The following is a 54,708-nucleotide window of genomic DNA, read 5'->3' on the forward strand; positions in this document are numbered from 1 at the left end:
GGCGGGCCAACGCCCAGGCTGGCCGGCAACGAGCTGGCCGGGGCTGGTTGCCACGGACGAGTTGGCCGGGCTGGCTGGCCAACGGACGAGCTGGCCGACGGGACAGGCTCGGCGAGCAGGGTGTTCGGAGCGGCCATGGCCTGGATGTCGGAGCGGGTTGGGTTCAGGCCACCTGGGCGGTTGCTCGGATGGGGTTCGGGCGCTGGTGGGGTGGCTGGCCGCCGCGGAGTTCTGTGACTGTGCCGGGGGTGCCGCTGTGGATCAGGTCCAGGACGGTGGTGAGCACGTCGGCGGCGGGGACAATGAGGCGGTCGGTGGCTACGCACATTGCGCGGACGTCGAAGCGGCTTGCCTGGGCGGCGAGGCTTTCGGTCGCGCGGATCAGCTGGGCCTCTCGGTCGGTGCCCGCGCCGCCGGCTATGACGTTGACGATGGCGCCGCCGCCGCGGGAGCGCATGGGTTCGAGGAGGAGGGTGCTCAGGAGGGTGGCTTCGGTGACGTCGAGGGTGGGCGGCACCCAGGTGTCGGCCTGCGGGTAGCGCTCGGCGATCCAGCCGGCGACGCTGTTGACCAGGACGGCGGGGCCGTCCGGAGAGCCCAGTTCGCCGGCTGCGGCCACGATGCGCTCGACGAAGCCCGGGTCGCGCACGTCGGCAGCCATCGCGCGGGCGGGGACGCCGTAGGCCCATGCCTGTGTCGCGCATGCCTCGGCGCTTTCCGGGTCGGGGTCGACCGCGACGACGCCGTAACCGGCAGCGGCCAGCCCCAACGTGATCGCCCGTCCCAGCCCGGCACCCGCCCCGGTGACGACGGCGATCTCGGTGACCTGGCTGTCGATTCGCGTCGCGGGACCACTGGACGACAGAGCCGACGCGGCGGGGGAAACCGAAGCGACAGCCGGATCGGCCGGCGGAACCGACACGGGCGCGGAGGCGACAACCGCGCCCGGGGGCGGAACCGATGCGGGCGGGGAAGCCACAACCGCACCGGGTGGCGAAACGGGAACCGAAGCCGGGACACGAGCGGGAGGCGGGACCGACACCGGGGCTACGGGATTGCCCGAAACCGATGCCCGTCCCCCGGCGAACTTCCGGTCACGGCCGGGCGGGGTGACGGCCGCCCGGGTGGTGGGCGATGCCGCATCGCCGGACGACTGGGCAGCAGGAGCCGGCTGAGCAGCGGCCGATGGCCGGGCAGCAACAGCCGGTCGGGCTGAGGCGAACCGCCGGGCGGCAGGGGTGGGTGGAACGGGAGCGGGGACGGGACGGGCAGCGGGGACGGGACGGACAGCAGGGACGGGACGGGCAGCGGGGACGGGACGGGCAGCGGAGCCGGCCCCCTGGCGGCGGCGATAGCGGCGTACGGCCGGCACAACCACCGCGGCGGCGACCAGCAGCAGGGCGAGGACGGGCCAGTTCAGCAGGGCCTGGGCTATCTCGGCGAGCGGGCCCTCCGCGAGCGACCCGAAGCCCACCCCCGCCTCCGCGAAGGCGGCGACGATCGTGCCGGCGGCGGCCAGGCCCGTGAAGACGGTGCGGGCGGTTCGGGCGGCTGTCATGCGTACACCCTGGATGGCACCGGCCAGGCACATGCCGGCGGCGAAGAACAGGGGCGGGACGATGATCGCGCTGAAGGGCAGGCCGGGGGCGGTGGAGGCGGCGGCGAGCAGGAGGAGGCCGCACTCGGCGGCGATGAGCAGGCCGAAGCCGACGATCACGCCTACCGGGAAGAGCTGCCAGGGGCGGCGCACCCAGCGGCTCAGGCGGCCCAGCAGGCCGTAGCGGGCGGCGGACGGGTCGTAGCCCTGGCGGCGGGCCATCAGAGCGGAGATCAGCACCACCACGTTCAAGACGGCCAGGATGCCCAGGAAGAAGCCGGTGTTGCCGGGCAGCACGCCGGGCAGCGCCATCGCCAGCAGGAACGTCACCGTGAAGAACGTGGTGGCCGAGCCCAGCGAGAACCAGAAGCCCACCGTCACCGGACGGCGGCCCTCCCAGCGGGTCTCGGCGATCAGGGCAAGTTGCCGTACGTCGAAAGCGTGCCGCACCCCCAGCAGGTAGGCGACGATGCCCACACCCACCAGCCCGCCGCTCAGCGACGCGATCCCCGCACCGTGCAGCAGCGCGACGACCACTGCCATCGCGACGATCGAGCCACGCCTGCCGTTGTCCGCCATGACGATCCCCCTCACCTCTGGTGCACGGGATTCGGAGCCGCCGGCGCCGCGGATGTGTCAGATCGAGGGCGCACCCTGCGCGATGCGGGCCGCCGCCGCGTCACGGCCGCCGGCCGGCGCACCAGACCGGGATCGGCGGCGCTCCCCAGCGGTCCCACAACTCCGTCAGCGTGCCGAGCCGCTCGTCCAGCCCCCGGCGCCGCGCGCGCAGGTCCGGGTCGAGCCCGAAATCGGCGTACTCCCGGTCCATCGATCCCAGCGCGGCCGGCGCCGCCGTGTCCTGCGCGACGTCCTGCACCTGGCGGCGCGGCAGGGCACCGGTCAGCACGATCCGGATCCGGCTGGTGGACGCGGCGATGGCCGAGGCCGCCACGACGGAACTGGTCACCGGCCAGTCCCGCTGGTGACAGAGGAGATGATCCCAGAGGTGTACGCCGTCCCAGCCGCGTTCCTCGACCGCGACCGCGAGATCCGGCAGCGCCCGGACGTCCCCGAACTCCCCTACCGTCGGCAACCCGACGGCGTGCTGCACGACACTCATGTGCCGGATCGTGCCAGAAGGACGCGATCGAGCACCGGCTCGAACCCGGGAGCGCCGGCGCCCAGCACGAGGACGTCGCGGGCGTGGGAGCGGGCGGCGGCGCAGGCGGCCTCGAAAGCGGCGTGCGGGCCGCCGGCGGCGTAGACCGGGCCGACGCGGACCATGCCGGCGACCGTGGGGCTGCTGCCGGCCATGGCCACGGGCACGCCGTCCACCTCCCACAGCGTGATGCCGCCGCGGGCCAAGGGCTCGTCCACCACGTACGCCTGCTCGGTGGGGTCGTCGGGAGCCTCGGCCATCAACCGGTGGAACCACTCGGCCAGCAGCGGGCGGTCGGACGGGACGGCGATCCGGGCGCGGCCGGGCACCGGCGGGATCGGTGGCGCCTCGCGGAGCCGATGCACCGTGACGCGGAAGATCTCGCGGTCGAAGCCGGGGATCAGGCCGGCCGTCCGCGCGTCCACCCCGAGGCGGTCCGCGCCGGGCAGGGCGTACGGCAGCTCCTCGATCGCCGCGCGCGGCAGGCACGACAGGATCGGCGGGTGCGCGGGCGCCCGCAGGAACGCCCCGGTCACGTCGCCGCCGCCGGAGCGCCACCAGCCGTAGAGCTGATCGGGGGCCGTGCTGGGCCGGGCCGTCAGGTAGGCGGCCTCGGTCAGCAGCAGCGTGTGGTCGACCGGCCGGGCCGCCAGGAACTCGCCCGCCGCGGCGGTGAGCTCGCGCACGTCCCGCGACGTCGACCAGGCCACGGTCAGGCGGACTCGCGGATCGCCTCGACGAAGACCTCGGAGCGGTGCTCGAAGTTGCGGAACTGGCCGTAGCTCGGCGCGGCCGGCGAGAGCAGCACGGCGCCGCCGGACGGGGTGAGCTCGCGCGCCAGCCGTACCGCCGAAGCGAGGTCGTCGGCCAGGTGGGTGTCGACGCCGGGGAGACCGGCCAGCTCGGCCACGATGCGGGGGCCGCTGTCGGGCAGGCCGATCACGGTGAGCCGCTTGTCGCGCAGGAAGTCGCGCAGCGGCGAGTAGTCGAGGCCGCGGTCGTTGCCGCCCACGAGCACGGTCAAGGGCCGGCCCGCGTACGCGTCGATGGCGTGCATGGTCGCGTAGGGGCTCGTCGAGAGCGTGTCGTCGACGAAGGTGACGCCGGACGGGTCCTCGATCTCGGCGAGCCGGTGCGGCAGGCCCTCGAACGCGGCGACCGCCTCGGCGAGCACGTCCTTCTGCCCGGGCACGTCGAAGCCGAGACCGTCGAGCACCGCCAGCGCGACGCAGAGGTTGCGGCCGTTGTGCGCGCCCTTGAGCCGGAGCACCGACCGCGGGAAGAGCGGCTCGTCCGAGCAGTAGACCGTGTCGTCCTCGATGCGGAAGCGCGAGTCGCCGGCCGCCGCGGGCACCGGCGGGAAGCCGTTCGCGTCCGTGACCCCGCGGATCTCGTCGCGCAGCCGCTCGTCGGCGCCGTTCACGACGATCAGGTCCGGGTTGTGCCGCAGGATGTTGAGCTTGTCGCGGTAGTACTCGCGCTCGCCGCCGTGCGCGTCCAGGTGCTCGGGGAAGAGCGAGGTCACCACGGCCACGCGCGGCGAATCGGTGAGGTCGGCGCACTGATAGCTGGAGAGCTCCAGCACGTACTGCTCGGCCTCGGGCAGATCGAGCAGCGGTACGCCGATGTTGCCCCCGAACACGTTCGGCCGGCCGGCCGCCGCGAGCAGGTGACTGATCAGGCTCGACGTGGTGCTCTTGCCCTTGCTGCCGGTGACGCCGATCGTGCGCTCCGCGTGATCGGCCATCCAGAGCGCACTACCGCCCGTGACCGTGACGCCGCGCTCGCGCAGCGTGGCCATCCAGGGGTGGGTCTGCGGCACACCGGGCGACCGGACGACCACGTCGGCGCTCACCAGGGCCGGGAAGGCGTGATCGCCACCGGCCAGCGGGGCGAGGTCGGCCAGCGGGGACTCCCACGGCACGGACAGGAAGTTGGCGCTGTCGTCGACCGCCATGAGGCGCGACGGGCCGTGCGCGGCGATCGCGGTGACCGCGGCCCGCCCCTCCCGGCCGGTGCCCCACACCGCCACCGAGCGGCCCTTCAGGTCTGCCAGGCGCACGTCGTCCCCTCCTCGATGAGTCGCACTAGTATTGCCGGTCGGTCCCACGACAGGAGTTTCCGGGTGCAGTTCGACGTCATGCGCTTCCCCTCGTACGCCTTCGACCCGTCGACCGGCGTCGCGACGTTCGACTACGTGCTCGACGGCCCGTCGCCTCTGTCGTTCACGGAGACGATCACGCTGCCGGTGCCGCCGGACGCCCGCGAGGTCCCGCCGGCGCTGCACCGCGTCCTCGATCTGCTGCATGTCGTGGCCGGGGTGAGCTACTTCAAGGTCGGCGCGCCCCGCCGGATCGTCGCCCCCAAGCCGGTGCCCCCGGCGGCCGCCGAGTTCTTCACCGCGGTCTACACCAAGGGCATGGCGGAGTACGCGTACCGCAACCAGCTGCCGCACGTGCTCGAGGCGGTCGTCGAGGTGCCCGGCGGCGCTGTCCTCGCCGACAAACAAGACAACTCGGGCGGCCGCCCCCTGTCCGCTGTCGGCGGCGGCAAGGACTCGATCGTCACCCTGGAGATCCTGCGCGCGGCCGGGCTCGACCCGGTGCCGTTCTCGGTCAACCCCAACCCGGTCATCAAGAACGTGAACGCCGCCTCGGGCCTCGATGCGCTCGCCGCCCGCCGGCAGCTCGACCCGCGCCTGTTCGAGCTGAACAAGGCCGGCGCGCTGAACGGCCACATCCCGGTCACCGCGATCAACTCGCTGATCGCGATCGCCACCGCCGTCTGGCACGGCCTCGGCCCGGTCGTCATGTCGAACGAGCGTTCCGCCTCCGACCCCAATCTGATCTGGAACGGTCACGAGGTCAACCACCAGTGGTCCAAGGGCGTCGCGGCCGAGGGCCTGCTGCGGGCCGCGGTCACCGCGCACGCCGGCCTCACCGAGCCCTACTTCTCGCTGCTGCGCTCGCTCTCCGAGCTGCACATCGCCCAGCTGTACGCCCGGCACGACCGCTACGACGACGTCGTCACGAGCTGCAACAAGGCGTTCAAGCTGCACGACCCGACGGCCCGCTGGTGCGGTGACTGCCCGAAGTGCCGGTTCGTCTTCCTGGCGATGGCCCCGGCGATGGACCGCGCCCGGCTGACCCGCATCTTCGGCAAGGACCTGTTCGCCGACCCGGCCCAGATCCCCGGCTTCCTGGAACTGCTCGGCATCGACGCGCACAAGCCGTTCGAGTGCGTGGGCGAGGTCGAGGAGTCGCTGGTGGCGCTCTCCATGCTGGACGACGACGCGCCGGTGCTGGTGGCGCTGCGCGAGGCGGTGCCCGCGTCCGCGTGGGCGGCGGCGTCCCGCGACGACGTGCTGACGCCCGGCGGCCCGACGTTCGTTCCGGCGGCGTACGCCAAGGTCCTGACCGATGCCCTCTGACGGCGCGATCTACGTCGGCAAGGCTGACGTAGACGCCCCGGAGGAGAAGGGCTGGCTGCTGGGCCACTTCCGCCCGCCGGACGACCCGCGCCACAGCGCCGAGGTCGAGGTGAAATGGGGCCGCCACCCCAAGGGCGACCGGCGCGCGCAGTGGGTGACGGGCGAGCAGCGCACCGCCCTGCTCATGCTGATCAGTGGGCGCTTCCACGTGGAACTGCCGGACCGCACGGTGGTCCTGACGGAGCCGGGCGACTACGTGATCTGGGGACGCGGCGTCGACCACTCGTGGGTGGCCGAGGAGGAGTCGGTGGTGCTGACGGTGCGGTGGCCGTCCATTCCGGGGTACGCGGTACCGCAGCCGGCTTGACACCTCGTTCGCCGGGCGGGCTCACTCCGGCGGGTCGTGGTGGACCTGGTCCGGGGCGACGCCCAGCTGGTGCAGGGCCGCGGTGGTGGCCGCGAGCATCAGCGGCGGGCCGGCGAGGAACACGTCGTGACCCGACCATTCGCCGTAGGCGGCCACGGCGTCGGTGACGAGGCCTGACGCGTACGGGCCCGGGTCGCCCTCGGCGACGACCGGCACCACGGTCGCGCGGCGGGCGGCCCGCGCGATCTCGGTGAGCTCGTCGATGTCGTACAGCTCGCTCAAGGTCCGTACGCCCCAGAACAGCACCGCCGACCGCGGGTCGTCCGTCTCGGCCAGCTGCGTGAGCAGCGCCTTGAACGGCACCACGCCGGTGTCGCCGGCGATCATGAGCAGGTTGCGCTCGGGGTCCGGCGGCAGCGTCATCGCGCCCTCCGCCCGGCTCAGCCGCACCCGGTCGCCCACCCGGGTCCGGTGCACGAGCGCCGCGCTGACGCCGGTGGCCGTTTTCGCCCGTACGTGCAGCTCGACCACGTCGTCGCGCGCCGGCGCGCCCGCCAGCGAATAGGGCCGCCAGATCGCGGGTAGTTCCCGCACCTGGATGCGCGCGTATTGCCCGGCTCGGAACGGCATGGGCAAAATCGGTCTCAGCCGTACGACGGCCAGGTCCGACCGCCGCAACTGGTGCTCGACCACGACCGCGTCCCACACCGGCGGCGCGTAGGCCGCGGAAGCTCCACCATGCACAATCCATTCATAGGCGTGCTGCCACGTCGACCGCCAGGCCACGTCGAAGTCCTGCCGCCACTGCCCCGCCGACATGCCCGCCCGCATCGCCTCGGCCAGCGCCGCGCCCACGAGCTGAAGCTGACCCGCCTTGACCCCGCAGGCCGCCAGCGCCGCACCGAGCCGCCCGCACCCGTCCACCAGCACCGGCGGCCGGTCCAGGTTGTGCACCAGCCACGTCACGGCCGCCGCGAGCTGCGCCGTCTGCGTGGCGGCACCACCCGGCAGCGTCGCGAGCAGCGACGGATGCGCCTGCAACAGCGCCGCCCGCAGCCGCGCCGCCACCTCGTGCGGCCCACCCGCGAAGGTCAGGCTCGTGCCGAGCATCCGCTGCGTCTGCCGCAGAAGCGCGTCGTCGGCCGGGTCCATGCCGTCCCCGGCGTTACCCCGCCGCGCCGAGACCAGCGGCGGCATCACATGCGGCAGGTCCATGCCGGGAAGCCGCCGCAGCCCTGGCCGCCCGGCCGGAGCGTCATGCTCCCCACTGGCCCACCGAGGCCGGGCCCCTGCCCCCGCAGCACCGCCGAAGGGAGAACGAGTCCCCGCACCACCTCCGAGCGAAGAACGAGACTCAGCATTACCCCCGAGCGAAGAACGGGTCCCAGCACCGCCGCCGGAAGGAGCGCCGGTCTCCGTTCCTGTGCCATCGCCCAGGATCGGCCGCGCCTCGACTTCGGACTGTCCCTCGCCGACAGGGCGCACCGACGACCCCGGCCGGCGAACGGGCAACCCCGCGAACCGATTCCGATTGGGCCGCCCCACGACCTCGGTCCCACCCTCGGCGTCGAAACCCCCGGCCTCGGTTCCACCGGACAGCTCGAAACCACTGCCACCCTGCCGTCCGAGCGGTGACGCGTCGCCCGCCTCATCGGCCGCCGCGGCGTCGCCGAACAGGCCGGCATCACCGCGGCTCCCGCGACCACGCTCGGAGTCTTCTATCAGCCGCCGGTCACGGGGGCGAGCCGATACGGGCCTGATCGGGCTTTTGTCCCAAAAGCTGCGCCCACCCATCGGTACGTCCGTGCGCGCGCCCGGCTGGTCGTCGAAGTGCGGCGGCTCGCCGGCGTCCGCCATCGGCGACGGTATGACGTGTCCCCCGCCCCGGGGTGGCCCACCGCCGGGCCGCTCGAAGGGCAGGGGACTCGGCTGATCGGATTCGGTCACGGCGGGCTGAGGAGCGGCGGGCTGAGGAGTGGCGGCCTGAGGAGCGGCCCACCGCGGACGAACCTGGCCGGGCCCGCCCTCGATCACCGGGTGCGGCGGCCCCGCGGGCAGCCCCAGCCGAGACGTGCCGGGCGGGAGGGCGTTGTGCGCCTCGCCGGGCGGAAGCGCGGGATGCTCTCCTTCAACCGCGCCGCTCTCGCCGCCCGAGACCCGGCCCGGCCCATGAGACTCGGCTCCGCCGTGGCCCGGAGGGCCGGCTCCGTGTCCGGCACGGCCGCCGAGCTCACCCGCCAGCTCGGTCAGCGCCGCCGCGGTGTCGGCGACGCCGGCGGCGACCGCGTCCGGGGCGGCCTGGCGCAGCCGGATCGCCCGCAGCAGCGCCAGCAAGTGCTGGTCCGCCCCGGAACCCGAGCCCGACCCGGACGACACCTCGACACACCCCCGCTGAGCGGATCCCCCGATCAGTTCCACGGTACTGCGGCAAACCACCGCATTTCGGCACTACTCCCCAACGCCCGGCAGGCGACAGCGCCGGGCCAGGCGGCCGCGGAGGGGACGGCGACAAACGCGGAGCGCGATCAGGGCATGGTGGCGGCCATCCGCGTGACCGCGTCGGTGAGGATCTCGGGGCTGGTGGCGAAGTTGAGGCGCACGTAACCCGACCCCACCGCCCCGTAGCGGGTCCCCGCCTCCAGCGCCACCCGCCCCTTCGTGAGGAAGTGGTCGCGCGGCTCGGCGTCGCGCCCCAGCACCGAGGCGTCCAGCCAGGCCAGGTACGTCGCCTCCGGCGGGGTCCAGCTCAGCTGAGGCAGGTGGTCGCGCAGCAGGTCGCCCAGCTGGGAGCGGCGCCCCGCGAGGGTGGAGAGCAGGTCGGCCAGCCACGCGTCCCCCTCGGTGAAGGCGGCTATCGAGGCCAGGACGCCCAGGTGACCCACGCGATCGTCCGGGTCGGCGGGGAAGCGGGACACCACCTCCGCCATGCGGGAGCCCGCGGTGACCACCGCCGCGCATTTCAGGCCGGCCAGGTTGAAGGCCTTGCTCGCCGAGACGACGCTGACCGCCACCTCGGCCGCGCCGGGGACGGTGAGCAGTGGGGTGAACACCGCGCCGGGCAAAGTCAGCGGGGCGTGGATCTCGTCGCTGATCACGGGCACCCGGTAGAGGCGGGCCAGGCGCACCAGTTCGGCCAGCTCGCCGGCGGTGTGCACGCGGCCGACGGGATTGTGCGGATTGCAGAGGACGTACGCGGCCGGGTGGGTGGCGAACGCGGCCTCCAGGGCGGCCAGATCGAGGCGATAGCCGGAGTCGTCGCGGGTCAGCGGCACCTCGACGATCCGCCCGCGGGTCTCGGGCACCCAGTCGAAGAACGGCGAATAGACCGGCGGGCTGATCACCACGGGGTCGCCCGGCCGGGTCAGCGCGCGCAGGAGCTCCACCACGCCCACGCCGACGTCGGTGACCGCGGTGACGCGGCCGGGGTCGATCTCCCAGCCCCACTGTCGGCCCGCGAAACCCGCCAGCGCCTTGCCCAGCTCCGGAGTGGACGCCGGATATCCCATGTCGCCGCGGCGCACCGCCTCGGTGAGCGCGGCCGTGACGGGCGGGGCGAGGCCGTAGTCCATCTCGGCCACGAACAGCGGCAGCACGTCGTCGGGAAAGGTCCGCCACTTGGCGCTGCGCCGCCGCCGCAGCTCGGCCAGCGGCGCCACGTCCAGCTCGCTCATGGGTCCATCCTGGCTCGCGGGTTGCGCAACCGGTAGACCACGGAACGCCTCCCGTCCAACCGCCCCGCCACCGCCCGCCGTGCCACCGGCGGAGCAGGAGGCGTTCAGTGCGAAGCATGAGGCGGCCTGGACCACGGATTTCTGTGAATCGGCTGCGAGCTTGCCGGGTCTTTGCAAGGCTGCTGCAAGGATTCCCGGCGGCGCCCCCGGCCGTTCGGCTCGAGCCGACGCGAGGGCACAGCCATGACCATCAGCCATCACCGCACGGCCAGCGGGCGACCGCTGCGGGTCTCTCCGGCGTGGGTCGGGGCCGCGAGCCCGGCCGCCGGCTCCGCGGGACACGATCATGTCCTTCCGGTACGGGAGGCCGTCTGGGTCTGGAGCGTGCGCCGCTACGCCCGGCTCGCGTTGTGGGCGCTGCCCGCGGCCGCCCTGCTCTACGGCTGGACCACGCTCGGCATCGACACGCCGCCCGGTCCGCTCCTCGTCGAGCTGGCCGCGAACTGGCTCGGCGCCGTCGCCATGATCGGGCTCGCCGGGCTGCTCGCCGGCACCCGCAGCCGCCGCTCGGCGCTGACCGGGCTGCTGCTGGGCCTGGGCGGCACGATGCTGACCCTGCCGATGGCCGCCCTGCCGGAGGGCACCGTGGCCGCCGGCAGCCCGCTCGCCGCCGAGCAGCTGCACCTCGTCGCGGTGACGGCCGCCGCCACGGCCGGTGCGGGCTGGGCGGTGCTGGGCTGGGCGGTGTTCCGCTCGCGCCTCGTCAACCCCGCTGACGGCGTACTCCTGATGCTCGCCGCCGTTGCCCTGGGAGCGGGTGCCGAAGCTCCACGGCCGCTGCCGACCGTGGGTGCCCTGCTGCTGCTCGCCGCCGGCACCGGGCTCGCCTGGACGGGTGGCCGTCTGATCCCGAAGACCTGAGTGGCATGCTCGCTCCAGGAGAAGGGAGCGGGCATGACAAAGGTGGTCGCGGACATCTCGGTGTCCTTGGACGGGTTCGTCACCGGCCCCGGCCCGAGTCTCGACAACGGGCTCGGCACCGGCGGGGAGGCGCTGCACCGGTGGGTCTTCGAGGGCGACGCGATCGACCGTGCCGTGCTCCAGGAGACGACCGACGCGACGGGTGCCGTGGTCATGGGCCGCGCGCTCTTCGACATCGTCGACGGCCCGCACGGCTGGAGCGACGAGATGGGGTACGGCGCGGGCCTCAACGCCGCTCCCCCCGTGCTGGTGGTGACGTCCAATCCCCCCGATCATGTACGCCTGGGCGAGCGCTTCAGCTTCGTCGTCGACGGCGTGCGCAGCGCCGTGGCCAAGGCGACCGTGCTGGCCGACGACCGCGACGTGGTCATCATGGGCGGCGGCGCCGTGATCCGGAGTGCGATCGAAGCCGGCGTCGTCGACGAGCTGCGGCTGCACCTGTCCCCCGTGCTGCTCGGCGCGGGCACCCCGCTGTTCGACGGCGCCTCGCCGCGGCAGCTGCGCCAGATCCACGTGCGCGCCTCGGGCCACGCCACCCACCTGACGTACCGGGTGGACTGACACCTGTGATTCACGAGATCACCGACCCGGACGACGAGCGGCTGGGCGACTACCACGCGCTGACCGACCTCGAACTGCGCACGAAGTGGGAGCCGCCGAACGGCCTGTTCATCGCCGAGGGCGAGCTGGTGCTGCGCCGGGCCCTGCGCGCCGGCTACCGCCCACGGTCGTACCTGATCGACGCGAAGCGCACCGGCCAGATAGCCGACCTGCCCGGCGACGCGCCCGTCTACGCGGCGGTCCCGGCGGTGCTGGAGAAGGTCACCGGCTTCCACGTGCACCGGGGCGTGCTCGCGTCGTTCCACCGCAGGCCGCTCCCGTCGGCTCTGGAGGTGGTCGAGACCGCTCGCCGCGTCGCGGTCCTGGAGGACGTCAACAACCACACGAACATCGGCGCGGTCTTCCGGGGCGCCGCGGCCCTCGGCATCGACGCGGTGCTGCTGTCGCCGACGTGCGCCGACCCGCTCTACCGCCGCAGCGTGCGGGTGAGCATGGGCGAGGTCTTCGCCGTCCCGTACGCGACGCTGGAGCCCTGGCCGTCCGGCCTGCAAACCCTGCGCGACGCCGGCTTCACCGTGCTGGCCCTGACCCCCGACCCCGGCGCCGTGGCCCTGCAACGACTGTCCCCGGCCCAACGCGAGCGGACAGCCCTGCTGCTGGGCGCCGAGGGCCCCGGCTTGTCGAAACACGCGATGGCCGCCAGCGACATCCCCGTCAAGATCCCCATGCGCCGCAACGTCGACTCCCTCAACGTCGCCGCGGCGGCCGCCGTCGCCTTCTGGGAGCTGGGCCGCGACGACCCGGAGATCTAACGCCGGGCCGCCTTACGCCGCTTCTCCTCGGCGTCGGCGATGCCGTGGGCGACGGCCGTCCGGATCACCCGATACAGCACGGCCACCCCCAGCAGCCAGAACAATGCCGACCCGATGGTGATCTCCCCATCCACGGCACGAGACTAGATCATCGTGACCGCCGGCAACGCCGACTCCGCGCTTCCCCGCGGAGGGGGAGGGTGTGGCAGGGTCGTCGCCGTGGAGCGATTGATCGACTTGGGTGACGGGGTTCTCTGGGCCGAGGACACCGGCGGTGACCTGCCGCCGGTCGTGCTGCTGCATCCGGGAGTCGGCGACGCGCGCATCTGGGATCCGGTCTGGGAGCGGCTCCGCGGGCAGCACAGGCTGATCCGCTACGACGTGCGGGGCTTCGGCCGGTCCGCGCCGCCGGCCGGGCGGTTCTCGCGGCTGGACGATCTCCGCCGGGTGCTCGACCTGCTCGACGTCGGGCCGGCGTTGTTCGCCGGGTGCAGCATGGGCGGCGGCACCGCGCTCGATCTCGCCCTCGCCGAGCCGGATCGGGTCCGCGGGCTGGCGCTGGCCTGCCCCGGCATCTCCGGCGCCCCGGCCGTGCACGACCCGGACGACGAGCCGGACAGCCCCGATCCGGACGTCTTCGTCGAGCAGGGCGTCGCCCGGTGGGCGCGGGCCGGGCGCGACCCGCTCGTCGTCGACCTGCTGCGTTCGGCGGTCCGCTTCTGGCTCAACGGGGGCGGCGCTTTCCTCGCCGGCGACGGCGACGCGTGGTCCCGGCTGGAGGAGGTCGCCACGCCCAGCGTGCTGCTGCTCGGCGAGCTGGAGCGCCCGTCGTTCGTCCCGGCCTGCGTCGAGGCGGCGCGGCGCATCCCCGGCTGCCGCCTGGTGCGCCTGCCCGGCGCCGATCACTTCGTGCCGCTGCGCGCGCCCGACGCGATGGTGGAGGCACTGCTCTCCCTGCCCCGACAGGGACAAACCCTCGGAACGGCGGCGCCGCATGGTCATTCGCGGCGGCCGTAGGCCGACACGGCCAGCGGGCAGAAGACCAGGAAGATCGCCGCGCACCAGATCAGCGTGGTGGTGATCGAGTCGCCGGCCGGCGTTCCGTTGAGCAGAGCGCGGCAGGCGTCCATGGCCGCGGTCACCGGATTGAGGGTCACCCATGCCTGGAGCCAGCCCGGGAGGCCGGCGGCGGGCGTGGCGAGGCTGGTGCCGAGTTGGAGCGGCAGGAAGGTGAGGAAGCTGAACGCCAGGACGGCTTCGGCGCTCTTGAGCGCGACGCCGAGGAACACGGTGATCCAGCTGAGGCAGAAGCCGAACAGAACGGCGAGGCCGATCGCTGCGAGGGCCGGCGCGAGCCCGCCGTCGCTGCGGAACCCGAGGGCCGTTCCGATCAGGTACAGGATGGCGACGGCGGCCAGGTAGCGGACGATGTCGGCGAGCACGGAGCCGAGCAGGGGTGCCAGGCGGCTGATGGGCAGGCTGCGGAAGCGATCGGTCACGCCGTTCTTGAGATCGATGTTGATGTTGGTGCCGGTCGAGACGAGGCCGGTGAGCCCGGCGCCCATGACGAGGATGCCGGGAAACAGGTATTGCAGATAGTCGCTGGTCGCGCCGGCCAGCGCATTGCCGAACAGAGAGAGGAAGAGCACGAGGAACAGGGCCGGCGTGACGACGCCGTTGACGACGGTCCCCGGGTTTCGGGAGGTTTTCGCCAGGCTGCGGCGGGCGAGGACGAGGCTGTGCCGCAGCCACCGCGGTGACCGGTGCGGCGATGCCAGGACATGGGTCGGCGTTGTCATGATTGCGGCCTTTGCGGTGCGGGGACGATCGCGGGCGTGTGTGTCAGCGCGAGGAAGACCTCGTCGAGGCTGGGCAGCCGGAGCGAGAGCTCGCTGACCTCGACGGCCTCCCGGTGCAGCTGAGCGGTGATCCGGACGAGGTCGTCGTCGCGGGTCACGGGTACGGCGAGTTGATGCCGGGCCGATCGTTCGGGCTCGCGGCCGGTGACGCCGGCGAGGACGGCGGCGGCCCGGCCGGCGGCGGCCGGATCGCTGACCCGCACGGTCACGGTGTGCCCGCCGACCTGTCGCTTCAGCTCCGGCGGGGTGCCGGCGGCGACGACCCGCCCGTGATCGATGACCACGATGGTGTCGGCGAGGGCGTCCGCCTCTTCCAGGTACTGGGTGGTCAGCAACACGGTGACCCCCTCGGCGCCGAGGTCACGGATCATCTGCCACAGTTCCTCGCGCTTGCCGGGATCCAGCCCGGCGGAAGGCTCGTCCAGGAAGACGACTCGGGGCCGCCCGACGAGGCTCACGGCGAGGTCGAGGCGGCGGCGCATGCCTCCGGAGTACGTGGCGACGCGCCGGGTGCCGGCCTCGGTCAGGCCGAATCGGGCGAGCAGCTCGTCGGCCCTGCGGGCGGCGTCGCGCCGGGGCAGGTCGAGCAGCCGGCCGATCATGATGAGGTTCGCCCTTCCGTCGATCTCCTCGTCGACGCTGGCGTGCTGCCCGGACAGCGCGATGTGGCGGCGAACCTGTGCCGGTTGGCGCGTCACGTCGTGACCGGCGACGCGAGCCGTTCCGGCGTCCGGCCTCAGCAGGGTGGCGAGGATGCGGATGAGGGTGGTCTTGCCGGCGCCGTTCGGGCCGAGCAGGCCGAGGACCTGGCCGCGGGGCAGGGCGAGGTCGACGCCGTCGAGGGCGGTCGTGCGGCCGAAGCGTTTGGCGAGCTCGTGCGTTTCCAGACCATAGTCGGCCACCGGACCTCTTCCCTCTCGGATGCTCACGACTTTCCCATGCCCGTGACTTTCGGATGTTCTCATCATCCGGATGATTACCGTATGCTGATCGCGTGCATCCCGTAAAGAGGGCCCCATGGTCCGGCTGACTCGAGCGCAACAACAGGTGCGCACGCGCGCTTCGGTGCTCGCCGCGGCGACCGCGGAATTCGCCGAGCACGGCTACGCCGAGGCGAAGGTCGACCGCATCGCCGCCCGGGCCGAGCTCACCCGAGGCGCCGTCTATTCCAACTTCCCCAGCAAGCGATCGCTCTACCTGGCGGTGCTGCTCGACTCGCTGCCGGTTCCGGCGGAGGACGACGCGGCGACAGCCGAGCCCGTCGACGCGGCAAGCGGCGCGGAGGCGTTCGCCCGGGCCTGGCTGGAGAGGCTTCCGCTGGCCGGCGAGGCACCGCCCGCCGGCAAGCTGAGGTCGCTGTCGCTGACCGGCGTGTTCGACGACGATCCCGGGCGCACCGCGCTGGCCGAGGTCACCCGGCTGGAGAGCCTGCTGCTGGCCCTCGCGCTGGAGTCGTGCCGGGCCCGCCGCGCCGGCCGGCGGGTGCGCCTCGCCGAAACGATCCTCACCCTGCTGAACGGCGCGAGTCACCTCGCTCAGGTGGCGCCCGGCTTCGGCGACCCGTTCGACGTGGCACGCGCCTGCCGGCAGCTCGCCGGCCTCGACGCGGGCGACACCTGGGACCCGCCCCATCTGCCGTTCGTGGCCGCCGCGCGACCGTGCCGCGACGACTGGACGCCGCCGGCGGGGCTGACCGACGAGATCACCGGTGCGCCGGCGGACCTGGACGGTGACGGCCTGGTCGTCGTCCTCGGCACCGGCCGGCTCAGCGCAGCGGAGGAAGCGGTGCGCGCCGCCCGCCCCGGTGATCTCGTCACCGTCGCGATCGTGACGGCGGACCCGGCCGAGAGCGGAGCGCTCGTCCGGCTGCGGCTCACCGCCCTCCTCCTCTGCCTGCGACGAGTGTTCGGGCCCGCGTTCCGGCCCTCCCTGCGTCTCGTCCTCGACAATCGGGCCGCACTCGCCTCCGCCCTCGGCGCCGAGGCCGGCGAGGACACCGAAGAAGCGGTGCGCGTGGCGGCCGGGCAGATCGTGGCCCGCGCCCACGGCCGAGGGGCCGCCTATGCGGCGGGGACGAGCCCCGTCCCGGCCCGGCCGCGGCGCGGGGAGGGTGCCCGATGACCAGCTCCACCAGACCGGTCGTGCTGCACGTGTTGCGCTGCATCGGGTTCGCGGAACTGTCCCGTGTGGCCGACGCGGCCGGCCTCGCCGAGGCGGAGGCGGAATCCGACCTGATCGACCTGGCCGTCGCCGGGTTGGTGACCCGCACCGGCGGGCAGTTCGGCGGGTGGGGGCTCACCGACGCCGGCCGTGCCGAGGACGCCAGGTCGACCGCCGAGGAGCTCGCCGCCGCCGGCGCCCGGGCGGCGATCTCCACGGCGTACGAGCGGTTCATGGTGCTGAATCCGGAGTTGCTGGAGCTGTGCTCCGCGTGGCATCTGCGTGCCGTGGACGGGAGCGCGGCGCCGAACGATCACTCCGACGGCGGCTACGACGCTCGGATCCTGGACCGGTTCGTCGACCTCGACCGGCGCGCCGACCCCGTCTGCGGCGAGCTGTCCGCCGCGTTGCCCCGGTTCCGGCGGTATCGGGCCCGGCTCACCACGGCACTCGACCGAGCCCGTTCCGGTGAGCTCGAACATCTCACGGAGAGCATGACCTCGTACCACACGGTGTGGTTCCAGCTGCACGAAGACCTCCTCGCCACCCTCGGCATCCCGCGTCAGTGAGCCCGATCGCGATGAGATTCCTCCACCCCCTTGCCGCGGACAGCGACGGACCGGCGGATCTGCTCGGCGCCAAGGCCCGCGGCCTGATCGTCCTGCGGCGGCTGGGCTTGCCGGTCCCGCCGGGATTCGTCATCGACGCCCGAGCCTGTCGCGCCCATCTGCGCATCGGACGGTTCCCGGCCGGCCTCGACGCCGAGCTGGCCGTCGCCGTCCGGGACCTCGAGGCCGCCACCGGACGGCGCTTCGGCGGGCGGGAACGCCCACTGGCCGTCTCGGTGCGGTCCGGGGCCGCGGTGTCGATGCCCGGCATGATGAACACCGTCCTCAATCTCGGTCTCACCCGGGACGCGACGGCCGCGCTGGCCGCCGAGACCGCCGACCCCGGCTTCGCGCAGGAGGCCCGCCGGCGGTTCCTCATCAGCTTCGCGGCGGCCGCGGGCGGGGCCGGGGACGTCGCCGACGACGCCATGAGTCAGCTGCGCGCGGCGGTCGGGGCTGTCTTCTCCTCGTGGCGGACCCCCCGCGCCACCACCTATCGGGAACTGCACGGCATCCCGCACGACCTCGGGACCGCCGTGATCGTGCAGGCGATGGTCTTCGGCAACCGTGACCGGCGCAGCGGCACCGGGGTCGCCTTCAGCCGCGACCCGAACACCGGGCGCAACGAGCCATACGGGGATGTCCTGTTCGGCCGGCAGGGTGAGGACGTCGTCTCCGGAGAGTCCACCACCAGGCCGTTGGCCGAGCTCGCCCACCGGGCACCGGGCGTCTGGCGTGACCTCCGGGCGGCCCTGCACCGCCTCGAACGGCACTACGGCGACGCCTGCCACGTCGAGTTCACCTTCGAGGCCGGGCGCCTGTGGCTGCTCCAGGTCAGGCCCGGCGGCCTCACCGCGCGCGCCGCGATCCGCACCGCCGTCGACCTCGCCGAGGAGCATCTCATCGACCGGCGAACGGCGCTTCGCCGCATCACACCGCACCATCTCCGCCAGGCTCACACGCCTCGCGTACGCACCGGCGACGGGGTCGAGGTGCTCGCTCGCGGCCGGGGCGCCAGTCCGGGCGTCGCCACGGGCCGCCTCGCGGTCACCGCCGATCGCGCCGCCGAGATGGCGGCCGACGGGCCGGTGATCCTCGTCCGTCCCACCACCTCGCCCCTGGACATGCACGGCTTGGCCGCAGCCGGCGGGATAGTCACCAGCAAAGGCGGGCCCACCAGCCATGCCGCCATCGTCGCGCGAGCCATGGGCAAGCCCGCGGTGGTGGGCGCGACGGCCCTCACCGTCGACACCGCGGCGCGGTCCGTACGGGCCGGCGAACGGGTCCTCGGCGAAGGCACGATCATCACCCTCGACGGTTCCGGCGGGGAGATCGTGATCGGCGATCCGGGCGCCGACGACGCCGGCGCCGACGGTCATCTTCACCGCCTCCTCGACTGGGCCGACGCGGTCAGCGGAGACCGATCACCGAGATCGGCCGAGCAGCGCCTCAGCGATGCCCAGGCCCGGCTCCGCGATATCGCGGCGTGATGCGCCGGCCGAGGGCCCGGCGGCCCCGCGCGTCGCTGCGCGCGGTCCTGTTCGACTCCTGCGGCACGCTGGTGCGGCCCGCTCCCCCGGCCCGGGCGACCAGCGACGAGCTCCGAAGGATCCTGCTGCGGCACTGGCCGGCAGCGCCCGTGGAAGATCTGCCCCACGCGTTCCGGTCCGGCGCCGCCATGCTCGATCGCGCCGCGCACCCCCGAGGCTGGGACGACTATTGCCGCGCCGTGCTGGCCGAGCTCGGCATGGGGCGGCCGCCGCGAGCACTGATCGACGAGATGAACGGCGCAGACCCTCATCGGATGCGGCTCTACCCCGACGTGCTTTCCACGCTCGATCGGCTGCACGCGCGTGGCGTCCCGATGGCGGTGGTCACCGACAGCCTGGTCAGCGCGGAGTCGCTACGGCACCGGTACGAGCAGATCGGGTTGGGCGGCTACTTCAGGTGCTTCGCTGTCGCCGGTGAGCTGGGATGCACCAAGCCCGACCCGGCGATCTACCGGGCGGCCGGCGACGCCCTGGGGACGCCGCCACAGCAGACCTGCTATGTGGACGACCAAGCCGAGATGATCGTCGCCGCCGCCCGGCTCGGCTACCCGGGTTTCGCGCTGAGACGCGACGCGGCAGCCGCACGTTCCGGCGTTCCCCCCATCTCGGCCCTGACCGAGATCCTGACGCTGGTGTGACCGACGAGCTAGGCGCCCCGGAAGGTGCGGCGATAGGTCTCCGGTGGGACACCCAGCGTCCTGTTGAAGTGGCGCCGCAACGTCGCCGCCGTGCCCATGCCGGCGGCCGAGGCGATGGTGTCGATGGGGCGGTCCGTCCGTTCGAGGAGCTCCTGGGCTCGGCGGAGGCGCTGGGTGGACAGCCACTGCAACGGGGTCGTGCCGGTGACGGCGCGGAAGTGCCGGGCCAGGTTGCGCGAGCTCATGCCGGCCCGGCGGGCCAGGTCCTCGACGGTCAGCGGCTGGTCGAGCCGGGCCAGGACCCAGGGGAAGAGGGCGGCCAGCGGATGGTCGTCGCGGGCGGGCACCGGGGTGGCGACGAACTGAGCCTGGCCGCCGGCCCGGTGTGGGGGCACGACGAGGCGGCGGGCGACGGCGTTGGCGACCGTCGAGCCGTGGTCGCGGCGGATCAGGTGCAGGCACAGGTCGATGGCGGCGGCCTTGCCGGCGGAGGCGAGCACGGCGCCGTTGTCGACGTACAGCACGTCGGGCTCGACCCGCACCCGGGGATAGCGGGCGGCCAGCACCTCGGTGTGGGCCCAGTGGGTGGTCGCGCGCAGGCCGTCGAGGATGCCGGCGGCGGCCAGCACGAAGGCGCCGGTGCAGAGCGACACCATGCGGGCGCCCGCCTCGTGGGCCGCGCGGACGGCGTCGATCAGGTCGGGTGGCGGGTCGGCGTCGACGTCCGCCACCGAGGGGACGATCACGGTGTGGGCTCGGGCGAGCCGGTCGAGGCCGTCGTCGGGGTCGACGCGGAACCTGCCCAGGCCGGCCGGGCCGCTGCCGCAGACGACCAGGTCGTACCACGGGTCGGCCAGGCCGGACGGGTCGAGGGCGAAGATCTCGCAGGCCGTCGCGAGCTCGAAGTGGAGCATGCCGTCGGTGGCGGCGATCGCGATCGTGGCCATGTCCGAAAGTGTACGGGGCTTGTCGTTCCGGACACTCGTGCGCCCGCACCGTCGCTGCGAGGCTCACGTCATGAACATTGCGGTCTTCGGCGCGTACGGGCACACCGGCCGTTTCGTGGTGGCGGAGCTACGTGAGCGCGGGCTCGTGCCGTTACCCCTCGGCCGCGACGGTGCCAAGCTGGCGGCGGCCTTCCCGGATCTCGCCCACCGGGTCGCCGCCCTGGACGATCTCGACCTGAGCGGCGCCGACGCGGTCATCAACACGGCCGGTCCGTTCGCGTCGACCGCCGGGCCGGTGATCGAGGCCGCGCTGCGCGCCGGGATCCCGTACGTCGACGTGGCCGCCGAGATCGAGGCCAACGCCGACACGCTCGCCCGCGCGAAGCCGGCCCACCACGCGGTCGTGCCCGCGATGGCGTTCTTCGGCGGTCTCGGTGACCTGCTCGTCACCGCGGCGATGGGTGACTGGGACACCGCCGGCGAGGCGCACATCGCGTACGGCCTGAGCGGCTGGCACCCGACCGCGGGAACTCTCGCCGCCGGCGCGGTCTCGCACGAGCGGCGCGGCGGCCGGCGGGTCCGGTACACCGGCGGCCGGCTGGACTACTACGACGCCGACGGTGACCTGCCCACGCTGGACTGGGACTTCCCGGGCGGCCGGCGCACCGTCCTCGCCGGCTTCTCGATGGCCGACATCGTCACCGTGCCGAGCCACCTGGACATTCCCGAGGTACGCAGCTACATGACCGTCGAGGCGGCGCGTGGCCTGGCCGGCCGGGCGACCGGCGAGCGCGTCCCCGAGACGTTCACCGTCGACGCGATCGTGCGCCGGGACGGCGCCGAGCGGCGCGCCACCGTGCACGGCCGCGACATCTACGCGGTCAGCGCGCCGCTCGCGGTCGAGGCTGTCCAGCGCATTCTGGACGGCCGCACGCGGACGACCGGCGTGGCCTCGGCCGGGAAGATGTTCGATGCCGAGGACTTCCTGCGGGCGCTGCCCCTGGAATACGAAGGCGCGGCCGGCCCCGTGGGAGGACCGGCCGCGCCCTAGCGCCGATGGGTCAGGCGCGCTCGCGCTCCTGCCTGCCGTCAAGGTCGGCGGCGCCGTTGTAGTCGGCGCCGCCCAGGGCCGCGGACGGCGGGATCGGCTCGGGGGCCGGGAGGGCGGCCGTGCGGTCCGGGTCGCCGCTGACTTGCGCCTCTGCCTCCCGTACGGCCTCATTGATCTTGTTGGCCTCGGCGGCAGCGGCCTGGGCCGCGGCAGCCGCCTCGCGCTCCACGTCGCCCGCGTTGACCTCGGAGGTCGGCTTGTCGCCGGCCATGTTCGCCAGGCCGCCCAGCGCGCCGCCGAGACCGTCGAGGGCCTTCGTCAGCTCGGTCGGCACGATCCACATCTTGTTCGCCGCACCGTTCGCGATCTGCGGCAGCGCCTGGAGGTACTGGTAGGCCAGCACCTTCTGGGACGGGTTGGCCTGGTGGATCGCGTCGAACACGGTGCGGATCGCCTTGGCCTGGCCCTCGGCCTGCAGGATGCGGGCCTGCCGGTCACCGTCGGCGCGCAGCACCGCGGCCTGCTTCTCGCCCTCGGCGCTGAGGATCTGGGACTGCTTGTGCCCCTCGGCGTTGAGGATCGCGGCGCGGCGGTCACGCTCGGCGCGCATCTGCTTCTCCATGGAGTCGCGGATGCTCGGCGGCGGCTCGATCGCCTTGATCTCGACGCGGGTGACCTTGATGCCCCAGCGGCCGGTCGTCTCGTCGAGCACCGACGAGAGGTGCCGGTTGATCTCCTCGCGGCTGGTCAGCGCACGTTCCAGGTCGAGCGAGCCGATCACGTTGCGCAGCGTGGTGACGGTCAGCTGCTCTATCGCCTGAAGGAAGTTCGCGATCTCGTACGTGGCCCGCACCGGGTCGACGACCTTGAAGTAGAGCACCGTGTCGATCGAGACGACCAGGTTGTCCGAGGTGATCACCGGCTGGGGCGGGAACGAGACGACCTGCTCGCGCATGTCCACCTTGCTGCGCACCGAGTCGATGAACGGGACCAGCAGGTTCAGGCCCGGGGTGAGGGTCCGCTTGTACTTGCCCAGGCGCTCCACCACGTCCATGCGCTGCTGGGGGACGATGCGGACGGACCGGAGCAGCGTGACGATGGCGAACACCACGATCACGATGATGAGAACACCGATCACAGCTTCCATGGCGCCTCTCTATATGTTGGGCAGGTCGTCGCGCCACACGATGGCCGTGGCGCCCTGGACCTTGATGACCCGGACGCGCTCGCCCGGGAGGTACTTCTCGTTGCCGTCGAAGGAACGGGCCTGCCAGAGCTCGCCGTCCAGCTTGATCATGCCGTGGTCGCCGCCGACCTCCTCGAGGACGGTGCCGTGGCTGCCCTCGATCGCCTCGACGCCGAACGGCGTCTCGCCGCTCTCGAGGGCCGGCCGGGCATGCCGCAGGATGATCGGCCGCAGCGCGAAGACCGAGACGCCGGAGACGACCGCGAACGTGATCACTTGGAGGAGAAGTGGCGCGCCGAGGGCGGCCACACCGGCCGCGGCGAGCGCCCCGGCCGCGAAGAAAATGATCAGAAAGGTGGCCGTGAAAGCCTCGGCGATCGCCAATGCGATGCCGAGCACGATCCAGAGAACCGCTTCCACATAACGATCGTTGCACGCCCGCGCACGCACCGCGACAAGCCGATCGCGGCGGGCCGCAAAAGACACGAGAAGGCGTAGCCATATCGTCGGGAGGCAGTTGTACTCATCAGTCGCTATCGAGAGGGTCCACCGTGTCGCTGCTGCCTTCGCTGATGCCGGAGACCGGCCGGCGGGTCGACGAGATCGCCGCGCGGGCGCAGGCCGAGGGGCGTACGCCGTCGTTCGCCCTCGCCGTCGTGCGGGACCGGGCGGTGCTGCACCAGTCCTTCGCCGGTGAGCACCCGCGGCCGGACGCCAAGACGCAGTACCGGCTCGGCTCGATCACCAAGACGATGACGGCCACGATGGTCATGCAGCTGCGCGACGAGGGCTTCTTCGCCCTCGACGACCTGCTCTACCGGCACCTGCCCGGCACCCCGATCGGCGGGGTGACGCTGCGCCAGCTGCTCGGGCACGTCTCGGGCCTGCAGCGCGAGCCGGACGGCCCGTGGTGGGAGCGCGCCACCGGCGGCGACGTCGACAAGCTGCTCGCCGACCTGGGCTACGACAAGATCGCCGGCCCGCCGTTCCGCCGGTTCCGCTACTCCAACCTCGCGTACGGCCTGCTCGGCGCCGTCCTGGAGCGGGTGACCGGCGAGAGCTGGCAGACCCTGGTCGGCAAGCGGGTGCTCGACCCGCTCGGCATGAAGCGCACGACCTACGCGCCGGTGGAGCCGTTCGCCCGTGGCTACGTGGTGCACGCGCTCGGCGGCACCATGCACGAGGAGCCCCGCCTCGACTCGGGCGCGATGGCACCGGCCGGCCAGCTCTGGTCGACGATCACCGACATGGCGAAGTGGGCGGCGTTCTGGACCGACCCGGCGCCCGCGGTGCTGTCCCGCGAGACGGTCGACGAGATGTGCGCCCCCGTGGTGATCAGCGACCTGGAGTCGTGGACGAGCGGGCACGGTCTCGGCCCGCAGCTGTTCCGGGTCGGCGAGCGCGTCTTCGTCGGCCACGGCGGCTCGATGCCCGGCTACGTCGCCCACCTGGCGGTCCATCGCCGCAGCCGGCTGGGCGTGATCGCTTTCGCCAACGCGTACGGGCTGCGCGGCACCGGCATCAAGCAGGTGTCCCTCGAGACGCTGAGCACCGTGCTCGACGCCGAGCCCGCCCCGCCGCCGGAGCCGTGGCAGCCGCCGGCTCCCCCGGCCGGCGAGGCCGCCGCGCTGGTGGGCCGCTGGTGGTGGATGGGCCGCGACTACGAGGTGACCGCGGTCGGCGAGGCGCTGGAGATGACCGGCCCGCAGCACTGGTCGCGCTTCACCCGCGAGGCACCGGACCGCTGGCGCGGCGTCGACGGCGACAACGAGGGCGAGGTCCTCGCCGTCCTCCGCGACCCCGAGGGCGAGGTGGACCGCCTCGACATCGCCACCTTCGTCTTCAGCCGCGACCCGGCCCACCTGGCCTGACGCGCCCGGCGGTCAGATGATGCCGCCGTTGGCGCGGACCGTCTGGCCGTTGACCCAGTGGCCGGCCGGGCTCGCCAGGAAGGCGACGACGCCGGCGATGTCCTCCGGCTGCCCGAGGCGCTCGAGGGGCGGCTGCTTGGCCAGGTGGTCGATGGTGGCCTGGTCCTTGCCGTCCAGGAAGAGATCCGTGGCGGTCGGGCCGGGCGCCACGGTGTTGACGGTGATGTTCCGGCCGCGCAGCTCGCGGGCGAGGATCAGCGTCATGGCCTCGACCGCGCCCTTGCTGGCCGCGTAGCCCGCGTACGCCGGGAACTGCAGGCCGACCACCGAGGTGGAGACGAAGACGATCGCGCCGCCGTCGCGGACCCGGCGGGCCGCCTCGCGGGCGATCACGAAGCTGCCCCGGATGTTGGTGCGGTGCATGCGGTCGAGGTCGGCCAGGTCGAGGTCGGCGACGGGCGACAGGAGCATCAGACCGGCCGAGTTGACCACCACGTCGACGCCGCCGAACTCCTTGGCGGCCAGGTCGAACATGCCGGCGACGGCGCCCTCGTCGGCGACGTCGGCCTGGGCGGCCACCGCGCGGCCGCCGGCCTCGCGCACCAGGGAGACCGTCTCCTCGGCCGCCGACGGCGAGCCCGCGTAGCCGACGACGACGTCATGACCGGCGGCGCCGAGGGCGACGGCGACGGACCGGCCGATGCCGCGGGACGCGCCGGTGACAACTGCTACAGCCATGAGTCTCACCTCGAAGCTAGTGCGGATACGTCACTCACGTATCGCTGATACGGAAACGATAGCACGGTTACGCGATCTGCGTATCGCCGATTTTTGTGAGCCTCCGCCCATGCCGACGGCCAGGCCGGCCGCCACCAGGCCGATGCCGGCCCAGACCAGCGGGCTCGGCATCGGACCGCCCAGCGCCACCCCGGTCGCCGCCGCCGCGATCGGGGCGATGCCGGTGAGCAGGCCCGCGCGGGCCGAGCCGAGCGCCGACACGCACGAGTACCAGAGCACGAACGCCATCGCCGTCACCGCGACCGACAGGTAGGCGCCGGCGAGCAGGTCGTCGGCGTGCAGCCGCGGGGTCTGGGAGGCCGCGGCGAAGACGCCGAAGAGGACCGCCGCCATCCACGTGGAGTGCACGGACACGCCGAGCGGGCCGTGCCGCCCGAGCAACGGCACCGCCAGCAGCGTGAAGCCGGCCTCGCAGAGGAACGTGACGAACGCCCACGCCAGGCCGATCCCGTCCGCGCGGCCGAGACCCTGCACCAGGACGGCGCCGAGGGTCACGACGGCGGCCGCCGCGATGAGGCGTGGCGCGGGCGTGCGCCCCTCCAGCAGCGGCCCGCCGACCGCCAGCAGCAGCGGCACGCAGGCGACCGCCACGCCGAGCACCGCCGGCTCCGCGTGCCGGGACCCGTGCACCAGCGCCAGGTTGAACACGAACATCCCGGTGAGGACGACCCCGCCGAGCCAGAGCCACTCCGCGCCGCGGGGGCGCACCAGCCGCCGCCCGGTGACCCGGGCGTAGAGCACGAGCAGCAGGCAGGCCACGGCGTACCGCAGCGCCTGCATCCCCATGACGGGAGCGTCGGCGAGCAGGCCGGAGACGGCGACGCTGCCACCGACGAAGACCATTCCAAGGGCCCCGGACAGGGCGGGCAAAGTTGTCACACGACCGATGCTCGTCTCGGATATGGTCCGGTTGAAGGACCAATCACGGCAGCCCTAGGGGGACCAATGTCCGACTTCCTCCAGCTGCGGCCCGCCGAGGCGCCGTCCAAGGGCCTCACTGCCTGGCTCACCGACGCGCTGCGCGCCGCGATCGGCGCCGGCCGGCTCGTGCCCGGCGCGCGGCTGCCCGCCACCCGGCTGCTCGCCGCCGAGCTGGAGGTCTCCCGCGGCGTGGTCGTCGACGCCTACCAGCGGCTCGTCGACGAGGGCCTGGCCACCGCGCGCACCGGCGCGGGCACCGTCGTCACGGCCGCGCCGGCGGCCGCCCGGCGCACCACCGACCGCCGCCGCGACCTCGCCGCCCTGCGCCTGCCGCTGCCCGCGCCCGAGGGCATCGACATCGACCTCTCCCCCGGCGTCCCGGACCTCGCCGCGTTTCCCCGCGCCGCCTGGCTGCGCGCCGAGCGCGCCGTCCTCGACGAGGTCACCGCGGCCGATCTGGGCTACGGCGACCCGGGCGGCACCCCGCGCCTGCGCGCCGAGCTGGCCGGTTGGCTGGGCCGGGTCCGCGGGGTGCGCTGCGAGCCCGACGACGTCATCGTGGTGGGCGGCGTGGCGCAGGCGCTCGCCCTGCTCGCGCAGACCCTGCACGCGCACGGCCGCGACGCGGTCGCCGTGGAGGACCCGGGGTCGCGCGGGGCGCGTGACCAGCTCGCGCATTGGGGCGTACGCCCGGAGGGGGTCCCCGTCGACGAGGAGGGCCTGCGCGTCGACCGGCTGACCCAGGACGCGGCCGTGCTGACGCCGGCACACCAGTTCCCGACCGGCGTCGTGCTCAGCCCCGCGCGCCGGCGCGCCCTGCTCGCCTGGGAGGGCCTGGTGATCGAGGACGACTACGACGCCGAGCACCGCTACGACCGGGCGCCCGTCGCCGCGCTGCAGGGCTCCGCGCCCGACCACGTCGCGTACTGCGGCAGCGTCTCGAAGTCGCTGGCGCCCGGGATGCGGCTGGGCTGGCTGGTGGCGCCCCGGCCGATGCAGGCCGAGCTGCTCACCGCCAAGCACGACAGCGACCTCGGCAACCCCGCGCTGCCGCAGCTCGTGCTGGCCCGGCTGCTGGCGAGCGGCGACTACGAGCGGCACCTGCGGGCCGTACGGTCACGCCAGCGGCGACGCCGCGACGCCCTGCTGGCCGGGCTGCGCGCCCATCTGCCGGGGTGCCGGGTCACGGGCGTCGCGGCCGGGTTGCACCTGATGATCATGCTGGACGGCGAGACGCCCGACACCGTGCTCGCCGAGCGGGCCGCGCGCGCGGGCGTCCTCGTGCATCCCCTGTCGTGGCATCGGCACCGGCCCGGACCGCCGGGCCTGATCCTCGGCTACGCCGCGCAGCCGCCCGACCGCCTCGCCGAGGCCGCGAGGCGGCTCGCGGCGGTCATGGGACCGTGACGAAGTCGATCAACCGCTCCATCGAGTTGATCAGCGGCGTCTCGACGTCCCTGTAGCTGCTCACCGAGCGCAGGATCCGCCGCCACATGTCGGCCGGCTCGCGCACGCCCACGGCCTCGCAGATGCCCTCCTTCCAGGGCCGGCCGGGCGGGATCACCGGCCACTTCGACAGGCCCACCCGCTCGGGCTTGACCGCCTGCCAGATGTCGACGTACGGGTGCCCGGTCACCATCACGTTCGGGTCGGTGACCGACGCCACGATCCGGCTCTCCTTCGAGCCCGCCACCAGGTGGTCGACCAGCACCCCGAGCCGGCGCCGCGAGCCGGGCCGGAAGTCGCGCACCGCGGCGGCCAGGTCGTCGATGCCGTCGAGCGGCTCCACCACGATGCCCTCGATGCGCAGGTCGTCGCCCCAGATGCGCTCCACCAGCGCGGCGTCGTGGATGCCCTCCACCCAGATGCGGCTCGCCTTGGCCACCTGGGCGGGCACGTTGTCGACGGCGATCGAGCCCGACGCGGTGATCCGCCGCTGGGCCTGCGCCGGGGCGGCGGGCTTGCGCAGGGTCACCGTCTCGCCGTCGAGCAGGAACGCGGCCGGCGCCAGCGGGAAGTTGCGCCGCTTGCCGAACCGGTCCTCGAGCACCACCGCGCCGAGCTCGAAGCCGACCACCGCGCCGCAGAAGCCGGACTCCGCGTCCTCGACCACCAGGTCCCGCTCGGCGTCCACCTCGGGCACCGTCCGGCGCTTGCGCCAGTTGCCCTTCAGCACGTCCTCCCCATACATGCAAGGCACCGTAACCCGTGCGTTGGGACACGCCACTTATGACTCTCCGGCCGAGACAACCTTCCCGGTGGGCACGTACCCTTGCTCGCATGTCCCCCGCAGCTGATGCGGCCACCCGCACCGCGCGGCGCTCCACCCGGTTCGTGTCCTGGGTCCGCGCCTGGCGTGCCGGGCTCGTGCCATTCGACGAGCTGGCCGACGAGATCGCCCGCGACGAGGAGCACCTCGTCGCCGACGCGCCCGGCACGTGGACCGACGTCCCGCTGCCGCAGGGCCTGCCGGCCTTCGCCAAGGTGCACCCCGACGACATCCGGCTGGTGCTGCCCGCGCCCGGCGACCCGCGCGGCCTGCCCGGCCCCGGCGAGCTGACCGGCGCCGCGATGCTCGCCGGCGAGGCCGTGATGACGCCGGAGTTCGGCGTGGTGCCCGAGGTCCGCCGGCACGTCTCCGGCTCGGGGGTCGAGTTCGAGACGGTGATCTGGCGCTACTTCCCGGTCGCCGACTACCGCCCGGTCTTCCAGATGGGCGCCGCCGAGGCCGAGGGCGAGCTGACCCTCGCGCTGAGCGAGGCGACCGCCCAGCTCACCAAGCTCGACGTGGCCCAGTGGAAACCCGAGCTGGCCGGCGCTCTCCAGGCGCTGCGCCGCCCGGAGAGCACGGCCACCCTGCCGCCCGGCTTCGACCCGCGGGCCCGGCGGCTCTTCGCCCGGGCGAGCGTGCTCGACCAGGTCCTCGCGCTCGCCGAGACGAGCGCCCCCGGCGGCGCGGTCAACGGCTTCGAGGCGCAGCAGCGCGACGCGGCGCTGAGGCCGCTGACCACCGCGTGCCGGCAGGCGCTGGTCGCCGCCTGCAACTCCCCGCTGCATGCCTGACCTCTTCGCCCACTGCACGTTCTGCGGGGCCCGTTTCGGCCCCGCCCGCGGGTGGCCGCGCACCTGCGGCGCCTGCGGCGAGACCACCTATCGCAACCCCGCCCCGGTGGGCGTCGCGGTGCAGCCGGTCGGCGGCGGCCTGCTGACGGTCCGGCGCGCCGTGCCCCCGGCCGTCGGCAAGCTCGCGCTGCCCGGCGGCTTCATCGACCACGGCGAGAGATGGCAGGACGCGGTCGTCCGCGAGCTCTTCGAGGAGACGGCCCTCCGCAGAGATCCCGGGGACGTGCGCCTTTACGACACGATCAGCGCCCCCGACGGCACCCTGCTCGTCTTCGGCCTCCTGACCGCCCTCGCCCACGTGTCCGACGTGCCCCTCTCGGAGCCGAACGACGAGTCGCTGGGCTGGCAGGTCATCCCCGGCCCCACCGAGCTGGCGTTCAGCCTGCACACCGCCGTCGCGGCCCGGTGGTTCGCCTCGCGCTAGGCACGCAGCAGGTCGGCGGCTCCAGGTTGTGCACCGACACGGGGCTCGGCAGCCCCCGTTCGGCGATGACGCGGGCGACCGTGGTGGGCCGCTCCTCGCCCGCCGCGTCGAGCGCGAAGTCGTCCAGCTCGTCGCGGATCGCGGCGGCCACACACTTCCGGTCGACCGGGTTGAGGTCGGGCGAGAGCACGATGCGGGTCAGCACGTCGGCGCGCACCTGCTCGAACCGCTCCGTCTGGCCGAGCACGCGCGCCTCCATGGCCTGCCCGACGAGGGCGTCCCACTCCGGGAAGCGCCAGTCGTCGCGTTCGGTCATCGTCTCGCCCCGCAGCACCAGATGGTCGAGGGCCGGGCCGCCCCCACCAGGTGCCCCTTGTCGACGGTGAGACCGTCCTCGGTGGTCAGCGCGCCCAGCAGCTCGGCCACCGAGGACCACCAGTCCCTGACGCGGTTCCACAGCGCGGTTGTCATCCGGCCTCCTCGGAGAGAAAGAGATTCACGTGTACGGCGACCTCGCGGCCCTGCTCGGGACGGCCGGTGTGGCGGCCGTAGCGGACGATCTCGGCCCCCTGACATCGGCGACGGCCACGCGCACGTGACTCGGCACCCGGCGGGCACCGGCGCTCGGCGGTCTCCCGGCCGGGCTCGACGACCGCGCCCAGGTCCACTGCCACGCGTCGGGCCAACCGGAGGCCGCGGCGATCTCGCCCTCCCAGTCGGCCTGCTCGTGCTCGACGGGCACGAAAAGGCGGCCGTGCCGAGGCGTCCTCCGCCGGTGTCCGAGGGGCTCGTCGAAGGTCAGCTCCTCGCCCGGCCGCCGGCCGCGCGGCGTCGCCGACCACCGGTCCCCCCGGAGCAGGAAGACCCAGCGCCGGACCCGCTCCGCACAGGAACGTAGGCGCTCCGGCGGGATGACCGCCGGAACAGGCGACGCAGGAAGACCACCCGCCGGTCCGCGCGGCGGCAGTCGTCGTAGACGGCGCCGGAGTCGCGATCGACGGCCAGAGCCGACACGTGGTCGCGGCAGCGGGCCAGCGGGGGCCGCAGGACGGCGGCGAGGGCGGCGATCTGCGTGCTGTAGCGGCCGAGCGCGTCGACCTCGGCGGCCGAGGCGAGCCAGCGGTCGAGCTCCGCGGCGAAGCGGTCGACCTCGTCGACGGACTCGGCAACCCTGGACAGGTTCCGCGGCCTTGCCACGCCATCACGGTGGGAGCGGCCGGAGGCGCGCGCACTATCGGATCTAGGACCTGCCCGGCGCCAGATCGAGCAGGGTGTCGTCGATGTGCGGCGGGGTCTTCACGCGCAGCGCGATCAGGGCGGCGGCCACGCAGGACGCCGCGCCGGCCAGCAGGGCGAGGCGCGGGCCACCGAGGCCGCTGAGCCAGCCGGTGATCACGCTGCCGATCGGGGTGGTGCCGATGTAGACGAAGACCCAGAGGGCGACGATCCGGCCGCGGTACTCCGGGGCGGTGTGCAGCTGGATCGTGGTCGAGGCGAGCGTGGTGAAGGCGAACCCGGCCGCACCGGTGATCAGCAGGGTGACGGTCGCGGTGGCGGGGTTCGGGGCGGCGGCGGTCGCGGCGAGGCCGGCGCCGAAGGCGAGCGCGGTGACGATCAGGTACTGGCGCCTCGGGTGCTTGACCAGGCCGACGCCGAGCGACCCGGCGATCGAGCCGACGCTGAGCATCGTGGACAGCAGGCCGTACGTGCCGCCGTCGCCGTGGAAGGTCTGCTCGGCGAGCACCGGGAGCACCACCGAGAAGTTGAACGCGAGCAGGCCCACCAGCGACATCATCGTCAGGGGCAGCCACACCTGCTGGCGCGTGCGGGCGTACCGGATCGCGTCGGCGACCCCGGTGGCCTTGGCGCGGGCCCGGCGGGGACCGCCGAGCGGACGGATCAGCAGCAGCGCGGCGATGACGGCCAGGTAGGACACCGCGTTCACCAGGAAGCACGGCGTGATGCCGACCGCGACGATGAGCACGCCGGCCAGGGCGGGGCCGACCACCCGGGCGCTGTTCATCACGACGCCGTTGAGGCTGACCGCGCTGGCCAGGTCGTCCGGCGGCACGAGCGACGAGACGAAGGCCTGCCGGGCCGGCGAGTCCACGATGCCGACGACGCCGCCGGCGACGCTGATCGCGATGACCAGCGGCACCCCGGCGTGCCCGGAGACCGCGGCGATCCACAGGGCCAGCGCCAGCACGCCGTAGATCGCCTGCGTGACGATCAGGAGCCGGCGCAGGTCGAACCGGTCGGCGACGCTGCCGCCCCACGGCCCGAACAGCAGCGACGGCAGGCCGCCGACCGCGAGCACGAGGCCGAGCGCCGACGCGGAGCCGGTCAACTGGAGGACGAGCCAGCCGATCGCGGTCTGCTGCACGAAGGTGCCGCTCGCCGAGGCGATCTGCCCGCCGAAGTACCAGCGGAAGGGCACCGACCGCAGGGCCCGGAACCCGTTGCGGCCGCTCTTGCCGGCCGGCGCGGCGACGGTCGGCGCCGCCTCCGGGACGACCGTGAGCCCGTCTCTATCCATGATCACGACGTTGCCAGCGACGGCATCGGCCTGCCATCGGAGAGCGCCCGTCCGTGACGGAGGACTCAGTGGCGCATTGACAGTGATTCGTACGTTCGTCTATGGCGCGCCGGACGCCGATGGACCACCCTAGGTTGCTGACTTTTCATACGGGGGAGATGTACATGCGCGTCAAGCGCTTCCTGGCGGGCACCGCCGCCGGTGCCACCGCGCTGGCCTTTGCCGGCGCCTGCGCTCAGCAGATCACCAAGCTGGAGCCCAAGCTCGAGCTGCGCAACGCCGCCTCGCAGCTGTCCGAGGCGAAGCAGACGGGCTTCACCGTCAAGCTCACCGGCAGCCCCGAGGACCTGGCGGCCGGCCTCAAGATCCAGGACCCGTCCGACGTGCCCGACACGGCGACGCTCCAAAAGATCTTCAACTCGTCGTTCACCATCGCCACCGACAAGGCCGGCGAGGGCGACAAGGACGACCGCGCGTCGATCTCCGCGACCATCGACGGCGTCACCGGCACCGAGATCCGCGTCATCGACGGCGTGGTCTACGCCAAGGCCCCGGTGGCCGAGCTGGCGCAGAAGTTCGGCGCCGGCGACGTCACGGCGCTCCGCAAGGAGGCCGTGGCCGAGCTGCCCGAGGCGGGCGCGCTCTTCGACGGCAAGTGGGTCTCGATCGACGCCGCCAAGGCGGCCGAGGGCGCGCTCGGCGGCGCGGCCACCCCGACGGAGGACCCGGCCCAGGCGGCGAAGCTGAAGAGCGAGATCGAGACGAGCGCGAAGAACCTGTTCGAGAGCGCCCAGATCGTCCGCGACTCCGCCGACCCGACCCACCTCACGGTCACGTCGTCCACCACAAAGGGGTACGAGGAGCTCAAGCGGCTCGCCTCGGCCCTCGGCAAGGAGCTCGGCACCGACGTCGCCAAGGACCTCCCCAAGGCGCCGAAGGAGCGGCCGATCATCCTCGACCTCTGGATCAAGGACGAGAAGCTGACCGCCATCGAGGTGAACTTCCTCCAGTTCATCGACGGCGCCACCGGCCGGGCCGCGCTGCGCTTCGAGGTCACCACGGGCGCCGAGATCAGCGCCCCCGAGGGCGCCACCAAGATCGACCCGAGCAAGCTGACCGCCGGCCTGATGGCCTCCCAGCCGTACGCGGGCGGCGGCCTCGACGCCGGCGACCTGACCGGCGGCGACACCGCCTACACCGAGGCCCGGCTGCTCGGCCTCGACGTGCAGATCGCGATGCTCGAGCAGGACAGCGCGGCCGCCGCCCTCAAGCAGGCAGTGGCCGACCGCAACGCCGAGGGCGACGGCGTCAAGGCCGGCATCGTCCGCAGCGGCGTCGCCCAGGTGGCGGCCGACGGCCAGTACGCCTGCCTGAAGGTCGCCAAGGGCAAGCAGCCGGTGGTCACCAAGGGCGCCTGCTGACGCCGGTCCCCGACTCTCGCGAGGCGCCTGCTCCGGCAGGCGCCTTTGCTTTGCGCCGGCCCTCCGCCCGCCGGCCCTCCGCCCGCCGCGTGCCGGGCCTCCGCGGCCGCCGAGGTCTACGCGCTCGCCGCCGTCATTCCACGATGTGCACGGGCGTGCCGGGGCCGATGTGCCGCAACAGCGCCCGCTGAGCGTCGGCGGGCAGGCGCACGCACCCGTTGGACACGCCGCGCCCGAAGGCGGACCGGTCGCGCCACGCGTGGATGCCCGTGTGGCCGTCGCGCAGCCCCGGAGCCAGCGCCTCCCGATCGTCCGGCACGGCGCCGAGCACGAGCGCGTCGAGACCCGCGTAGACATCGCCACGGGTGATCGTCCGCCCCATCACAAAGGTGCGCCCCAGCGGCGTCGCCGTCCGCGGCGCCCCGATGCCGGCCGTCCATTCCCCCTCCGGCCGCCCGTCCCGCAGCCAGACGAGCCGACGCTCACGCCGATGCACCACGAGCTGATCCCGCAGCGGCCGCACCACCCAGCCGGGCCGGCCGTCCTCGCCAGACCGGGTTTCCTCGCCAGACCGCGCCTCTCCGCCGGACCGCGCCTCGTCGCCGGGCCGCCCTTCTCCGCCGGACCGCGCCTTCTCGCCCGGCCGCCCTCCTCCGCCGGACGTCGCCTGCGGGCCCGGGATCCAGCCCAGACGCCTGTTGAGCGACGGCAGCAGGACCGCGACCCAGCCGGGGCGGCGCTGCACGATCGGGACGGTCACCTCGAGGCCGCTGATCCGGCGCGGCAGGAACGCGCGGGGCCGTCCCCCCGGCGCGTCGTAGACGGCGAGCCTGCGCAGCGGCCGCAGGCCCTCGCCGAGCGCCGCCACAGAGCCGGACGCCCCGTCGCGCGGGAAACCGCCCGGCGCACCCCAGTAGTCGATCACCGGAAGATCCGCCGGCGCCGGTCGCGCCCTCGCCACGCGGACCAGCGCGGAGGCGGGCGTGGGCGCGGGCGATGGCACGGCCGCGATCCGCTTGGCCGCGATCAGGCCCTCGCGCTCACCCTCCGCGGCCCGCGCGACGCCGGCGCCCGCGGTGAGCGCCAGGACGAACACCCAGCCCGCGACAACGCGACGAGAGCTCGGAAATCGGGGCACACCACCCACTCTAGGAAGCCGATCAGATCTCCGGGATCAGATCGGCCACCGAGTTGACGACGCGGGACGGCCGGAACGGGTAGCGGTCGCTCTCCTCGCGGGTGCTGATGCCGGTGAGGACGAGGATCGTCTCGAGCCCGGCCTCCAGGCCGCACAGGATGTCGGTGTCCATGCGGTCGCCGATCATCGCCGTGCTCTCGCTGTGTGCCTCGATGGTGTTGAGGGCCGAGCGCATCATCATCGGGTTGGGCTTGCCGACGAAGTAGGGCTCGACGCCGGTCGCCTTGGAGATCATCGCCGCCACGGAGCCGGCCGCGGGCAGCGCGCCCTCGTTGGACGGGCCGGTCGCGTCGGGGTTGGTGCAGATGAACCGCGCGCCGCCGTCGATGAGCCGGATCGCCTTGGTGATGGCCTCGAAGCTGTAGGTCCGGGTCTCGCCCAGCACCACGTAGTCGGGGTTGAAGTCGGTCAGGACGTAGCCGGTCGCGTGCATGGCCGTGGTCAGGCCGGCCTCGCCGATCACGTACGCCGTGCCGCCGGGACGCTGGTCGTGCAGGAACTGCGCGGTCGCCAGCGCGGCCGTCCAGATGGACTGCTCGGGCACGTCGAAGCCCATGCGGTTGAGCCGGGCCTGGAGGTCGCGCGGGGTGTAGATGGAGTTGTTCGTCAGGATGAGGAAGGGCTTGCCGGACGCCTTCATCTTGTTGACGAACTCGGGCGCGCCCGGAACCGGCACGCCCTCGTGGACGAGGACGCCGTCCATGTCGGTGAGCCAGCTCTCGATGGCTTTGCGCTCAGGCATCATGCTCCTCGTCGCGGGGGTGGTGTGCAGCAGTTCACCGGGCAGTCGTCCCAGACCGGCAGCGTACCGAGTCGCCGCAGCGGGGCGCCGTCGGTGCGCTCCTGGACCAGTTCGCGGACCATCGCGACGAAGCGGGGGTCGACGTTCGGCGTGGCGGCGCGCGCGTAGCCGAGGCCGAGCTCCTTGGCGGTGTCGGCGGCCTCGTTGTCGAGGTCCCAGATCACCTCGAGGTGGTCGGAGACGAAGCCGATCGGGCTGACCACGACGTCGGTGACGCCCTGCTTCGCCAGGTCGGCGAGGTGGTCGTTGATGTCCGGCTCGAGCCACGGCACCTGCGGCGGGCCGGAGCGGCTCTGCCAGACCAGGTCCCAGGGCAGGTCGGCGGCGGCGCGCTCGTGCACCAGGCGGGCGGTCTCCTCCAGCTGGGCCGTGTAGCGGCCGCCGGTCGGACCGGCGGTCCGCGCCATGGACACCGGGATGGAGTGTGCGGTGAACACCAGACGGGTCGTGGCGCGGCGGCTCTCGTCCAGAGTGGCGAGGGCGGCCTGGACCGCCGACACGTTGGGCTCGACGAACCCGGGGTGGTCCCAGAACTGGCGGATCTTGGAAATCACCGGTGCGCCCGGGCCGACCTTGGCCCGGGCGTTCGCGATGTCCTCCCAATACTGCTTGCACGACGAGTAGCCGCCGTACGCGCTGGTGGCGAAGCCGAGCGCGTGGGTGACGCCGTCGTCGCGCATCTGGGCGACGGTGTCCTCGAGCATCGGATGCCAGTTGCGGTTGCCCCAGTACGCCGGCAGGTCGATGCCGTTGCCGGCGAACTCGGCCTTGATCGCGGCCAGCAGGTCGCGGTTCTGCTGGTTGATCGGCGACACGCCGCCGAAGTGCATGTAGTGCTCGGCCACCTCGGCGAGGCGCTCGTCGGGCACGCCGCGCCCGCGCACCACGTTGCGCAGGAACGGCATCACGTCATCGGGCTTCTCGGGGCCGCCGAAGGACAGCAGGACGAAGGCGTCGTAGACCACCCGTCAATACTGTCACCGGCTCAGGCGCCGAGCGCGTGGTAACCCCCGTCGACGTGCACAACCTCACCCGTGGTAGCCGGGAACCAGTCGGACAGCAGCGCGCAGACGGCCTTGCCGGCGGCGGACGTGTCGTGCAGGTCCCAGCCGAGCGGCGCGCGCTCGGCCCACGCGTCCTCGAACTGCTCGAAGCCGGGGATCGACTTGGCGGCCATCGTGCGCAGCGGGCCGGCCGAGACCAGGTTGCTGCGGATGCCCTGCTTGCCCAGGTGCAGCGCCAGGTAGCGGGAGGCGGACTCGAGGCCGGCCTTGGCCACGCCCATCCAGTCGTAGACCGGCCACGCCTTGGTGGCGTCGAAGGTCAGGCCCACGATGCTGCCGCCCTGCTGCATCAGCGGCAGGCAGGCGACGGCGAGCGACTGGTACGAGTACGTCGAGACCTGGATCGCCTTGGCGACGTCCTCCCACTTCGCGTTGAGGAACTCGCCGCCGAGCACGCTCTGCGGCCCGAAGGCGATGGAGTGGACGACGCCGTCGATGCCGTCGACGTGCTCGCGGACCTTGCCGGGCAGGGCGGCCAGGTGCTCGGGGTCGGTCACGTCGAGCTCGATGACCGGCGGCGGCGCCGGCAGGCGCTTGGCGATGCGCTCGACCAGCGACAGCCGGCCGAAGCCGGTGAGCACGACGGTGGCGCCCTGCTCCTGAGCGATCTTCGCCACCGAGAACGCGATGGACGCGTCGGTGATCACTCCGGTGACGAGCAGCCGCTTGCCGGCCAGCAATCCAGACACGAGTAAAAGCTCCTCAATCAGTTAGTGGCCCATACCGAGGCCGCCGTCGACGGGGATGACCGCGCCGTTGATGTAACCGGCGGCGTCGCTCGCCAGGAACGTCACCGCGGCCGCCACCTCGTCGGGGCTGGCCAGCCGCCCCGCCGGAACCGCCTTGATGATCTCCGCCTGGCGCTCCTCGGACAAGACCGCTGTCATCTCCGTCTCGATGAAGCCGGGCGCCACCACGTTCGCGGTGATGTTGCGGCTGCCCAGCTCACGAGTGATGCTGCGGGCCATGCCGACCAGGCCGGCCTTGCTCGCCGCGTAGTTCACCTGACCGGGTCCGCCGTAGAGGCCGACGACCGAGGAGATGAAGATCATCCGGCCCCACTTGGCGCGCAGCATCTTGGAGCTGGCGCGCTTGGCCACCCGGTACGAGCCCTTGAGGTTGGTGTCGATCACGCGCTCGAACTGCTCCTCGCTCATCCGCAGCAGCAGCGTGTCGTCGGTGATGCCGGCGTTGGCGACCAGCACCTCGACCGGGCCGAGCTCCTTCTCCACCGTGGTGAAGGCGGCGTCGACCTGGGCCGGGTCGGTGATGTCGCACTGCACGCCGAACAGGCCCTCGGGCGCGCCGCTGCCCCGGTGGGTCACCGCGACCCTGTCCCCCTGCTTGGCGAAAGCCCGCGCGATGGCGAGGCCGATGCCCCGGTTGCCGCCAGTCACCAATACCGTGCGAGCCACGACGAAACGCTCCTCATACCCAGGTAGGGGGTGCCGGGTGGCACCTCGGGGGCACGACGGCGCACCGCCGGCGCCGTAACCTGCCGGGATGGAGACTATCGGCCCCCTGTCCCGGCGCAACGCCACGGGGCCGTTGCGGCGGCTGCTCTGGCGCCGGGAGACGCCGCGCCCGCCGGTGCGGCGCAGACCGTGGGTCTATCTGGTGCCGGTGGGCCTCCTCGTCCTGCTGGGCCTGGGCGGAGCTGCGGCAACGTACATCGGCGAGAACCGCGAAGCGCCCGGCGTATTGATCGCGGTCATCGCGGTCGGCTCGGTCCTGCCGGTGGTGATCGCCTTCCGCTGGCCGGTGCTCGGCTGGCGGCTCGGTTACGTGATGTTGTTCATCGGCTCGATGAACGTCGGCCCGAAGGAGCCGTGGCCGTGGAACACCGTGCAGATCCTCGGCTTCCTCTTCGTGCTCGGCCGGCTCGCCCTCACCCAGGACACCGCGCTGACGGCGTGGGCGGCCGCCTTCACCATGGTGCCGCTCTTCGTCTACGCGCCGGACGCCAACGCGTGGGGCGCCGCCGTGCTGGTGGCGGCGATCTCGGTAATGGGCGACATCCTGCACCGGTGGCGCAGCACCCGCCGGCTGCTCGCCGAGAAGGAGGAGGTCACCGAGCTGGAACGGGCGAAGCGGGCGGTGCTGGAGGAGCGCGCCCGCATCGCCCGCGAGATGCACGACGTGGTCGCCCATCACATGTCGATGATCGCCGTACGGGCCGAGACCGCCCCCTACCGGCTCGGCGGGCTGCCCACCGAGGCCCGCGACGAGCTGGCCGGCATCGCGACAGCGGCCCGGGAGGCCCTGACGGACATGCGCCGGCTGCTGGGGGTGCTGCGCGCCGAGGAGGGCGATGCCCCGCGCGCCCCGCAACCGGGCTTCGCCGAGGTGGACGACCTGGTCGAGACGGCGCGGGCCGCGGGGGTCGAGGTCTCCCTGCGGTACGAGGACGTGCCGGCGCTGCCCGAGACGGTCGGCCTCGCCGCGTACCGCATCGTGCAGGAAGCCCTCGCCAACGCGGCCCGCCACGCGCCCACCGCGGCCGTCACGATCGTCGCCCGCGGCACCGCCCCCGCCGAGAGCTCGCCGCGTCTGGAGATCGAGGTGAGCAACCCGGCCGCGGGCCCGGTCAACGACGGCGGGCACGGGCTGGCGGGGATGCGGGAGCGCGCGACACTGCTCGGTGGCACGCTGACCGCCGGCCCCGCCGACGGTGTTTTCGTGGTACGGGCGGTCCTACCCGTGGAGGCTACGGAGTGATCAAGATCTTGATCGCGGACGACCAGGCGATGGTCCGCGAGGGTTTCGGCGCGCTGCTCGGCGCGCAGCCCGACATGCTCGTGGTCGGCGACGCGGCCGACGGCGAGGCCGCGGTGTCCCGGTCCAGGGAGCTGCGGCCCGACGTCGTGCTGATGGACGTGCGCATGCCGGTGATGGACGGCCTGGAGGCCACCCGGCGCCTGTCCACGGCCGACGCGAAGATCATCATTCTGACCACCTTCGACCTGGACGACTACGTGTACGCGGCCCTGCGCGCCGGGGCGAGCGGCTTCCTGCTCAAGGACGCTCCCGCCGCCGACCTCATCCAGGCCGTACGCGTCGTCGCCGCCGGCGAGGCACTGCTGGCACCCTCGGTGACCCGCCGGCTGATCGCCGAGTTCGCGGCCCTGCCCGCCGCCGACCGGCCCCGGCCCGCCGCGCTGAACGCCCTCACCCCGCGCGAGACCGACGTGCTGCGCCTGATCGCCCGCGGCCTGTCCAACCAGGAGATCGCCGCCGACCTGGTGGTGGCCGAGCAGACGGTGAAGACGCACATCGGGCGCATCCTCGCCAAGCTCAACCTGCGCGACCGGGCGCAGGCGGTCGTCTTCGCCTACGAGACGGGCCTCGTAGTACCGGGGTAGGACGTCGATGTCCGGTCCCCGGTGTGACGATCGGGGTGCCGTCGCCGCGGGACGTTGCGGCCCATGCGAATCCTGCCTCTCGTCCTGGTCCTGTCCGCTCTTTCCCTGCCCGCCTCCGCCACCCCCTCCCATGATCAACTTCTGCCTTTCCGGGACGCCTACCGCGAGACCGCCGTGCGGATGCTCGCCACCGGATGCCCGTACGCCACCTGGGCCGCTCAGGGACGTCACTTCCTCACCTTCGACCCGGACGGCGACGGGCGCGCCGTCGAGGTGCTCGGCGACCTCGCCACGGCGACGAGGATCGCCGTGCTCGTGCCGGGCGTCGGCACCGTCCTCGCCGACTTCGACCGCGGGCTCGGCGGGGTGCCGCGGCGGGCGCCCGGCGTGCAGGCCCGCGCCCTGTACGAGCACCTGAGCAAGCGCGACCCGCACACCGCCGTGATCGCGTGGCTCGGCTACGACCCGCCGGAGGGCGTCGGCCCGGCGGCGGCGACGTTCGGGCGGGCCCGCGCCGGAGCCGCCGCGCTGGTCGCCTTCGTCGAGGACCTGCGCGGGCAGCGGCCGTCCGCCGCGGTGACGCTGATCGGGCACAGCTACGGCGCGCTGGTCGCCGGCCTGGCCGCGCCGCGGCTGCCCTGGGTCGGCGACATCGTCACCCTCGGCGCCCCCGGCGTGGGCGCCTCCCGGGCCGCCGACCTCGGCGGCGCGCGGGTCTGGTCGGCGCTCGCCCCCACCGACTGGATCCGCCGGATCCCCGAGGTGCGGCTCCTCGGCGTGGGGCTGGGCCGGCGGCCGTCGAATCCGGACTTCGGCGCGTCTCCGCTGCCCACGGACGGTGTGGCCGGCCACGACTACTACCTGACCCCGGGCAGTGCCACCCTGCGCGCGGTCGGCGATGTCGTCCTGTCGGGTGTTGCTCGACACGATCGGGCGGGGCAAGTTTCTTAGCGGAGTCTTAAGGGGTATTGTGCCTTCCGGTCCAGACGCCGGAACGACTAGTGGAGGTGATCGCTGTGCGAGATAGCGATCCTCCTAGTCGCGGCCGGGCCGTTCGTCAGCCCCGTCGCTGACGCGTTCCTCTTCACCGCCCCGCATCCACCGGCGCCGTCACGTTCCGTACGGCTCCGGCCCAGTCGTGTGCACCGCGACGCCGGATGCGCGGGTGCCGGCCGCGACGTGACCGTGTGCGCTTCCATCGCCCGTCACCGAGCGGAAGTAGTACTCGAGATGAAGAACTTCGTCGCACCCCTGAGCTTCACCATCGCCGCCGTCTGGGTGGTGGTCCTGTTCGTCCTCGTGCACGGCAACCCGTGATCCGCGTCTGATCGCCGGGCACTACGGCAGCTTTTGATCGCCGGGTGCTACGGCAGCCGGGACGTCCACAGCAGGCTCGAAGCCGCCGCCGCGAGACCGAGCAGCAGCGCCACCCCCGCGTACCACTGGGTGACCTCGCGCGGCTGCACGCGGTGGCCGATCGAGCTGCCCATGTCCTCGTACACCTTCTTGAGCTCGCCGACCGACGCGGCCTCGTAGAAGTAGCCGTCCGTCTTCTCCGCCAGCTGCTGGAGCGACAGCCGGTCGACCGGCACCCGCTGGAGCGCGCCGCGGATGTCGACCACGCCGGAGTCGGTGCCGAACGCGATCGTCGAGACCGGCACGTTGGCCTGCGAGGCGGCGGTCGCCGCGTCCTCGATCGAACGGCCCGACGTGCGGTAGCCGTCGGAGAGCAGCACGATCCGCGCGGGCGGGGCCCCGTCGGCACCGTCGGCCGGCACCGAGCGGATCGCGTCGAGCGAGGTGAAGACCGCCTCACCGGTCGCGGTGGCCTCGGCCAGGGTCAGCGAGTCGATCCCCGAGATCACCTCGGAGCGGTCCTTGGTCGGCGACACCAGCACGTTCGCCGACTTGGCAAAGGACACCAGACCGAGGTTGTACGTGACCGGCAGCTCGTTCACGAACGCCTTGGCCGCCTCCTGCGCCGCCTCGATCCGGTTGGGCGCGACGTCGTCGGCCTCCATTGACAGCGACACGTCGATGGCGAGCATGACGGTGGCCCGCTCGAGCGGCTCCTCCTTGTCGACCGAGGGCCGGGCCAGCGCGGCGCCGAGGGTCAGCAGCGAGAGCAGGAACGCCGCCGCGGAGACGTGCCGGCGCCAGCCGAGGCCCTTCGGGGCGAGCGTGCGGAGCAGGTCGACGTTGGTGAACCGCATCGCGTACTGCCGGCGGCGGAACTGCCGGAACACGTAGACGCCCGCGACGAGCAGCACGGGCAGCAGGGCCAGCAGCCACAGCGGTTCCAGGAAACGGATCATCGGGTGGTCCCCCGGGTGCGTGCGTGTCGCTGGGCGGCCACGAATCGGACCACGTCCAGCAGCCAGTCGGTGTCGGTGCGCAGGCGCAGATGGGCGGCCCCCGCGGTGCGCAAGGCCCGGGCGATCTCGCCCCGCTGCCGGGCCGCCGCCTCAGCGTAGCGGGCCCGCAGCTTCGGGTCGGCGGTCTGCACCTCGTGCAGCGCACCGGTCTCCGGATCGGCGAGGGTCAGCACCCCGACGTCCGGAAGCTCCAGCTCGCGCGGGTCCACGACCTCGATCGCGAGCACGTCGTGCCGCACGCCCAGCTTGCGGATCGGCCGCGCCCACCCGTCGACCGGCGCCATGAAGTCGCTGATCACCACGGCCACGCCCCGCCGCCGCGGCGGCCTGTTCAACATGTCGATCAGCGCGCCCAGATCGGCACGCCCCGGCCGGATCTCGGTACGGGCAATCGCGCGCAGCAGCCCCTGCGCCTCCTTGCGCCCCGGCCGCGCCGGCATCCGCACCATCGCCGGGCCGTCGCCGCCCGGCCCACCGCTCCGCTCGCCGCCCGGCCCACCGCTCCGCTCGCCGCCCGGCCCGCCGAACCCCGACGCGCCCGGACCACCGAACCCCGGCGCGCCCGGCCCACCGAACCCCGGCGCGCCCGGCCCCGCCGCTCCGGCGTACCCCGGTCCACCCGCCCACGCCGCGCCGTCGCCGGCGCCCGGGGCGCCGGCCGCGGCGTTCTCCTTGCGTGCCCGCCGGCGGCTCCACCACGTGCCGCCCTTGTCGCGCACGCCGGAGCCGGTGCCCACGACCGCGCCGATGCGGTTGCCGCCGCGCACGGTGAGGTGGGCCATCGCGGTCGCCGCCGCCATCACGAGGTCGCTCTTGAGCCACTGCGCCGTGCCGAACTCGAGGCTGGCGCTCAGGTCGATCGCCATCCACGTCTCGAGCTCCCGGTCGGCCACCGTGCGCCGCACGTGCGGCAGTGTGGTGCGCGCCGTGACCGGCCAGTCCATCCGCCGCACGTCGTCGCCGGGCCGGTATTCGCGGGACTCCCCCGCCTCACTGCCCGGCCCGGGCAGCAGCCCGACGTAGTCGCCCTGAAGCAGCCCGTCGAGCTTGCGCGTGACCAGCAACTGAAGCCGCGACAGCACCGCCTCGGCCCGCGCCGTGCCGGCCTCACCCTCCAGCGGAGTCGCCAGCGCCGTGGTCCGCCCGCCACTCTGAGCCCCCACGCCCTGAGCTCCACCGTGCTGGCCTAGTGCTGGGCCGGCCATGCCGCTCCGTTCTGCGCGGGTGCGCCCTGCGGGACCCCGCTCACCGGGGCTGCCGACGGGTGGGTGCCGTTCGGCGAGGTGCCCTGGCGGGCCGCGACCGACGGCAGCGGCACGCTCTGCATGATGCGGGCGACGATGTGGTCGGCCGGGATGTCGTCGGCGAGCGCGTCGTAGCTGAGCACCAGCCGGTGGCGCAGGATGTCGGGCGCGATGTCCTGCACGTCCTGCGGCAGCGCGTAGTCACGGCCGCGCAGCAGCGCCAGCGCCCGGGTGGCCCGGACGATGCCGAGCGAGGCGCGCGGGCTCGCGCCGTACTGGATGAGCTGCGCGACGTCCGGCATGCCGTGCTGCGCCGGGGCGCGGGTCGCCAGCACCAGCCGGACCGTGTAGTCGACCAGCGCGTTGTGCACGAACACCTGGTCGGCGCGGCGCTGGAGGCCGAGCAGATCCTCCGGGGTGAAGACCGGCTTGGGCTCGGGCGGGCTGACCCCCATCCGGTAGACGATCTCCCGCTCCTCGGCGTCCGTCGGGTAGCCGACGAGGATCTTCATGAGGAAGCGGTCGCGCTGCGCCTCGGGCAGCGGGTAGACGCCCTCCTGCTCGATCGGGTTCTGCGTCGCCATGACGAGGAACGGGCTCGGCACCTCGTGGGACTGCCCGCCGATCGACACCTGGTGCTCGGCCATGACCTCGAGCAGCGCCGACTGCACCTTGGCCGGCGCCCGGTTGATCTCGTCGGCGAGCAGGAAGTTGACGAAGACCGGCCCGAGCTCGACGTCGAACTTCTCGCTGCTCTGCCGGTAGATGCGGGTGCCGACGATGTCGGCGGGCACCAGGTCGGGCGTGAACTGCACGCGGGAGAACGTGCCGCCGACCACCCGGGCCAGCGTCTCGACGGCGAGCGTCTTGGCCACGCCCGGCACGCCCTCGAGCAGGCAGTGCCCGCGGGCCAGCAGCGCCACGAACATGCGCTCGACCATCCGGTCCTGACCGACGATCACCCGCTTGACCTCGAACATCGCGCGCTCGAGCTGCGAGGCGTCCTGTGCCGGGGGCACCGGCGCGGGCGCGCCGTCGTTGGTCTCGGTCTCGGGCGTGAGCGGCTGAGCCACCGGTCCTCCACAGCGGTCGAAAGTGCCATCGACTCCTCGCGCCGGCGTGCTGCCGACGCTCAAGACTTACACGACCGACCTGAGAGCGCGCTTGTGGTGTCGCATTACGCGCCACCAACGGCCACCACCATGGCCCAGTCGTGTCGATCTTTCTGCGCGATGCGCCGGTTCGGGCACACGAGCCGGGTGGATGCGCCGCCCCGTGAAGCGTGTAACATTCTTCCCGTCGCCGGGCGGCTTCCCCCGTGGCCGCCCGGCGCAATAATTCTCCGGTGGCCCTTCCTTTCTCCGACGGCCCCGTCGAGCCCGATGGAACTATCCAGCCCGATGGAACTATCCAGCCCGATGGAACTATCCAGCTCGGTGGACCTGTCCCGCCCGGTGGCCCCGTCGAGACCTCACCCCAATGCTCCGCCAAGGGCTGCCGTGCCGCCGCCGTCTGGCAGCTGCGGTGGAACAACCCCAAGCTGCACGAGCCCGACCGCCGCAAGACGTGGCTCGCGTGCGACGAACACCGGGTCTCGCTCGGCAACTTCCTCGATCTCCGCGGATTCCTGCGCGAAGTGACGCCCTTCGGTACGGCGTCCGATGCGCCCATCTCCTAGGCTCAAGCTGTGACCGAGCCGCAGAGAGCAGCCGTCGATGCCCTGGAGCCGTGGCCCGACACCGTCGAGTGGCGCCCGGTCTCCCCCAAGCTGATCACAGTGGAGCTGATCGTCCGCATCGCCTGGTCGCTGGCGCTGATCGCCGGCCTGGCCGTGGGCTGGGCCCTCCAGGGCCACTGGCTGTGGCGCCTCGGCATCGCGCTGGTCGTCGTCAACGCGATCTGGCGCTCCTTCGTCACGGTCCGCGCCGTGCGCGCCTGGGGCTACGCCGAACGCGACCAGGACCTCCTGGTCCGCCACGGCCTGCTGGTCCGCCGGCTCTCCATCGTCCCGTACGCGAGAATGCAGTTCGTCGACGTCACCGCCGGCCCCCTCGAACGAGCCTTCGGCCTGGCCACCGTCCAACTGCACACCGCCGCGGCCGCCAGCGACGCCCGCATCCCCGGCCTCCCCCCGGCCGAGGCGTCCCGCCTGCGCGACCGCCTGACCGCCCTCGGCGAGGACCGGGCCGAGGGCCTGTGACCACTCCCGGACCCCACCCACCAGGCCCACACGCCTCCGGCCCCGCCGCACCAGGCCCCGCGGCACCCGGCCCGCAGGGCCCCATGTCGGGCGCGGCCAACCTTGACGGCGCCATGCCCGGATCACCCGGCCCTGTCGGAGCCGGCGCGGACGGCGCCCCGCCCGCCGGGCCGGGCGGCAACGGCGAGGCGGAACCCCGGCGGCGCCTCCACCCGCTCAGCCCGCTGCTGCACGGGGCCAAGAGCATCGCGGTTATCGTCGCGGCCCTGTCCTGGCAGACGCTGTCCCAGGTCGGCCTCGAACGTTTCGCGCTGGTCGTGCTCGTTCTGGCCGTCGGCGTGGTCATCTTCTCGATCGTCGGCTGGCTCACCACCGGCTACCAGGTGGTCGGCCGCGAGCTGCGCATCTCCGACGGCGTGATCTGGCGCCGTAACCGCGCCATCCCCCTCGAACGCCTCCAGGCCGTCGAGCTGCGCCGCCCGCTGCTGGCCCAGCTGACCGGCCTCGCCGAGCTGCGCCTCGAGGTGATCGGCGGCGGCAAGACCGAGGCACCGCTGTCGTTCCTCACGGTGCGCGAGGCCGCCACGTTGCGCGAACGCCTGCTCGCGCTCGCCGGCCGCGCGCCTGGCACCCGTACCCCTGCTGGAGCGGAACCCACCACCGGGCCGGCGGCAGCGGCACCCGGCGCTCCCGCCCTCGAACGCCCGCTGCTGCGCGTCCGCAACCGCGACCTGGTGGTGAGCCAGCTCCTCACCCCGCAGGCGTTCTTCCTGCCGCTCGGCGTCGCCTTCGTCATCATGCAGTTCGTCCTCGAAGGCTCCTGGACCTTCATCGGCATCGCCAGCACGGTCACCGCCATGGCCGGTGTGCTGCTCCAGCCGGTCCGCCGCGTGCTCCAGGACTGGGACTTCCGCCTGGCCCGCGACCCGGACGGCCGCCTCGTGGTGCGCTTCGGCCTGCTCGAGACGCGCAGCCAGATCGTCCCGCTCAACCGGGTGCAGGCCGTCGGCGCCACCTGGCCCCTGCTCTGGCGCGGCCAGGGCTGGCTGCACCTGCGGCTCGACATCGCCGGCTACGCGGGCGAGCCCGGCAGCGGTGACACCAAACGAGCCGACCGCCTGCTCCCGGTCGGCGACTTCGCGACGGCCCGCGCCCTGGTCTGGGACGTCCTGCCCGGCGTCGACCTGGCGACCCTGGCCACCAGCCCGCCGCCGCGAAGGGCCCGCTGGCTCAACCCGGTCTCGCTGCGCTACATCGGCGCGGGGCTCACCCCGGAGGTCTTCGTCACCCGCTGGGGCCTGCTGACCCGCGAGATGCACATCGTGCCGTACGCCCGCCTCCAGAGCGTCCGCGTCGTGCAGGGACCCGTGCAGCGCCTCCTCGGCCTGGCCACGGTCTACGCCGACACGGCCCGCGGCCGCTCCGGCCGGGCGAAGGACCGCGACCTCGCCGAGGCCTGGGCGCTGGCGGAGGAACTGGCCAAGCGAGCCCGCCAGGCCCGCCAGCCGGCCCCGCTCACCACCGACCGCCTGGCCCCGTCCGCCGTCGCCGCCCCACCCTCCGGTTCGGGCGCGGTCCCCGGCGCACCCACCACCCCGCCCTTCGGCACTCCACCCCCGCCGCCCGGCTTCACCACTCCGGGATACGGCACCACCCCGCCACCCCCGGGCTACCCGATCACCCCGCCGCCGCCCCCGGGCTTCGCCGCCACTCCCCCACCTCCGCGTCACCCGGTCACGCCTCCGCCCCAGGTCCCGTGGCCGATGCCGGGCGCCACGCCCGTTCCCGCACCCGGCGCAGCGCCCCACGCGACACCGAGCTCAGCACCCGGCGCGACACCGCCGGCGCCCCACGCGACACCCAGCTCAGCACCCGGCGCGACACCAGCCTCGGCGCCCGGTGCGGCACCGGGCTCAGCGCCGGGCGCGGTGCCCGATCCCGCGGAGGATGACGCGTATTGGCGCCGGCCCGAGCAGCCTTAAGCTCTGGCTATGCAGCTTCCGGATTTCTCGCCCGGTCTCAGCGCCCGGGTGGAGTTGACCGTCACCGACGCCGACACGGCTCAGGCCCTCGGCTCGGGTGACGTGCCCGTGCTCGCCACTCCCCGGGTGCTGGCGCTCGCCGAGGTCGCCACCGTCGCCGCCACCGCCCGCACCCTGCCGGGCGGCCTCACCACGGTCGGCAAGAGGGCCGAGGTGGAGCACCGGGCGGCCGTTCCCCTCGGCCACCGGGTCACCGCGCTCGCCACGCTCACCAAAGTGGACGGCCGCACGCTGGTCTTCGAGGTCGTCGTCCGCGACGGCGAAAAGACCGTCGCCGAGGTACGCATCGAGCGCGTCATGCTCGACCGCCAGCGCTTCATCGCCAAGGCGCTGGGCGACTGAGACCGGCGGCGACGAGGCACCCCACGACTAGAGCAGCGCTCCCCACCGAGCCGTGAGCTCCTCCTGCGTGGGCATCGCGACCGCACCGCCGCGGCGCTCGCAGACCAGCGCGGCCACCGCGAGAGCGAAGCGCACGTTGCGCTGCCAGCCGTCGAGATCCTTGGGCAGGCCGTCGGCGAGCAGCCGGCGAACGAGAGCGCCCATCACCGAGTCCCCGGCCCCCGTCGCGTCGATCGCGTCCACGGCCGGCGCCGGCAACATCACCGCGCCGTCGTCCGCCGACACGTACGCCCCCTGTGACCCCCGGGTCACCACCACGGCCTTCGCGCCCAGCCCTCGGATCCGCTCGGCCGCGACCTCCGGCGTCGCCCCGTCGTAGAGCACCTCGGCGTCGGCAGCGCTCAGCTTGACCAGGTCGGCCGCCGCGAAGAACTCCTCGGACAGCTCGCGCAGCGCGGTCACCGCGGCACCGTCCGGCAGCAGCGTCGGCCGGGCGTTGGGATCGAACACCTTCAGCGGCCCCGGCACCGCCCACGCGGCCCGCGCGGCGGCCCGGAACGGCTCCCGCAGCAGGCAGATGGAGCCCGCGTAGAGCACGTCCGCGCCGCGGATCCCCTCGATGTCCACGTCACCGGGCGCGAGCAACGCGTACGACGGCGGCTCCCCGTAGAACGTGAAGGTCGGCTCCGCCCCCACGAAGGTGGTCACCGCGAGCGTGGTCGGCACCGCGACCCGCTTGACCCCGCCGACGCCCACGCCCACCTCCCGCAGGAAGGCCGCGATCCGGTCGCCGAGGACGTCGTTGCTGAGCGACCCCACATACCGCACCTCGCCACCGAGCCGGGTCGCACCCACCGCGACATTGAGCGGCGCCCCGCCGATCGCCTGCCGGTAGACCACCCCGCCGTCGTGCTCGGCCTCCTGAAGGTCGATCAGCGCCTCGCCGAGCACCACCGCATAGCCCATGCCGTCCCCCTGAAACTCCGCCGTAATGACGCCAGCCTTCCGCCCCGGAACGCGGAGCGCCAGTACTCGTCCATTAAGTACCGTTTTGAGAAGATTGCACCATGCTTCTCCGCTCGCTGGCTCTCGCCGCACCCGCCGCCCTGCTCGCCGCCTGCACCAACTCCGTCGACGTGGAAGACGCGGCACCGTCGGCTTCCCTCACCACCTCGGCCTCCGCCTGGACCATCTATCAGGGCGGCGCGAGCCCTTCCCCGGCCGTCTCCTGGGCGCCCGACACGGTCGCCGCCGGCACCTTCCTCCCCTACCGCCCCAACTCGACGGCCATCACGTACGACCCCGCCGTGGTCCCCGCGGGCGCCCGAGCCGAGGTCGGCATCACCCGCAACGCCGCCGGCATGATCGTCCGCCTCACCACCGCCGGCTTGATCCCCCGCCGCTCTTACGGCGCCCACCTGCACACCGCCCCCTGCACCGCCACCCCCGACGACGCCGGGCCCCACTACCAGCATTCGAAGGACCCCAAGACCCCTTCGGTCGACCCTTCGTACGCCAACCCCAGGAACGAGATCTGGCTCGACTTCACCGCCGACACCACAGGCGCCGCCACCGCCACTAGCGAACAGCGCTGGACCTTCCCCACCACCGACACCCCGCGCTCCCTGGTCATCCACGCCCTGACCACCCGAACCGCCGCCCCCGACGCAGGCACAGCCGGCCCCCGAGCCGCCTGCCTGACGCTCCCTACTCGCTAGCTGACAGAACGCCCCAAACTCACCAAGGGCGGAAGGTAAAGGGCGACGCGGGCGGGACGGTGACGCAGGGCGAGGCCGCAAGGCGAGGTGGCGACGCCAGGCGGGCGGTAACGCCAGGCGGGGCGGCGCCAAGACGAACCGACGTCAGCCCGTTGCCCGCGCCCCGCAACCCGCGCGACAAGCCTGGAATTGCCGAAGTACCAACACGAAGCGTGCCTGCCCGGCAGACTCCCCTGCCCACGGTGTTGATCATTACCTCCCGGGACTGCGTCACGGCGAGGGCAGGCGGTAACGTCGGGGTCGGATCGACGATCGGAGGCACCACTCATGGCCGAGCAGGGCGACGGCAAGAAGCCGGGCGACGGCAAGAAGCAGGGCGACGGCAAGACCGAGACCGCCGCGAAGACGGAGTCGCACGACCCCGCCTTCCCCGAGGCTTTCCTGCAGTTCATGCGCACCGGTTGGCGTGAGGATCCGATCTCCGTCGCGCCGCTGCCCGAGGTGCCCAACTATGCGAAGCGCCGCGCCGCTCTCTCCGAGGCCTTCCCCGGCGAGACGCTCATCATCCCGAGCGGCAACGAGAAGGTGCGGGCCAACGACACCGACTACCCGTTCCGCCCCGGCAGCGATTTCGTCTACCTGACCGGCGACCGCGATCCCGACAGCGTGCTCGTGCTGCGCCCCAGCGGCTCGGGCCATGATGCCGTGCTCTACACCCACCAGCGCAACTCCAAGGACACGGACGCCTTCTTCCGCAGCCGCAACGGCGAGCTCTGGATCGGCCGCACCCACACGCTCGGCGAGAAGTCGACCGAGCTCGGCATCGAGACCGCGCCCCTGAGCGAGCTCGGCACCGCGCTCGCCACATCCGCGCCCGGCCGCACCCGGGTGCTGCGGGGCTTCGACGCCGCCGTCGACCGCGCCGTGCTCGCCTACGAGCCCGACAAGGACAAGCCCCGCGACCGTGAGCTGGCCTGGGTGCTCTCCGAGCTCAAGTTGGTCAAGGACGAGTGGGAGATCGCGCAGCTCCAGGCCGCGATCGACGCCACGGTCCGCGGCTTCGAGGACGTCGCCCGCATCCTGCCCGCCGACCGCGGGGTCAAGGAGCGGCTGCTCGAGGGCGTCTTCGGCCTGCGCGCCCGGCACGACGGCAACGACGTCGGCTACGGCTCGATCGTCGGCGCCGGCGCGCACGCGACGATCCTGCACTGGGTCCGCAACACCGGCGTCACCAGGCCGGGTGAGCTGCTGCTCATGGACATGGGCGTCGAGGGCGACAACTTCTACACCGCCGACGTCACCCGCACCGTCCCGGTCTCGGGCACGTTCACCCCGCTCCAGCGCCAGGTGTACGACATCGTGCACGCGTCGCAGCAGGCCGGCATGGACGCCATCAAGCCCGGCGTGAAGTTCCGCGACGTGCACAAGACCTGCATGCGGGTGCTCGCCGAGGGCCTCAACGACCTGGGCCTGCTGCCGGTCAGCGTCGACGAGGCGATGAGCGACGAGAGCACCGTCTACCGCCGCTGGACGCTGCACGGCTTCGGCCACATGCTCGGCATCGACGTGCACGACTGCAACAACGCTCGCAACGAGAACTATCGTGACGGCGAGCTCAAGGAAGGCTACGTCCTCACCGTCGAGCCGGGCCTCTACTTCCAGCCCGAGGACGACCTGGTGCCCGAGGAGCTGCGCGGCATCGGCGTCCGCATCGAGGACGACGTCCTGGTGACCGCCGACGGCTGCCGCAACCTGTCGGACGGCCTGCCGCGGTCCTCCGCCGAGGTCGAGGCCTGGATGGCGTCGCAGCGCGAGGCTGGCCCGCGCCTGCCCGAGTAGCTCTCCGTCGCGCCCGAGGAGCTCCTCGGGCGCTATTCCGTCTCGCGCAGCACCGTCTCGAGCACGGCGGCCACTCGCGCCGGGGCGATCGGGGCCACCGGGCCCCGCTCGCCCTGATCGAGCCGGCGGAGCGCCGCGCCGATCGCGATCAGGGACGGGCGCCGCCGGAGCGCCCAGGCGCCGGCCTCCGCCTTGGACAGGTGATCGCCCTCCACCGCGAAGCGCCAGATGCGGCAGGCGGTGAGGACCATGAAGGCGGCGTGCGCGTCGTCGTCGGTCAGCGTCAGCCAGGTGCGGAGCCACTGGCGGCCGCGGTCCACGACCCAGCGGTCCGGGACCGGCCCGATCACCTCGGCCGGCGGCGCGCCGTGCAGGGCCCGCCCACCGGCGCGGGCCATGGACAGCTCGGCGAGCAGGTCGGGCGCCGCGGCCGCCCGGCGCTCCACTTCGAACAGTCCGCCCGAACGGCCGGCGTGCAGCTCCAGGGGCGGCTGAGCCGAGGGCGCCGCCGCCGTCTCCGCCGTCACCACGTCGAGGTCGACACCCGACGCCTCGCCGCGCAGATCCGTGTCGCGTATCAGACGCTCCAGCTCGTCCAGCTCCGCGTCGGTGAGCCGGCGCTCGCTCACCGCCAGCAGATCGATGTCGCTGCGCCCGGGCCGGAAGCCCCCGGCCGCGAGCGAGCCGTGCAGGATCACCGACCGTGCGGCCGGTCCCAGGACGTCCGCGACGGCGCGCGCGATCTCCTCCGCCGTCGCGATCATGAGCGGGTGTTGGTGCCGGTAAGCCGACAGAGCAGGCGGTCCACAACGACGCAGCCTAGCCATACCATTGCGGCGTGAACGTGATTGCCCACATCAGCGACGTCCACATCGACAGCGAGGATCGCAGTGTCGATCGTGCGGAGCGTGTCCTGCGCTATCTCGCCGGCCTGCCGACTCCCGTCGACGTGGTGCTGGTGACCGGCGACATCGCCGACCACGGCACCGAGCAGGAGTACGAACGTGTCCGTCAGGTGATCGACCTGCCGGTGCCGACGCTGATGCTGCCCGGCAACCATGACGTCCGCGAGGCGTACCGCAAGATCTTGCTGGAGGAGACGCCGACCGGCGGCCCGATCAACTCGTCCCACCGGGTCGGGGGCATGTTCTTCGCGATGTGCGACTCGAGCATCCCCGGCCGCAACGACGGCCTGCTGGAGCCGGAGACCCTCGACTGGCTGGACGCCGAGCTGGCCGCCGCCTCGGACGTGCCCGCGTTCGTCTGCTTCCACCATCCGCCCGTGACGCTCGAGGTGCCCTTCATCGACGGCATCCGGCAGTTCTCCACCGACCGCCTGGCCGAGATCGTCGCGCGTCACGACAACGTGGTGGCCGTGCTCTGCGGCCACGCGCACACGCCGGCCGCGACCATGTTCGCCGGCAAGCCGGTGCTCGTCGCGCCCAGCGTCTCGTCGACGCTGCTGCTGCCCTTCGAGAGCGACGACGTGATCACCCGCGAGCTGCCGCCGATGCTCGCCTTCCACGTCCTCGACGAGCAGCGACGGCTCACCACCCACTACCGCGTGGTGCTCTGACGGGGGTCGAGCCCGGTCAGGGCCGCGGAGAGCTCCCAGAGCCGTTCCCCTTCCGGCCCGTCGGTCGGATAGGTCTCGGTGGCCGCGCAGTCGCGGCAATAGGCCCCGCCGTACGGCTCGGCGTCCGGTGACGTGGCCGCCCACACCGGCGTGGCGGCCCCCTGGGCGGCGCTGCGGAAGAGCCCCGGCATCGGCCGGCCCTCGGCGTCGATCCACCCCGCCTCGATCATCTCGGTACGGCCGAGGTGGCGCTGCAACGGCGAGAGCACCCAGCCGGGGCTGGCCGAGAAGGCACGCACCCCCAGCTTGTCGAGGTGGTGCGCGAACAGGACGTTGGCGAGCTTGGACTGCCCGTACGCGGCCCATTTGTCGTACCGCCGTCCGAAGTGGATGTCGTCCCACCGCATGCGGTCCTCCGGTGAGCGGCCGGAGCCGACCACGACGACCCGCGCCGCCGCCGCGGCCTTCAGCTCGGGCCAGAGATGCGCGACCAGCGCGTAGTGGCCCAGGTGGTTGATCGCGAACTGCGCCTCCCAGCCCGGGCCGACGCGCGTCTCGGGGCAGGCCATGACCGCCGCGCTCGCGATCACGATGTCGAGCGCCGCCCGGTCACGGCGGAAACCGGCGGCGAACGCCTCGACCGAGGCCAGGTCGGCGAGGTCCATGGGCCGGATCTCGATCGGGCTGCCGCGCAGCGCCTGCCGCGCCACCTCCGGCCGGCGGGCCGGGACGATCACGTGCGCCCCGGCGGCGGCGAGGGCGAGCGTCGCCTCCCTGCCGATGCCGGAGTATCCGCCGGTCACCACGGCGGTGTGCCCGGCGAGATCGATACCGCTGAGCACGTCGGCCGCCGTGCTGTGCGCACCCAAACCAGTCGTCATGGCGGCGAAGGTAGGTCTTCGAGCGCGCTCGAAGTCAACCCTCAGGAGGCGGGGGTGAACTCGCTGACGCCGAAGCACTCGGCGCCGCTCGCTCCCTCCTCGGAGACGTTGATCATCACCTTCACCGGTACACCCTCGGGGCTGAAGGTCCTGGTGACCTCGCCGCCGTCGTCGGCCGCGGTCTGTGCCATCTCGAGCAGCTGCCCGAGCGTGAAGGCGTCGATCTCCTCGCCCTGGTCGCCGGTGACCGGGCCGAGGTCGACCTCGCCGGTGCTCGACGGCGTCGCCGCCTGGGCGTCGAGGCGCTCGGTCGAGGCCACCTGCCCCGACTTGATCGTCACGCGGTAGCGCCCCAGCGGCGCCGCGTCGTCACAGCCGCGCGCGAGCACGTACG

58 protein-coding genes and 1 pseudogene (1 of these 59 only partly in view) are annotated in these 54,708 nt (G+C 73.2%); 27 read left to right on the plus strand and 32 right to left on the minus strand.

The genetic code is table 11. The annotated features are described in order from the left end of the window. Positions 1-163: 163 nt before the first annotated feature. From Ade02nite_RS23715 to murD, 4 genes are all read right to left on the minus strand, one after another. Positions 164-2,176 carry a HoxN/HupN/NixA family nickel/cobalt transporter gene (locus tag Ade02nite_RS23715; RefSeq protein WP_203767939.1) on the minus strand — a complete coding sequence of 671 codons (2,013 nt, stop codon included), beginning with the start codon at positions 2,174-2,176 and terminating at the stop codon, positions 164-166. A 100-nt stretch (positions 2,177-2,276) separates the two neighbouring features. Continuing rightward, entirely contained in the window at positions 2,277-2,717 is a 441-nt protein-coding gene (locus tag Ade02nite_RS23720; protein WP_203767940.1) for an LLM class flavin-dependent oxidoreductase, read from the minus strand. Next, positions 2,714-3,466: a hypothetical protein gene (locus Ade02nite_RS23725; RefSeq protein ID WP_203767942.1), complete on the minus strand. Its 753-nt coding sequence runs from the start codon at positions 3,464-3,466 to the stop codon at positions 2,714-2,716. The genes Ade02nite_RS23720 and Ade02nite_RS23725 overlap by 4 nt, the downstream gene beginning before the upstream one ends. A 2-nt stretch (positions 3,467-3,468) precedes the next feature. Further along, on the minus strand, positions 3,469-4,818 hold the full coding sequence (gene murD, locus Ade02nite_RS23730) for a UDP-N-acetylmuramoyl-L-alanine--D-glutamate ligase (protein ID WP_203767949.1): 1,350 nt from the start codon (positions 4,816-4,818) through the stop codon (positions 3,469-3,471). Between the two features lie 78 nt (positions 4,819-4,896). Here murD and Ade02nite_RS23735 point away from each other — a divergent pair, with 78 nt between their 5' ends. After that, positions 4,897-6,186 (plus strand): MurL-like N-terminal domain-containing, encoded by a 1,290-nt coding sequence (locus tag Ade02nite_RS23735; protein WP_203768097.1) that lies wholly within the window; start codon positions 4,897-4,899, stop codon positions 6,184-6,186. Then, positions 6,176-6,553 carry a cupin domain-containing protein gene (locus Ade02nite_RS23740; protein ID WP_203767951.1) on the plus strand — a complete coding sequence of 126 codons (378 nt, stop codon included), beginning with the start codon at positions 6,176-6,178 and terminating at the stop codon, positions 6,551-6,553. The genes Ade02nite_RS23735 and Ade02nite_RS23740 overlap by 11 nt, the downstream gene beginning before the upstream one ends. Positions 6,554-6,574: 21 nt before the next feature. Here the strand turns inward: Ade02nite_RS23740 and Ade02nite_RS50355 are convergent, their stop codons facing one another. Both Ade02nite_RS50355 and Ade02nite_RS23750 read right to left on the minus strand, forming a co-directional pair. Further along, on the minus strand, positions 6,575-7,768 hold the full coding sequence (locus Ade02nite_RS50355; RefSeq protein WP_275409940.1) for an FAD-binding oxidoreductase: 1,194 nt from the start codon (positions 7,766-7,768) through the stop codon (positions 6,575-6,577). A gap of 1,310 nt (positions 7,769-9,078) precedes the next feature. Continuing rightward, entirely contained in the window at positions 9,079-10,224 is a 1,146-nt protein-coding gene (locus Ade02nite_RS23750) for a MalY/PatB family protein (RefSeq protein WP_203767958.1), read from the minus strand. Positions 10,225-10,467: 243 nt separating this feature from the next. Here Ade02nite_RS23750 and Ade02nite_RS23755 point away from each other — a divergent pair, with 243 nt between their 5' ends. From Ade02nite_RS23755 to Ade02nite_RS23765, 3 genes are read left to right on the plus strand one after another with little or no spacing between them, the layout of a single operon-like run. Beyond that, entirely contained in the window at positions 10,468-11,145 is a 678-nt protein-coding gene (locus Ade02nite_RS23755) for a hypothetical protein (RefSeq protein ID WP_203767960.1), read from the plus strand. Positions 11,146-11,178: 33 nt separating this feature from the next. Beyond that, positions 11,179-11,766, plus strand: coding sequence for a dihydrofolate reductase family protein (locus Ade02nite_RS23760; protein ID WP_203767962.1), 588 nt, complete (start codon positions 11,179-11,181; stop codon positions 11,764-11,766). A gap of 5 nt (positions 11,767-11,771) precedes the next feature. Further along, positions 11,772-12,578, plus strand: a complete 807-nt coding sequence (locus tag Ade02nite_RS23765; RefSeq protein ID WP_379036503.1) for a TrmH family RNA methyltransferase — start codon at positions 11,772-11,774, stop codon at positions 12,576-12,578. Here the strand turns inward: Ade02nite_RS23765 and Ade02nite_RS23770 are convergent. Then, a complete protein-coding gene (locus Ade02nite_RS23770) occupies positions 12,575-12,712 on the minus strand; it encodes a hypothetical protein (protein WP_203767964.1) in 138 nt (45 codons plus the stop codon). The genes Ade02nite_RS23765 and Ade02nite_RS23770 overlap by 4 nt on opposite strands. 85 nt (positions 12,713-12,797) lie before the next feature. Here Ade02nite_RS23770 and Ade02nite_RS23775 point away from each other — a divergent pair, with 85 nt between their 5' ends. Continuing rightward, the gene (locus Ade02nite_RS23775; protein WP_203767966.1) at positions 12,798-13,595 is read left to right on the plus strand and encodes an alpha/beta fold hydrolase; all 798 of its coding nucleotides are present in this window, start codon (positions 12,798-12,800) and stop codon (positions 13,593-13,595) included. On the opposite strand, the gene Ade02nite_RS23780 is transcribed toward Ade02nite_RS23775, so the two are convergent. Next, the gene (locus Ade02nite_RS23780) at positions 13,577-14,377 is read right to left on the minus strand and encodes an ABC transporter permease (RefSeq protein ID WP_203767968.1); all 801 of its coding nucleotides are present in this window, start codon (positions 14,375-14,377) and stop codon (positions 13,577-13,579) included. The genes Ade02nite_RS23775 and Ade02nite_RS23780 overlap by 19 nt on opposite strands. After that, positions 14,374-15,339, minus strand: coding sequence for an ATP-binding cassette domain-containing protein (locus Ade02nite_RS23785; RefSeq protein WP_239169002.1), 966 nt, complete (start codon positions 15,337-15,339; stop codon positions 14,374-14,376). The genes Ade02nite_RS23780 and Ade02nite_RS23785 overlap by 4 nt, the downstream gene beginning before the upstream one ends. A gap of 115 nt (positions 15,340-15,454) precedes the next feature. Between Ade02nite_RS23785 and Ade02nite_RS23790 the strand changes: the two genes are divergently transcribed. From Ade02nite_RS23790 to Ade02nite_RS23805, 4 genes are read left to right on the plus strand one after another with little or no spacing between them, the layout of a single operon-like run. Beyond that, a complete protein-coding gene (locus Ade02nite_RS23790) occupies positions 15,455-16,558 on the plus strand; it encodes a TetR/AcrR family transcriptional regulator (protein ID WP_203767983.1) in 1,104 nt (367 codons plus the stop codon). Beyond that, on the plus strand, positions 16,555-17,166 hold the full coding sequence (locus tag Ade02nite_RS23795; protein ID WP_203767985.1) for a transcriptional regulator: 612 nt from the start codon (positions 16,555-16,557) through the stop codon (positions 17,164-17,166). Before Ade02nite_RS23790 ends, Ade02nite_RS23795 begins: the two co-directional genes overlap by 4 nt. A gap of 11 nt (positions 17,167-17,177) precedes the next feature. After that, entirely contained in the window at positions 17,178-18,695 is a 1,518-nt protein-coding gene (locus Ade02nite_RS23800; RefSeq protein WP_239169003.1) for a pyruvate, phosphate dikinase, read from the plus strand. Continuing rightward, complete coding sequence (locus Ade02nite_RS23805; RefSeq protein WP_203767987.1) at positions 18,695-19,393, plus strand: HAD family hydrolase; 699 nt, start codon at positions 18,695-18,697, stop codon at positions 19,391-19,393. The genes Ade02nite_RS23800 and Ade02nite_RS23805 overlap by 1 nt, the downstream gene beginning before the upstream one ends. A gap of 8 nt (positions 19,394-19,401) precedes the next feature. Here Ade02nite_RS23805 and Ade02nite_RS23810 read toward each other — a convergent pair whose 3' ends face one another. Next, positions 19,402-20,340, minus strand: a complete 939-nt coding sequence (locus Ade02nite_RS23810) for a helix-turn-helix domain-containing protein (RefSeq protein WP_203767989.1) — start codon at positions 20,338-20,340, stop codon at positions 19,402-19,404. A gap of 70 nt (positions 20,341-20,410) precedes the next feature. On the opposite strand from Ade02nite_RS23810, the gene Ade02nite_RS23815 reads away from it, so the two are divergent. Then, on the plus strand, positions 20,411-21,391 hold the full coding sequence (locus Ade02nite_RS23815) for a saccharopine dehydrogenase NADP-binding domain-containing protein (protein WP_203767999.1): 981 nt from the start codon (positions 20,411-20,413) through the stop codon (positions 21,389-21,391). A 10-nt stretch (positions 21,392-21,401) separates the two neighbouring features. On the opposite strand, the gene Ade02nite_RS23820 is transcribed toward Ade02nite_RS23815, so the two are convergent. Both Ade02nite_RS23820 and Ade02nite_RS23825 read right to left on the minus strand, forming a co-directional pair. Further along, a complete protein-coding gene (locus Ade02nite_RS23820; RefSeq protein ID WP_203768001.1) occupies positions 21,402-22,538 on the minus strand; it encodes an SPFH domain-containing protein in 1,137 nt (378 codons plus the stop codon). Between the two features lie 9 nt (positions 22,539-22,547). After that, a complete protein-coding gene (locus tag Ade02nite_RS23825; RefSeq protein ID WP_203768003.1) occupies positions 22,548-22,997 on the minus strand; it encodes an NfeD family protein in 450 nt (149 codons plus the stop codon). A 152-nt stretch (positions 22,998-23,149) separates the two neighbouring features. On the opposite strand from Ade02nite_RS23825, the gene Ade02nite_RS23830 reads away from it, so the two are divergent. Further along, a complete protein-coding gene (locus tag Ade02nite_RS23830) occupies positions 23,150-24,448 on the plus strand; it encodes a serine hydrolase domain-containing protein (protein ID WP_203768105.1) in 1,299 nt (432 codons plus the stop codon). Positions 24,449-24,460: 12 nt separating this feature from the next. On the opposite strand, the gene Ade02nite_RS23835 is transcribed toward Ade02nite_RS23830, so the two are convergent. Both Ade02nite_RS23835 and Ade02nite_RS23840 read right to left on the minus strand, forming a co-directional pair. Beyond that, a complete protein-coding gene (locus tag Ade02nite_RS23835; protein ID WP_203768004.1) occupies positions 24,461-25,186 on the minus strand; it encodes an SDR family oxidoreductase in 726 nt (241 codons plus the stop codon). A 30-nt stretch (positions 25,187-25,216) separates the two neighbouring features. Then, a complete protein-coding gene (locus Ade02nite_RS23840) occupies positions 25,217-26,125 on the minus strand; it encodes a DMT family transporter (RefSeq protein WP_203768006.1) in 909 nt (302 codons plus the stop codon). A 66-nt stretch (positions 26,126-26,191) separates the two neighbouring features. Between Ade02nite_RS23840 and pdxR the strand changes: the two genes are divergently transcribed. After that, positions 26,192-27,574 (plus strand): MocR-like pyridoxine biosynthesis transcription factor PdxR, encoded by a 1,383-nt coding sequence (gene pdxR, locus Ade02nite_RS23845; protein ID WP_203768008.1) that lies wholly within the window; start codon positions 26,192-26,194, stop codon positions 27,572-27,574. Here the strand turns inward: pdxR and Ade02nite_RS23850 are convergent. Beyond that, positions 27,561-28,358, minus strand: coding sequence for a DUF3097 domain-containing protein (locus Ade02nite_RS23850; RefSeq protein ID WP_203768010.1), 798 nt, complete (start codon positions 28,356-28,358; stop codon positions 27,561-27,563). The two genes, pdxR and Ade02nite_RS23850, sit on opposite strands and share 14 nt — an antisense overlap. A gap of 89 nt (positions 28,359-28,447) precedes the next feature. Here Ade02nite_RS23850 and Ade02nite_RS23855 point away from each other — a divergent pair, with 89 nt between their 5' ends. Both Ade02nite_RS23855 and Ade02nite_RS23860 read left to right on the plus strand, forming a co-directional pair. Continuing rightward, on the plus strand, positions 28,448-29,230 hold the full coding sequence (locus Ade02nite_RS23855; protein WP_203768011.1) for an Rv1486c family protein: 783 nt from the start codon (positions 28,448-28,450) through the stop codon (positions 29,228-29,230). Then, positions 29,223-29,714: an NUDIX domain-containing protein gene (locus Ade02nite_RS23860; protein ID WP_203768013.1), complete on the plus strand. Its 492-nt coding sequence runs from the start codon at positions 29,223-29,225 to the stop codon at positions 29,712-29,714. Before Ade02nite_RS23855 ends, Ade02nite_RS23860 begins: the two co-directional genes overlap by 8 nt. Here the strand turns inward: Ade02nite_RS23860 and Ade02nite_RS23865 are convergent. The 5 genes from Ade02nite_RS23865 to Ade02nite_RS23885 all read right to left on the minus strand — a co-directional run bounded on the left by Ade02nite_RS23865 (position 29,668) and on the right by Ade02nite_RS23885 (position 32,250). Then, positions 29,668-30,030 (minus strand): hypothetical protein, encoded by a 363-nt coding sequence (locus Ade02nite_RS23865; protein ID WP_203768015.1) that lies wholly within the window; start codon positions 30,028-30,030, stop codon positions 29,668-29,670. The genes Ade02nite_RS23860 and Ade02nite_RS23865 overlap by 47 nt on opposite strands. Then, entirely contained in the window at positions 30,027-30,185 is a 159-nt protein-coding gene (locus Ade02nite_RS23870) for a hypothetical protein (protein ID WP_203768017.1), read from the minus strand. Before Ade02nite_RS23870 ends, Ade02nite_RS23865 begins: the two co-directional genes overlap by 4 nt. Continuing rightward, a complete protein-coding gene (locus Ade02nite_RS23875) occupies positions 30,182-30,388 on the minus strand; it encodes a hypothetical protein (RefSeq protein ID WP_203768019.1) in 207 nt (68 codons plus the stop codon). The genes Ade02nite_RS23870 and Ade02nite_RS23875 overlap by 4 nt, the downstream gene beginning before the upstream one ends. Before the next feature lie 124 nt (positions 30,389-30,512). Then, positions 30,513-30,911, minus strand: a complete 399-nt coding sequence (locus Ade02nite_RS23880) for a hypothetical protein (RefSeq protein ID WP_203768021.1) — start codon at positions 30,909-30,911, stop codon at positions 30,513-30,515. 43 nt (positions 30,912-30,954) lie between these two features. Continuing rightward, positions 30,955-32,250: an MFS transporter gene (locus tag Ade02nite_RS23885; RefSeq protein ID WP_203768023.1), complete on the minus strand. Its 1,296-nt coding sequence runs from the start codon at positions 32,248-32,250 to the stop codon at positions 30,955-30,957. A 164-nt stretch (positions 32,251-32,414) separates the two neighbouring features. On the opposite strand from Ade02nite_RS23885, the gene Ade02nite_RS23890 reads away from it, so the two are divergent. Next, positions 32,415-33,671 carry a hypothetical protein gene (locus tag Ade02nite_RS23890; RefSeq protein ID WP_203768025.1) on the plus strand — a complete coding sequence of 419 codons (1,257 nt, stop codon included), beginning with the start codon at positions 32,415-32,417 and terminating at the stop codon, positions 33,669-33,671. 133 nt (positions 33,672-33,804) lie between these two features. On the opposite strand, the gene Ade02nite_RS49525 is transcribed toward Ade02nite_RS23890, so the two are convergent. Genes Ade02nite_RS49525 through Ade02nite_RS23915 form a run of 5 tightly spaced genes read right to left on the minus strand, consistent with a single transcriptional unit; the run spans position 33,805 to position 38,150 of the window. Continuing rightward, the gene (locus Ade02nite_RS49525) at positions 33,805-34,809 is read right to left on the minus strand and encodes a L,D-transpeptidase (RefSeq protein ID WP_239169004.1); all 1,005 of its coding nucleotides are present in this window, start codon (positions 34,807-34,809) and stop codon (positions 33,805-33,807) included. Positions 34,810-34,831: 22 nt separating this feature from the next. Beyond that, a complete protein-coding gene (locus tag Ade02nite_RS23900) occupies positions 34,832-35,665 on the minus strand; it encodes an HAD-IIA family hydrolase (RefSeq protein ID WP_379036545.1) in 834 nt (277 codons plus the stop codon). Continuing rightward, positions 35,611-36,636: a ferrochelatase gene (locus Ade02nite_RS23905; RefSeq protein ID WP_203768029.1), complete on the minus strand. Its 1,026-nt coding sequence runs from the start codon at positions 36,634-36,636 to the stop codon at positions 35,611-35,613. Before Ade02nite_RS23905 ends, Ade02nite_RS23900 begins: the two co-directional genes overlap by 55 nt. A 20-nt stretch (positions 36,637-36,656) precedes the next feature. Beyond that, positions 36,657-37,424 (minus strand): enoyl-ACP reductase FabI, encoded by a 768-nt coding sequence (gene fabI, locus Ade02nite_RS23910; RefSeq protein ID WP_203768031.1) that lies wholly within the window; start codon positions 37,422-37,424, stop codon positions 36,657-36,659. Positions 37,425-37,445: 21 nt separating this feature from the next. Further along, positions 37,446-38,150: a beta-ketoacyl-ACP reductase gene (locus Ade02nite_RS23915; protein WP_203768033.1), complete on the minus strand. Its 705-nt coding sequence runs from the start codon at positions 38,148-38,150 to the stop codon at positions 37,446-37,448. Positions 38,151-38,238: 88 nt separating this feature from the next. Here Ade02nite_RS23915 and Ade02nite_RS23920 point away from each other — a divergent pair, with 88 nt between their 5' ends. From Ade02nite_RS23920 to Ade02nite_RS50360, 4 genes are all read left to right on the plus strand, one after another. Further along, positions 38,239-39,453, plus strand: a complete 1,215-nt coding sequence (locus Ade02nite_RS23920; RefSeq protein ID WP_203768035.1) for a sensor histidine kinase — start codon at positions 38,239-38,241, stop codon at positions 39,451-39,453. Beyond that, a complete protein-coding gene (locus Ade02nite_RS23925; protein ID WP_203768036.1) occupies positions 39,450-40,097 on the plus strand; it encodes a response regulator in 648 nt (215 codons plus the stop codon). Before Ade02nite_RS23920 ends, Ade02nite_RS23925 begins: the two co-directional genes overlap by 4 nt. A gap of 63 nt (positions 40,098-40,160) precedes the next feature. After that, positions 40,161-41,048, plus strand: a complete 888-nt coding sequence (locus Ade02nite_RS23930; RefSeq protein WP_203768038.1) for an alpha/beta hydrolase — start codon at positions 40,161-40,163, stop codon at positions 41,046-41,048. A 234-nt stretch (positions 41,049-41,282) separates the two neighbouring features. Beyond that, positions 41,283-41,414, plus strand: a complete 132-nt coding sequence (locus Ade02nite_RS50360) for a hypothetical protein (RefSeq protein WP_275409941.1) — start codon at positions 41,283-41,285, stop codon at positions 41,412-41,414. 47 nt (positions 41,415-41,461) lie between these two features. Here the strand turns inward: Ade02nite_RS50360 and Ade02nite_RS23935 are convergent, their stop codons facing one another. From Ade02nite_RS23935 to Ade02nite_RS23950, 3 genes are read right to left on the minus strand one after another with little or no spacing between them, the layout of a single operon-like run. After that, the gene (locus tag Ade02nite_RS23935; protein WP_203768040.1) at positions 41,462-42,412 is read right to left on the minus strand and encodes a VWA domain-containing protein; all 951 of its coding nucleotides are present in this window, start codon (positions 42,410-42,412) and stop codon (positions 41,462-41,464) included. Further along, positions 42,409-43,602 (minus strand): DUF58 domain-containing protein, encoded by a 1,194-nt coding sequence (locus Ade02nite_RS49530; RefSeq protein WP_239169009.1) that lies wholly within the window; start codon positions 43,600-43,602, stop codon positions 42,409-42,411. Before Ade02nite_RS49530 ends, Ade02nite_RS23935 begins: the two co-directional genes overlap by 4 nt. Positions 43,603-43,658: 56 nt before the next feature. Then, on the minus strand, positions 43,659-44,789 hold the full coding sequence (locus Ade02nite_RS23950) for an AAA family ATPase (RefSeq protein WP_203768042.1): 1,131 nt from the start codon (positions 44,787-44,789) through the stop codon (positions 43,659-43,661). Between the two features lie 272 nt (positions 44,790-45,061). Here Ade02nite_RS23950 and Ade02nite_RS23955 point away from each other — a divergent pair, with 272 nt between their 5' ends. The 4 genes and pseudogenes from Ade02nite_RS23955 (at position 45,062) to Ade02nite_RS23970 (ending at position 48,300) form a co-directional block, all read left to right on the plus strand. Continuing rightward, entirely contained in the window at positions 45,062-45,394 is a 333-nt protein-coding gene (locus Ade02nite_RS23955; protein ID WP_239169005.1) for a hypothetical protein, read from the plus strand. Positions 45,395-45,403: 9 nt separating this feature from the next. Further along, a complete protein-coding gene (locus Ade02nite_RS23960; RefSeq protein ID WP_203768051.1) occupies positions 45,404-45,916 on the plus strand; it encodes a PH domain-containing protein in 513 nt (170 codons plus the stop codon). A gap of 83 nt (positions 45,917-45,999) precedes the next feature. Beyond that, positions 46,000-47,433 (plus strand): annotated as a pseudogene (locus Ade02nite_RS23965) (PH domain-containing protein); the annotation flags it as partial. Positions 47,434-47,901: 468 nt separating this feature from the next. Continuing rightward, positions 47,902-48,300, plus strand: coding sequence for a thioesterase family protein (locus tag Ade02nite_RS23970; protein ID WP_203768111.1), 399 nt, complete (start codon positions 47,902-47,904; stop codon positions 48,298-48,300). A gap of 27 nt (positions 48,301-48,327) precedes the next feature. Here the strand turns inward: Ade02nite_RS23970 and Ade02nite_RS23975 are convergent, their stop codons facing one another. Further along, entirely contained in the window at positions 48,328-49,266 is a 939-nt protein-coding gene (locus Ade02nite_RS23975) for a carbohydrate kinase family protein (RefSeq protein ID WP_203768053.1), read from the minus strand. A 101-nt stretch (positions 49,267-49,367) separates the two neighbouring features. Here Ade02nite_RS23975 and Ade02nite_RS23980 point away from each other — a divergent pair, with 101 nt between their 5' ends. Next, positions 49,368-50,018 (plus strand): superoxide dismutase family protein, encoded by a 651-nt coding sequence (locus Ade02nite_RS23980; RefSeq protein WP_203768054.1) that lies wholly within the window; start codon positions 49,368-49,370, stop codon positions 50,016-50,018. Positions 50,019-50,345: 327 nt separating this feature from the next. Next, complete coding sequence (locus Ade02nite_RS23985) at positions 50,346-51,857, plus strand: aminopeptidase P family protein (protein ID WP_203768056.1); 1,512 nt, start codon at positions 50,346-50,348, stop codon at positions 51,855-51,857. A gap of 32 nt (positions 51,858-51,889) precedes the next feature. Here Ade02nite_RS23985 and Ade02nite_RS23990 read toward each other — a convergent pair whose 3' ends face one another. Beyond that, positions 51,890-52,621: an aminoglycoside adenylyltransferase domain-containing protein gene (locus Ade02nite_RS23990; protein WP_203768058.1), complete on the minus strand. Its 732-nt coding sequence runs from the start codon at positions 52,619-52,621 to the stop codon at positions 51,890-51,892. A 74-nt stretch (positions 52,622-52,695) separates the two neighbouring features. Between Ade02nite_RS23990 and Ade02nite_RS23995 the strand changes: the two genes are divergently transcribed. Further along, the gene (locus Ade02nite_RS23995; RefSeq protein ID WP_203768060.1) at positions 52,696-53,433 is read left to right on the plus strand and encodes a phosphodiesterase; all 738 of its coding nucleotides are present in this window, start codon (positions 52,696-52,698) and stop codon (positions 53,431-53,433) included. Here Ade02nite_RS23995 and Ade02nite_RS24000 read toward each other — a convergent pair. Further along, positions 53,415-54,314: an SDR family NAD(P)-dependent oxidoreductase gene (locus tag Ade02nite_RS24000; RefSeq protein WP_203768067.1), complete on the minus strand. Its 900-nt coding sequence runs from the start codon at positions 54,312-54,314 to the stop codon at positions 53,415-53,417. The genes Ade02nite_RS23995 and Ade02nite_RS24000 overlap by 19 nt on opposite strands. Positions 54,315-54,355: 41 nt before the next feature. Then, positions 54,356-54,708 carry the 3' portion of a hypothetical protein gene (locus Ade02nite_RS24005; protein WP_239169006.1) on the minus strand. Its footprint extends 148 nt past the window's final position, so only the last 353 of its 501 coding nucleotides appear in the window; the start codon falls outside the window, past its right edge; it ends in the stop codon at positions 54,356-54,358.

The organism is Paractinoplanes deccanensis (assembly GCF_016862115.1).
Lineage (GTDB): Bacteria > Actinomycetota > Actinomycetes > Mycobacteriales > Micromonosporaceae > Actinoplanes > Actinoplanes deccanensis.

What these genes read in the sequence shown, in the direction of transcription:
- Ade02nite_RS23715 (WP_203767939.1), bottom strand. Translation starts at nt 2,176, where the DNA reads ATGGCGGACAACGGCAGGCGTGGCTCGATCGTCGCGATGGCAGTGGTC.
- Ade02nite_RS23720 (WP_203767940.1), bottom strand. Translation starts at nt 2,717, where the DNA reads ATGAGTGTCGTGCAGCACGCCGTCGGGTTGCCGACGGTAGGGGAGTTC.
- Ade02nite_RS23735 (WP_203768097.1), top strand. Translation starts at nt 4,897, where the DNA reads ATGCGCTTCCCCTCGTACGCCTTCGACCCGTCGACCGGCGTCGCGACG.
- Ade02nite_RS23740 (WP_203767951.1), top strand. Translation starts at nt 6,176, where the DNA reads ATGCCCTCTGACGGCGCGATCTACGTCGGCAAGGCTGACGTAGACGCC.
- Ade02nite_RS50355 (WP_275409940.1), bottom strand. Translation starts at nt 7,768, where the DNA reads ATGGACCTGCCGCATGTGATGCCGCCGCTGGTCTCGGCGCGGCGGGGT.
- Ade02nite_RS23750 (WP_203767958.1), bottom strand. Translation starts at nt 10,224, where the DNA reads ATGAGCGAGCTGGACGTGGCGCCGCTGGCCGAGCTGCGGCGGCGGCGC.
- Ade02nite_RS23755 (WP_203767960.1), top strand. Translation starts at nt 10,468, where the DNA reads ATGACCATCAGCCATCACCGCACGGCCAGCGGGCGACCGCTGCGGGTC.
- Ade02nite_RS23760 (WP_203767962.1), top strand. Translation starts at nt 11,179, where the DNA reads ATGACAAAGGTGGTCGCGGACATCTCGGTGTCCTTGGACGGGTTCGTC.
- Ade02nite_RS23780 (WP_203767968.1), bottom strand. Translation starts at nt 14,377, where the DNA reads ATGACAACGCCGACCCATGTCCTGGCATCGCCGCACCGGTCACCGCGG.
- Ade02nite_RS23790 (WP_203767983.1), top strand. Translation starts at nt 15,455, where the DNA reads ATGGTCCGGCTGACTCGAGCGCAACAACAGGTGCGCACGCGCGCTTCG.
- Ade02nite_RS23795 (WP_203767985.1), top strand. Translation starts at nt 16,555, where the DNA reads ATGACCAGCTCCACCAGACCGGTCGTGCTGCACGTGTTGCGCTGCATC.
- Ade02nite_RS23800 (WP_239169003.1), top strand. Translation starts at nt 17,178, where the DNA reads ATGAGATTCCTCCACCCCCTTGCCGCGGACAGCGACGGACCGGCGGAT.
- Ade02nite_RS23805 (WP_203767987.1), top strand. Translation starts at nt 18,695, where the DNA reads ATGCGCCGGCCGAGGGCCCGGCGGCCCCGCGCGTCGCTGCGCGCGGTC.
- Ade02nite_RS23810 (WP_203767989.1), bottom strand. Translation starts at nt 20,340, where the DNA reads ATGGCCACGATCGCGATCGCCGCCACCGACGGCATGCTCCACTTCGAG.
- Ade02nite_RS23815 (WP_203767999.1), top strand. Translation starts at nt 20,411, where the DNA reads ATGAACATTGCGGTCTTCGGCGCGTACGGGCACACCGGCCGTTTCGTG.
- Ade02nite_RS23820 (WP_203768001.1), bottom strand. Translation starts at nt 22,538, where the DNA reads ATGGAAGCTGTGATCGGTGTTCTCATCATCGTGATCGTGGTGTTCGCC.
- Ade02nite_RS23830 (WP_203768105.1), top strand. Translation starts at nt 23,150, where the DNA reads ATGCCGGAGACCGGCCGGCGGGTCGACGAGATCGCCGCGCGGGCGCAG.
- Ade02nite_RS23835 (WP_203768004.1), bottom strand. Translation starts at nt 25,186, where the DNA reads ATGGCTGTAGCAGTTGTCACCGGCGCGTCCCGCGGCATCGGCCGGTCC.
- pdxR (WP_203768008.1), top strand. Translation starts at nt 26,192, where the DNA reads ATGTCCGACTTCCTCCAGCTGCGGCCCGCCGAGGCGCCGTCCAAGGGC.
- Ade02nite_RS23850 (WP_203768010.1), bottom strand. Translation starts at nt 28,358, where the DNA reads ATGTATGGGGAGGACGTGCTGAAGGGCAACTGGCGCAAGCGCCGGACG.
- Ade02nite_RS23855 (WP_203768011.1), top strand. Translation starts at nt 28,448, where the DNA reads ATGTCCCCCGCAGCTGATGCGGCCACCCGCACCGCGCGGCGCTCCACC.
- Ade02nite_RS23860 (WP_203768013.1), top strand. Translation starts at nt 29,223, where the DNA reads ATGCCTGACCTCTTCGCCCACTGCACGTTCTGCGGGGCCCGTTTCGGC.
- Ade02nite_RS23865 (WP_203768015.1), bottom strand. Translation starts at nt 30,030, where the DNA reads ATGACCGAACGCGACGACTGGCGCTTCCCGGAGTGGGACGCCCTCGTC.
- Ade02nite_RS23870 (WP_203768017.1), bottom strand. Translation starts at nt 30,185, where the DNA reads ATGACAACCGCGCTGTGGAACCGCGTCAGGGACTGGTGGTCCTCGGTG.
- Ade02nite_RS23885 (WP_203768023.1), bottom strand. Translation starts at nt 32,250, where the DNA reads ATGGATAGAGACGGGCTCACGGTCGTCCCGGAGGCGGCGCCGACCGTC.
- Ade02nite_RS23890 (WP_203768025.1), top strand. Translation starts at nt 32,415, where the DNA reads ATGCGCGTCAAGCGCTTCCTGGCGGGCACCGCCGCCGGTGCCACCGCG.
- Ade02nite_RS23920 (WP_203768035.1), top strand. Translation starts at nt 38,239, where the DNA reads ATGGAGACTATCGGCCCCCTGTCCCGGCGCAACGCCACGGGGCCGTTG.
- Ade02nite_RS23930 (WP_203768038.1), top strand. Translation starts at nt 40,161, where the DNA reads ATGCGAATCCTGCCTCTCGTCCTGGTCCTGTCCGCTCTTTCCCTGCCC.
- Ade02nite_RS23935 (WP_203768040.1), bottom strand. Translation starts at nt 42,412, where the DNA reads ATGATCCGTTTCCTGGAACCGCTGTGGCTGCTGGCCCTGCTGCCCGTG.
- Ade02nite_RS23975 (WP_203768053.1), bottom strand. Translation starts at nt 49,266, where the DNA reads ATGGGCTATGCGGTGGTGCTCGGCGAGGCGCTGATCGACCTTCAGGAG.
- Ade02nite_RS23980 (WP_203768054.1), top strand. Translation starts at nt 49,368, where the DNA reads ATGCTTCTCCGCTCGCTGGCTCTCGCCGCACCCGCCGCCCTGCTCGCC.
- Ade02nite_RS23985 (WP_203768056.1), top strand. Translation starts at nt 50,346, where the DNA reads ATGGCCGAGCAGGGCGACGGCAAGAAGCCGGGCGACGGCAAGAAGCAG.
- Ade02nite_RS23990 (WP_203768058.1), bottom strand. Translation starts at nt 52,621, where the DNA reads ATGATCGCGACGGCGGAGGAGATCGCGCGCGCCGTCGCGGACGTCCTG.
- Ade02nite_RS24000 (WP_203768067.1), bottom strand. Translation starts at nt 54,314, where the DNA reads ATGACGACTGGTTTGGGTGCGCACAGCACGGCGGCCGACGTGCTCAGC.